This is a genomic window from candidate division KSB1 bacterium, from assembly GCA_034505495.1.
Lineage (GTDB): Bacteria > Zhuqueibacterota > Zhuqueibacteria > Residuimicrobiales > Krinioviventaceae > Fontimicrobium_A.
Map to the genome: position 1 here is coordinate 64,115 of JAPDQV010000005.1, position 57,671 is coordinate 121,785.

The window sequence follows — 57,671 nt, forward strand, 5'->3', positions numbered from 1 at the left end:
GCACCCGTCGCGGCACGATCGTAAAAGCAGACGCAGCCGCCATTGCCCCTAAGAACTTTCTTCTTTCCATTGTCAGATTGCCTTCTTTCCTCATGATTTTGCTCTCCAAATAATGAAAATTGCCGCAAGAATTAACTTCTTTTTCAACAAATATGCAAGCAAACATTCATCTGATTTGCCCGTTAACATTTAGAAGCAGCTTGATATTATGGAACTGTTGACCTATATTTTGCGGTAACAGACCTTTTCGACCGCAAAGGAGTCAGCCATGAAACAAAACCGATGGATTATGACCATATTGCGCGTTGCCGTGGGATGGCATTTCCTCTATGAAGGAATTGCCAAACTGGCCGCAGGCAATTGGTCCGCCGCCTCCTACTTAGCCAACAGTACCGGCCCGCTAGCGCCAATCTACCATTGGATCGCCAACTCGCCGACGCCGCTAAAAATTACCGATGCGGCCAATATGTACGGCCTCACGTTAATCGGCCTGGCTCTTTTTATCGGCCTGGCCGTTCGCCCTGCCGCAGTCGCCGGCGCTTTCTTGCTTACACTTTATTATTTCGCCTATCCGCCTTTCGGACCATCACTCTGGAAGGCCTCGGAAGGACATCTGTTTATTGTCGACAAGCTGTTCATCGAGGCTGCGGTGCTGCTGCTTCTTGCCTTTTCGCGCGAAACCGGTTACGGTCTGGCGGCATTGCGGCCGTTGCTCAAACGTAAATCAAGAGAGGGGGAAACTCTGAACGCATCCCGACGCGAGATGCTCAAGAATCTGGCGACGCTTCCCGCCCTCGGCGTCATGGGTTGGCTGGCCGGCCGCAGCAAGGCTTTGGCAAGTGTCGACGCTTCCACCGGCGCCACCATTCAAATCGGCCAAAAGGCGCTGGCGGAGCTGAAGGGCGAACTGCCGAAGGGCAAACTCGGGCCGCATCAAATCAGCCGCTTGGTACTGGGAGGCAACCTCATCGGCGGCTGGGCGCATTCGCGCGATCTCATTTATGTTTCCGCCTTGTTCAAAGCCTACAATACGGAGAAAAAGATATTCGAGACCCTCATGCTGGCCGAGCAGGCGGGCATCAATGCCATCAACATCGGTTTTGCCTCCAATCCGCTGCTGGCGCAGTATAAGAAAATTACCGGCAGCAAAATCAAGGTGATCTCGCAGGTGCACCCGGACATGGAGAAAAAGGACTATTTCGTCAATATCGATAAAGCGATCGATTACGGCGTCGACATCGTTCAGGTGCAGGGCAACTGGTGCGATTGGCTGGTGCGCGATCAAAAGATCGACGTCATTGCCGCCATGCTCGATCACATTCGCTCGCAGGGCTATGTTGCCGGTTTAGGTGCACATTCTGCCGCAGCCTTGTTTGCCTGTACCGAACAAGGCATCATGCCCGACTATTATATGAAAACCATGCATCACGAAAACTATTGGTCGGCGCATCCGCGCGAATATCGAGTGAACTTTGAGGTCGACGGTCCGAAATCGCTCGATCACAACCGTTTTCATGACAACATGTTCGACCTCTTTCCCGAACAGACGATCGAGTTCATCAAACAGGCGCAAAAGCCGGTCATGGCATTCAAAGTCCTTGCCGCCGGTGCAATTCCGCCTGAAGACGGCTTCCGATGGGCGTTCGAAAACGGCGCCGATTTCATCTGCGTCGGCATGTTCGACTTTCAGATCGTCAACGACGTCAACATCACACTTGAGGTCCTCGCTAATTTGAAACGGTCGCGGCCATGGTTTGCATAATTCATTAAACCTAATGCAGGAGATCCAATTTATGAAACGTATTCCCTTAGTTCTACTGCTTACTGCCTGTCTTTACGGCCAGGCCTCCATTACCATCGATTTAAATCAAAAAAGCGAGCCGATTCAGCCCTACATTTACGGCCAATTCATCGAACACTTGGGCCGCTGCATCTACGGCGGCTTGTGGGCGGAAATGCTCGAAGACCGCAAATTTTATTATCCGATAACCGACGACTATAAGCCTTTTGCCACCTCCCGCGATGACTTTTGGAAGGCGGGCGACTATCAGTATCTCGCCGCTTCTCCGTGGAAGGTCATCGGCCCGGCCGGCAGCGTCAAGATGGATGTGTCCGAACCTTATGTCGGCGAGCATTCCCCTGTCATCTTTCTGCCGGGCAACGGCACCGCGGCCGGCATCGCTCAACCGGAGCTGGCCGTGCGCAAAGGGAAAAGGTACGTCGGCCGCATCGTCCTGGCCGGCTCCCCGACCGCCGCACCGATCACCGTGCGCCTCGTTTCCCATGACGGCATGACCGTTTCCCAAACCATCCCCAGCCTGACGCTCAATTATAAAACATATCCGCTGACCTTCAAGCCGAATTTTTCCTGCGACCATGCCACTTTGGAGATCTTTTCGACCGGAGCCGGATCCTTTAAAATCGGCACCGTTTCGCTCATGCCGGACGACAACATCCACGGCTGGCGCCGCGATGTGATTGCGCTCCTGAAAGAGCTGAATTCGCCGGTCTACCGGTGGCCGGGCGGCAATTTCGTCAGCGGCTACAATTGGCGCGACGGCATCGGTCCGCGCGACAAGCGGCCGCCGCGCAAGAATCCCGCCTGGAAAGGCGTCGAACACAACGACGTCGGCATTCACGAGTACATGCAGCTCATGGAGCTGATCGGCGCCGAACCGTTCGTTTCAGTAAACACCGGCCTGGGCACCGTCGAGGAAGTGGCCGAGGAAGTTGAGTACATTAACGGCGATGTCTCCACACCGATGGGCAAGCTGCGCGCCCAGAACGGCCATCCGCAGCCGTGGCGCTGTCGCTTCTGGGCGGTCGGCAACGAGATGTACGGCGAGTGGCAGCTCGGCCATATGCCGTTGGAGCAATATGTCGAGAAACACAATCGCGTCGCCGAGGCGATGTGGAAAGTCGATCCGACCATCAAGCTGATCGGCGTCGGCGAGGTGGGCCGCTGGAGCGAGACTATGCTGCGCGTCTGCGGCGACTATATGAACCTGATCAGCGAGCACATCTATTGCAAGGATTTGGATGACGTGCCGGCGCACGTGCGGCAGCTGGCCGATCAGATCCGCTATAAGGCCGATGCGCATCGACGCTACCGCCGCGAGATTCCCGGCCTGCTGGAAAAGGACATCCGCATATCGATGGACGAGTGGAACTATTGGTACGGCGATTATATCTACGGAGAATTGGGAGTGCGTTATCATCTCAAAGACGCCCTCGGCGTTGCCGTCGGCCTGCACGAGTACTACCGCAACAGCGACCTCTTTTTCATGGCCAATTACGCGCAGACGGTGAACGTCATCGGATGCATCAAGACAACGCGCACCGACGCCGCCTTTGATGCCACCGGTCTGCCGCTGGTGCTCTATCGTCGCGAATTCGGCACGATTCCGCTCAAGCTCGAAGGCGAGACGGGCAGCCTGGATGCGGCGGCGGCCTTGACAGACGACGGGCGCACCCTGACCGTCTCTTTCGTCAATCCGACCCCGCAGACGACCAAAGTCCGCTTAGACCTGCTCGGCGGAAAGCTCGGCAGCAAGGCTGTGCGTTACGTCATTCGCCATGACGACCCCATGGCTTACAACGAGCCGGGCAAACCGCCGGTGTTGACGATTAAACAGAACAAAGTAAAAGTCGCTCAATCTTTGGAAGTTCCTGCCTACGCAATTGCGCTCTATAGGCTGCCGATAAAGCCTTAAGCCCAATTGTCTATTTTCCGTAAGAGGAGCTTATGAACTTTTTAAAGGGGATTTTGGTGCTGCTTCTCGCAACAATTCTAAGCTGCGGGAAGCAGCGCTCGCCGATGCAGTCTACGGCGGTAACCGAAGAAGAAATGATGGCAAGGCGAACCCATGAATTGGTGAATGCACATCGGTCGGCACTTCGGTTGCCGCCTTTATTGTGGAATGAAACGGTCGCAGAACAGGCGGTTAAGCACAGTCGCGATATGGCTTCCGGCAGAGTACCTCTCGGACATGAAGGATTTGAAGAGCGTTTCCAGGCTATCAGCACGGTTCTCTCAGCGCAGGCGGGCGGCGAGAATGTAGCTTACAATTATGGTTTCAACGATCCGTCCCAAGCGGCTGTAAATGGTTGGCTTAATAGCCCCGGCCATCGTGCCAACATCGAAGGAGAGTATACATTGACCGGATTAGGATGCGCCAGAGATGTAAAGGGCGGATGGTATTTTACGCAAATTTTTATTCTGACATTTAAATCGGTGGCCCTCGAACACTGATCTCCCTTTCGCCTTAACAACCAATTTAGCAAAACTTTCCATTGGGATTCCCTCTAAGATTTATTAATTTATTTGTTTTATCAGCTTAAGAGCGAATCATCAACTGTTTTTAAAATAAATAGAATGCTAAAAAATAAGCCTCATAAAGCGGTCTTTTCACCTCGCACTATTTTCTCATTAAACCCCCAGGGCGTCCTCCTCGGCAGCGTCTTTTTCCTCTTTTACTTTGGTCTCTCGGCCTGGCTGCCGTTCTTTAATCTTTATCTAAAGAGCCGCGGCTTTTCCGGCGCCCAAGTCGGGGTGGTCGCCGGTTCTTATCAGGCGGTGCTGTTTTTTGTGGTACCTATCTGGGGCATGCTGGCCGATCGCTTCGGCAACAAGCGGCTGCTGATGATCGTCCTGTTTACAGCGGGACTGCTGATCTGGAATCTTCGCCTGATTGCCGATTACCATCTGATGATCGGTTACATCATTCTTTTGGCCGCCATGCACCATCCCCTCGGCACCCTGTCCGACAGCCTGGCCATCGGTTATGTCAAACACAACCCCCGCGCGGCGTTCGGCCAGTTTCGTCTCTGGGCTTCGCTCGGTTGGGCGCTCGGCAACCTGGTCATGGGAAGACTGCTGCTAAGCCGCAGCTATACTCTCATGTTCACGGTCGCAGCGGCTTTCTATCTTGCCGCCTGGCTTTTGACCGACTTTTTCCACGAACAGCGGTCGCCTCAGATACCCCGCTCTTATAAAGAGGCGCCGCGACTTTTTATGCAAAAGCAACGCATCGCTTTCCTCCTTTTACTGACGCTCTACGGCATTGCCATCTCGCCGCTGTATGTTTTCATCAACCTGTATTACCGCGACATCGGCGCGAACAATCAGATCATCGGCGCTGCCTTTGCAGTGCAGGCGCTCAGCGAGGTGCCGTTTTTTCTTTACGGCCGCGCCCTGGCCGCCCGCTTCGGCAGCGGCGGGCTGCTCGTCTTTTCTATGGCGACGGCTGTCGGCCGCTTGGTGCTGTACGGTCTGATCCGACACCCTCTTCCGGCCCTGGCCGTCGGGCTGACCAGCGGCATAACCTATTCTCTGTTTTGGATCGCCATCGTGGATCTGATGCACGACTTGACGCCGGAAAAATACCGCTCCACCGCGCAGTCGCTGTTGTGGGCTTTTCATGTCGGCTGCGGCGTGACGCTCGGCAACCTCAGCATCGGTCTGCTCTCCGACTATTTTCACATGCAAAAAATCATGCTGATGGCTGCAGCTTTGAGCGCCGTCGTAACGGTCGGCATGTGGACTTATCTCCGGCGCTTCAACCTGCTCAAGCGTTTCCGTGGACCGGCAATCGAGGTCGCAGAGCTGCCGCATGTGGTCGTACAGGATTAGTTGCTGTTATTTTTGGGAGGTTCGATGAACGGGAAAAAGATTGCCCTTAAGTTGGTGATTGTTTCCCTGCTGGCGGTCGGCGCCTGCAGCAGGCAACCGTCGCAATCGACGCCGCAATCGGAACCTTCGCTTTCGCCCCTGCACACGGTCGGTCGATGGATCCTGAACGCCGAGGGCGATACCGTGATCCTGCGCGGCGTCAACATTCCCAGCCTGGAGTGGAACGCCGCCGGGGATCAGATAATCACCTCGCTGACTCATGCCGTCGACAAATGGAAAATCAACATCGCCCGCATTCCGTTGTCGCAGGACCGCTGGTACGGCTTTGGACCGGAACAGAGCGACGGCGGGATCGGCTATCGCGCATTGGTCGATAAGCTCGTAACGCTCGGCAACCGCAAGGGATGTTACATTTGGCTCGATCTGCATTGGAACAATGCCGGCGAATGGGGAAAGAACATCGGCCAGCACAAAATGCCCGACGACCTTTCGGCGACGTTTTGGCGCGACCTGGCGCGGCTATACACCGATCATCCGGCGGTTTTGTTCGGTCTTTACAACGAGCCTCACGACGTCGACTGGGGCACCTGGCGCAACGGCGGCATAGTAACGGAGCAGCTGCAGGACGGCGCGCTGGTCTACCACACCCCCGGCCATCAGGCCCTGGTCGAGACCATTCGTTCCGTCGGGGCAGACAACCTCATCATCGCCGCCGGTTTGGATTGGGGTTTTGACCTGCGCGGCATCCTCTCCGGTTACGCCTTGACGGGAGAAAACATTGTCTACGATACTCACCCCTATCCTTGGAAGCCCAAACCGTGGGACGTGTTTTTCGGCAACGTCGGGCGGATCTATCCGATCATCGTCGGCGAATGGGGCGGAACCGTCGCCGACGGCCATCAAAACTATGGGCTCGAGATGGCCGCCTACCTGCGCTGCAACGCCTTCTGCTGGACGGCCTGGTCCTTTCATCCCACCGCCGGGCCGCAGCTCATTAAAAACTGGAATTATGATCCGACATGGTTCGGCGAGCTTGTCATGCGCGAACTGGCGACGCCCGTCGAACTGCCCTAAAGGCGCGCCGATCCCTTCTCAATCTTAATGGAATCGTTCGACAATCTGTATGCAGACCGGACTGGGTACGGAAACCGTCTGCAGAGGCGTCAATTTGCCGGTTTGGCGGTCGATCTGCATGACAATAATGCTGTCGCTGTTTTGATTTGCTACTAAAATGTAGGATCCGCTTGGGTCGATTACAAAATTGCGGGGCGTGCGTCCTGTCGGCGTATGGCCGAGCAGCGTCAGTTTTCCGCTCGCCGCATCGACGGCAAAGGCAGCCAGACTGTCGTGCCCGCGGTTGCTGCCGTAAAGAAAGCGGCCGTCCGGGGTGATATGGATGTCGGCGCAGGTGTTCGCACCGGAAAAGTCGGGCGGCAGTGTACTCACGCTTTCGATGCGCGTCAAGGAACCGTCTTCGGCATGATAGTCATAGACGGTGATGCTCGAGTTCAATTCATTTATGACATAGATGCGTTGTCCGCTCGGATCAAAGGTCAAGTGCCGGGGGCCGGCGCCGGGAGCGGCTGCGGCAAAGCGGGACGGCTCGGCGACAAGTCCGTTTCCAGAGAAATCGGTCTGATAAACCATAACCTTGTCGATACCGAGATCGCAAGCCAACAGAAACCGGCCGTCGGGCGATAAGGTAACCGAATGGGCGTGCGGACCCTCTTGGCGTGACTTATTGGGACCCGAACCGCGGTGTTGAATAACCGTCGAAGCCGGTGATAATGAGCCGTCTTCTTGTACAGGAAAAGCGGCGATCGTGCCGCTGCTGTAGTTGGCGACGAACACAAAGCGGCCGAGGGCATCGACCGTTACATGGCAGGGGTGCGCGCCGCCCGAAGGTTGAGCATTGATAAAGCTCAAACTGCCGCTTTCCGGGTCGATGCGATAGGCGGCCACGGCACCCTGATCGGTTCCCTGGTAATTGTCTACTTCGCGCACGACGAACAAACGCCGGCGCGGAATGTCGATCGTCAAAAAAGATGGATTGTTACGATCCTGAATCGTTCGTGCCAATCGTAGACCGCCGGTTTGCGGATTCAAGCGATAAACATAGATGCCTTCGCTTGCGCCGGCCGTGTAGGTGCCGACAAAGACGAAATACTCAACGGACTCGGATCCTTGCGCCGAAGGGGCGGAGGAACGGCCGCCGCAGGCGGCGAAAATTGCCGCAAACAGTATCGAAAGAGATTTTTTCATAATGCTCCTTTGCGGAAGTTGTTGCGCATTGGCCTGCAAAAACAGAGTGCCGATCAAACCAAGGCATCGCTCTTTTTGCCGCGCCCTAATTTGAAGCGTTCGACGTCTATTTGATATTTTTGAATTTTATAGCCGATGATGCGTTCAGTCGTATCCAGAAGCCGCGCCGCCTTGGCGCGATTGCCGTGCGTCGCCTTGAGAGCATCCTGGATCAGTTCTTTCTCGTAGTTGGCTACCGCTGCCTCCAAGGAGATTCGCGGCAGCGTGCCGCTGCTCTCGGCGGTCTGCAGCGTGGGAGGTAAATGATAACTGTGAATCACCTGATCATCGCACACCAACACCGCCCGTTCGATGCAGTTCTCAAGCTCGCGCACGTTTCCCGGCCAATGGTATTGGCGCAGCATGTCGATGGCCGGCGTCGAAATGCGCTTGATGGACTTTCCGTGCTTGCGGGCGTATTTCAGCAAAAAGTGGTCGGCCAGCAGCAAAATGTCGGATTGTCGCTCGCGCAGCGGCGGCAGCAGGATGGAAAAAACGTTCAGCCGGTAATAGAGATCCTCGCGGAACTTGCCCTGTTTCATACGCTCTTCGAGGTTGGCATTGGTGGCGGCAATGATGCGCACATCGACTTTGATGGTCTCGGTGCCGCCGACGCGTTCGAACTCCTGCTCCTGAAGCACCCGCAACAGTTTAACCTGGGTCATCGGACTGAGATCGCCGATCTCATCGAGGAAAATGGTGCCGCCGTCCGCCAGCTCAAAGCGTCCCTTTTTCTGCATCTTGGCGTCCGTAAAGGCGCCTTTTTCATAGCCGAAGAATTCCGTTTCGATCAGCGTTTCCGGAATGGCGGCGCAGTTGACGCGCACGAAGGGTTTGTCGGCGCGGTGAGAATTGTAATGAATGGCTTGGGCAATCAGCTCCTTGCCGGTTCCCGATTCCCCACGGATCAGCACCGTCGTGTCGGCGCGCGCCACCTGCATGATGCGTTCGAACACTTCGCGCATTTCGTGGCTGTTGCCGATGATGTTTTGAAAGCTGAACTCATCGCGCAGGCGTGTCTGAAGTCTGGCGCTCTCTTCCAGCAGCTGCCGCTGATCCCGTTTGCGAATCTTGTCCAATCGGATAGCCTGCACCAAAGCGGAGGCAACCAGAGCAAGAAACTTTTTTGCGCTCTCATAATCGCGTTTGGCCTGATAAGGCAGATTAACGATCAGGACGCCCAGCGTGTCATAGTCGAGAATGATGGGAACGCCGATAAAGCTCTGTTCACGATCTTTTTGCGGATCCCAGGAAGCCATGCGGTTGAGAAAAAGCGGCTCCTTGCTGACCTGCGGCACAACGATCGCTTTGCCGGTTTCAGCGATTCGCCCTGTTAATCCCTCACCCAAGCGATATTTGGTCTTGGCCGCTTCCAACTGATAGCCGATCGAAGCGGCCATCGAAAGGGTCTCTCCGTCCTCTTCAGCGAGAAAAACCGCTCCCGAACGGATATGATAAGAGTTCTTTAGGATTTTGAGCACGGCCATCAAAGATTCTTTTAGATCAAAGGTCCGACTGATGGCCGTATTGATTTCCAAAAGAATGGAAAGTTTGTTCAAAAGCCGTTCATCTTCCATGTTTTGCATCATTACATCCCCATTTTAGTCACATTTTTGTTTATCGTTATATTAAAGTTACCTTTTTGCAGGATCATATTCAAGCAAAATTTTTTTCTTTTAAAAGACCGATGATATCAGGGCTCTCCCAGAAGTGAAAAGAAAATCTTTTCCTTCAATTTTGTTACTTAATATTTTCCTAATTCATTTTTGATTATTTTTACCTTTTCCCCATCCAGACGCCTTAGCTTTTTAAATTCATTTATATCATTTATTTATAATCTTCTCATATTTTCGGCATTATGATTGCTAATGAGCAGGCATACCTTAAAAACAACGTGTTAAAAAAATGGAGAAACGGTATGAAACTCATCATTGCCTACATTCAGCCTGAAAAGCTGAATGCCGTAAAGCAGGCGCTTTATGAGCGCGAGATCTACAAAATTTCCGTCACCAATGCCCTGGGCTGCGGACAGCAAAGGGGCTATCATGAGACGTATCGCGGCGTGGAAATAGAAGTCAATTTGCTGAAAAAAGTCCGCATCGAGATTGCCGTGAACGATGCATTCGTGCAGCCGACCATTGAGGGTATTATTGCCGGTGCAAGGACCGGAAACATCGGCGACGGAAAAATTTTCATTCTCGACCTTGTGGAATGCATTCGCATTCGCACAGGCGAAACCGGCAGCGAAGCAATTGGTTGACGAATCATAAAATTAATGAGGAAAAAAATGATGAAAACCATTAGATTGAACTTGGCCTTTTTTGTCACGCTCTTTTTTTTATTCATCGTCAAAGATGCTTGGGCGACCGACGCCGTTGCCGACGCGGCGGAAAAGCTGCAGTCGAACATGAACATCGTGTGGACGGCGGTAGCCGCTTTTCTTGTCTTTTTCATGCAGGCGGGATTCGCCATGGTGGAAGGCGGCTTTACCCGCGCCAAGAACACGGTCAACATCATGATGAAAAATCTTATGGATTTTTCTTTCGGTTCTTTGGCATTCTTTTTCATCGGCTTCGGCCTGATGTTCGGCAAAAGCAACGGCCTGTTTGGAACCGAACACTTTATGCTGTCGGGCTACGACGCCATGAGCTCTGATTGGATTTGGACCTTTTTGATCTTTCAGACGGTTTTTGCCGCTACGTCGGCGACGATTGTTTCCGGCGCCATGGCCGAGCGCACCAAGTTCTCCGCCTATCTTGTATACAGCATCGTCATCAGCGCGCTTATCTATCCGATTTTCGGATCCTGGGCTTGGGGAGGGCTTCTCGACGGCGGCGGTTGGCTGGAAAAGTTGGGCTTTGTCGATTTCGCCGGCTCGACGGTCGTTCACTCAATCGGCGGTTGGCTGGCGCTGGCAGGCGCCGTCACCTTGGGCCCGCGAATCGGCAAATATGGACCGGACGGCAGTCCGCGCGCTATTCCCGGTCATAACATTGCCCTCGCCGCATTGGGCGTCTTTATCCTTTGGTTCGGCTGGTTCGGATTTAATCCGGGCTCCACGACTTTTGCCGACGGCAGCATCGGACGAATTGCGGTGACCACCAATTTAGCTGCGGCGGCAGGCGCCGTCACGGCTTTGATTACCTCTTGGACCATTTTGAAAAAGCCGGACGCATCAATGACTCTCAACGGCGTATTGGCGGGTCTTGTTGCCATTACGGCAGGCTGCGCCTCCGTAACTCCCGTCGCCTCCGTGCTGATCGGAGCCGTGGCTGGAATAGTTGTCGTATTGAGCGTTCTCTTTCTCGACCGCACTCTAAAAGTCGACGACCCGGTCGGCGCCGTCAGCGTTCACGCCGTATGCGGCGCATTCGGCACGCTCAGCGTTGGGCTGTTCCACACCGAAAACGGTCTTTTCTACGGCGGCGGCTTCAGATTACTCGGCGTGCAGGCTCTGGGTGTTCTGACCGCCTTTATATGGGCTTTCGGATTAGGGCTCGCGCTTTTTGGTCTGTTGAAAAAGACCATCGGTCTGCGCACCTCGGCCGAGGAAGAGCTGCAGGGCTTGGACATCGGCGAACACGGCATGGAAGCTTATAGCGGTTTCCAGATTTTCATTACACAATAATACTAACCCGTTTTACCGTTCATTTACGCAAGGAGGTCGAGCATGAAAAAATCGTTGTTTCTCATTTTCCTGTCGGCGATCCTGGTGCAAACCCATGCGGCAGAGATCGGCTTTGCCGGCGATGTATCGCTGGTCTCTACTTATGTCTTCCGCGGCTTGAAGCAGTTTGAGGGAGCCGCCCTGCAGAGCACCGCCGAGTTCTCGTACGGGCCCATCACCGGCGGACTCTGGATGTCGAGCTTTAACGGCCCCCTGGTTGTGGAAAATGATCCCTATGTAACTCTGACGCTGCCGACAGGTGACTTTGAGACACAGCTCGGCGTAATTCTATACAGCTATGATTTTTTCGCCAGGCGGGAGTACACGGTGTATGAGCTGTCGGCCGGACTCGGCTATGGGCCCTTCAGCTTTGGCGCCTACTATTTGCCGGCACAGAGTTACAAAAAAGACTCGCAAACTATCGATCTTGTTTCCGATCCGTTGTACTGGCTAGAAATTGGAGCCGAAACGACGTTCAAGGGTGCGGAACTATCGGCTCAGCTCGGCGCCGGCACCTATTCCGCCTACTTTACGACCGGCAATAACGAGAAATCGACGATCTGCCTGTTGCTTGGGATCGGGAAAAAGCTCAATGAACACATTGCCGTTCGGTGGAACTGGAACCTGGCGCTGGACGAATACACTGAAAACTGCTTTTTTCTTTCCGCCGGTTACACCTTTTAACTCTTCAAAGCCCCTGCCAATTGCTGCAGGGGCTTTTTATTTCACTCCTATTTCCTATCTTTTTGTATTTTTAATTTTTATTTCCATCATTTTTGTATTTTTTTCGCAATATAACAGCGGCACAAGGTATTTTTTGCTTATTTCATTACCTTCTATTTTTATTGCAATTATGTTTTCTGTTTCCAATATGTCAATGTTTGCCTAAAAAAGGCATGATGTTTGATATAAAAAGGGAAGATTTCCAACCAATCCTGATTGCAAAAAAAACGATTTGCCAGTTATTGTAAAAGGAGAGCAGTAATGAAAATGGTCACCGCTATTATACGTGAAGACCGCTTGGAAGCGGTTCGCGAGGCTTTGGCAAAAATCGGAATTTTCTCTTTAACGGTCAATCCGGTGCTGGGTCACGGCAATGCTCCGGGCCTCAGCAGCAGCCTTAAGGCGAAAACGCTGCCTTCTCTGCTGCCGAAGCTGAGAATCGACACCGCCGTCGACGATGAATTCGTCGAGCCGACCATCGAAGCCATCATGACCGTCGCGCAGAGCGGCTATGTCGGCGACGGAAAAATTTTCGTTACTCCGTTGGAAGAAAGCGTACGCATCCGCACCGGCGAGCGCGGCCGCGTTGCCCTCAATTAACATCGGAAATAAATAAACATATAGCAAACTAAAACGAAAGGGTTCCGTAATGTCAATCAAAGCCGATTGTTTGACCCCCAGGAAAAAGGTCTTGGTCGATTTGGCCGACCAGTCGCCGATTTTGCCGGAAACAGCTCAATGCATTTCCGAGTATTTCGGCGCCAATACGTTTAACGAACAGACCATGCGCGAAAAGCTTCCCAAGGACACTTATAAGAAGCTGTTGGCGACCATCAAAAAAGGTGAAAAGCTCGATATGAGCATCGCCAACACCGTAGCGCATGCCATGAAAGAGTGGGCCTTGAGCAAGGGCGTCACCCATTATACGCATTGGTTTCAGCCGCAGACCGGTCTGACGGCGGAAAAACACGACTCGTTTTTGGAATTCGATGAAGGCGTACCGGTAGAGCGGTTTCGCGGCAATCAGCTGGTGCAGGGCGAACCGGACGCGTCTTCGTTTCCCAGCGGAGGCAGTCGCTCCACGTTTGAAGCGCGCGGATATACCATGTGGGACCCCTCCAGTCCGGCTTTTATCGTCGACGGTCCGCGCGGCGGCATTTTGTGCATTCCCTCGGTCTTTATCAGCTATACGGGCGAAGCGCTCGACAAGAAAACGCCGCTCCTTCGCTCCATGGAGGCCATCAATCGCTCGGCGCTGCGCATTCTCCGGCTTTTCGGCAATACAACGGCAACGCGCGTCGTAACAACCATCGGCACCGAACAGGAATACTTTTTGATCGATCGGGCTTTCTTCAACCTTAGACCTGATTTGGTGCATACCGGCCGCACGCTGATCGGCGCTTTGCCGCCCAAAGGACAGCAGCTGGAAGACCATTATTTCGGCGCGATTAAAGAGCGCGTTCTGGCGTTCATGCAGGAAGTCGAAAAAGAGCTCTATAAACTGGGCGTTCCCGCCAAGACGCGCCACAATGAGGTTGCACCGCATCAGTACGAAATAGCGCCGATTTACGGAGAGGCCAATGTGGCGGCGGACCGAAATCAGCTGACCATGGAGGTGATGAAAAAAATCGCCAATCGGTTCGGCCTCACCGTGCTTTTGCACGAAAAGCCTTTTGCCGGCATCAACGGCAGCGGCAAGCACAACAACTGGTCTATGGAATCGAACGACGGCGTCAATTTGCTCGATCCCGGCACGACGCCGGAAGAAAATCTCCAGTTCCTTGTCTTCCTGGTAGCCGTCCTGCGCGCCGTATACAAATACAGCGACCTGTTGCGCATGTCGGTGGCTTCGGCCGGAAACGATCATCGTTTGGGCGCCAACGAAGCGCCGCCTGCGATCATGTCGGTCTTTTTGGGCGAGCGGCTTTCGACAATTCTCGATCAGATCAAGGAAGGTGTGCCGGTAACGGCCACGGAAAACTATATCATCGACCTCGGCATCAGCAAACTGCCGTCGATTTTCCGCGATCACACCGATCGAAACCGTACTTCGCCGTTTGCCTTTACCGGCTCCAAGTTCGAGTTCCGCGCCGTCGGCTCTTCGGCGTCCATTTCATTTCCCAACACCATTCTCAGCGCTGCAGTAGCTGACTCGCTCGATTATATCGGCGACGCCATCGAAAGAGAGCTGAAAGCCGGCAAAGAGTTTAACAATGCGGTTCTAAAAGTTTTGCGCGACCAGATCATCGAGACCGAACCGATTCGTTTCGAGGGCAATAATTACAGCCCAGACTGGGAACGCGAAGCCGAACGACGCGGCCTGCCGAACGTCAAGAAATCAGCCTATGCATTCGATGCATTGGTGGCTGAAAAGAACGTCCAAATGCTCATCAAACAGGGCGTCTTTACTGAACGCGAAATTTACGCGCGCTATCGCATCAAGCTCGAGCAGTATATCACGACCATCGAAATCGAAGCCGAGACGTTCTGCGACCTGATCGAAACGCGCGTGTTGCCGGCCGCCATTTCTTATCAAACAATGCTGGCGGATGCCATTAAAAGCATCGGCAGCGCAGCGCCGCAGATTGCCGAATCGGCTGTCAGTGTGCAACGCGATCTCCTGGCGCGGGTTTCCGAGCAGATTGCCGCCTTGTACAAGGGTCTGGCTGAAATTCGGGAAGCTCTGGAAAAGGCAGATGAAATCGACGACTTGCCGAAAAAGGCCAAATATATCGCGGATACGGTGGCGGAACTGCTCATCAAGGTGCGCAAGCCCTCGGATGAGCTGGAGAAACTGATCCCCGATGATCTCTGGCCGCTGCCGAAATATTCGGAGATGTTGTCGATTCTCTAATCTTTACAACCTAAAGCCCGCCCGAAAGGCGGGCTTTAGACTATATTAAAACAACGCCCGTCCGCTCAATAAAAAGGCCCGTCGGTTCGCCCCATCCTTATCAAAAACATTAAATCACTATTTCGGTAAAAAATAGAGCAATCCAGGCTGATGCATCGCCGAGGCCGCCCACTCACCTGATTTGAAGCCTGAGGTGCGAAAACGTCAAACCGTGCCTTGATCGCCCACGGCACCCTTTAACTTTTGCTCACAAACTCTATCTGATAATCAAAGCAAACTTGCCCTGACAATCCCGCCCGACTGATTTTTTATGCTGGTGCCAAGATGCCCGCATTGGAAAAGTCAGCTTGCATCCGCCGTAAAAACTGTGTATATTTTTTCGTCGCTAGGGGTGCAGAAATGCGCTGAGAGGGCAGGAAGCCCAACCCTTGGAACCTGAACCGGATAATGCCGGCGGAGGAAAGCGGCGGAATGATGTTTCAGCATTCTACCACTTGCTTCTCTTTTTATTCCCCTCTTGGCTGCTTCAGCGCCTCTTATCTTCCTATTTGATAACAGCGACAAAGCGGTATCATTCGCAAGAAAATGCGAGTGTACCATGCGCATTTAGAGTTATGAAGGAGAAGAACTATGACGCAATTAGAGGCGGCGCGGTTAGGTATCTTTACGGATGCCATGCGGGCAGTCGTTGAGGAGGAACAGATTAGTCAAGACGATCTGTTGCGCGGCATTGCCGAAGGGCTTATTGTCGTGCCGAGTAATCCGCGCCATACGAGTCTGAGAGCTAAAGGGATCGGCAAAGGGCTGCGCACCAAAATCAACGTCAACATCGGCACTTCCTATGAATGCCACAATCCGGTGTTGGAAAAGAAAAAACTGGCGATCGCGTTGGCGCACGGCGCCGATGCCATTATGGACCTCAGCTTGGGCGACAATACACAAAGCTTCCGGACCTGGCTGGTTCAGGAGTGCCCGGTGCCGATAGGGACCGTGCCGATCTACGATGCGGTCGCATTCTCCGGCAAAGAGGTTAAGGACATCAGCATAGACGAGTGGTTTGCGGTAGTCGAGCAGCATGCGCGGGACGGAGTCGACTTTATGACCATTCATGCGGGATTGACGCAGGCGGGATTGGAGAGGCTCCGTCATCGCCCGCGACTGACGCACATTGTCAGCCGCGGCGGCAGTATTTTGGCCGAATGGATGACGGTCAACGACGCAGAAAACCCGTTTTATGAGCATTTCGATCGACTGTTGGAGATTGCGCGCGCGCACGATATCACGCTCAGCCTGGGCGACGGTCTGCGTCCTGGTTCTCTCGAAGACGCAACGGATGCAGCGCAGATTCAGGAACTCATCATTTTGGGGGAACTAACCTTAAAGGCCCGCGAATTTGGGGTGCAGGTGATGATCGAGGGTCCCGGCCATGTGCCGTTGTCTGAGATCGTCGCCAATATCCAGCTGCAGAAAAAGCTTTGTCACGGTGCGCCGTTTTATGTGCTCGGGCCGCTGGTGACCGACATTGCGCCGGGCTATGATCACATCACGGCCGCCATCGGCGGAGCGATTGCAGCGGCGGCAGGTGCCGACTTTATTTGTTACGTCACGCCCGCCGAACACCTGCGATTGCCGAATTTGGACGACGTCAAAGAAGGCTTGATTGCCGCGCGCATTGCCGGGCACGCGGCCGACATTGCCAAAGGCGTGCCGGGTGCGGCAGAATGGGATCGCCGCATGAGTCGAGCGCGCGCCGCCCTCGACTGGCCGGCGATGATCGAGACCGCCATCGATCCGCAAAAAGCCAAAGAATACCGCAACTCCATTGACCTTCCGGATGAGCAGGTCTGCTCCATGTGCGGCGCCTATTGTGCGGCAAAACGTTCGCGCGAACTGTTTGTAAAATCCGAATGAGAACATAACAGCACCTCCCAGAGATTCCGCTTGCCCTTTTGCTCGGCATGTCTTAATTTTTTCAAAAGCGCAAAAAAGGAGCTATGAATTCGCGAATCGATCTTTTGGGCGTCCTGCAAAAGGACTACAGCACTGCCGAGCCGACAAGCCGCCCTCTGTTTCCAGGGGTGCGCTTTTACTACCTTATGGTCGAACAAGTGATTGCGGCTTCGCACAAAGCCAAGCGCGGCATATTTACGCATGAAGACTATTATCGGCACGGCCTTGCCGTATTACGCGCCGTCGAGCGCGTCGGCGGCCGCATCGAAATCAGCGGCGTCAGCCAAGTTCCGCAGTTTCCAGGCCCCTATGTTTACGTCGCCAACCACATGAGTGTTTTGGAGACCATCATCCTTTCCTCCATGCTCTATCCGATCGGTGAACATACCTTTATTGTCAAACAAAGCCTGATCGATTATCCTGTCTTCAAACACATTATGCGGGCCATGGATCCCATTGTCGTCGGCCGTGTCAATCCGCGCGAAGACCTTGAAGTGGTGCTGCGCGAAGGCGTAAAAAAGCTGCAGGACGGCATCAGCGTGGTGGTTTTCCCGCAGCATACGCGCACGACGGAATTTATACCGGAGAAATTCAACACCTTGGGGATCAAGTTGGCCAAGCGCGGCGGCGCAACCGTGGTTCCCATCGCCCTTAAAACCGATTTTTGGGGGCAGGGTAAACTGATAAAAGATTTCGGCAGAATTTATCCGCAAAAAACCGTACGCTTTCGATTCGGTTCGCCGATCTCAATCACCGGAGACGGTCGGCAGGAGCATGCGGCGATTGTTCGGTTTATCGGCGACGCCTTGGCCGAATGGGAAGCGCTCGATCAATCGGCCAATAAAGCGCGCAACCGGCTTTCATCCTGATAGCCTACTAGAATATCGGCAATCTTACCTTCTTGAACCAGGACGAGAGTCGGCGTGGCCATAACGCCGAACTGTTGCGCCGTGCGGACATCGCGCGAAACATCCTCGAGCAAGATGCGCTTGTCATGTTGTGCCAGGCTTCTGACAATCGGCGTCATCGGTCTGCAGGCGCGGCAGGAAGGGCTATAAAAGTAAAACAGCACCTTGCCGCGGCGCATCAGCGCATCCAGCCTGCCGCCCAATTGCGGAACATCTTTTCCCCGCTTGGACTGCATCTTTCGGACCATAACGATCTGCAAAACCACAAACAAAACGAGGACCGTCAAAATGATTCCAAGAGCTATGAGCATTTTATCCTTCCGTGATTAAATGATTTTCGTCTGCCTCGATAAATTTTCTTTATTGCAACGAAAAACTGTAAATTGCTTTATCGAATTTTTCGGATGCTTTAACGGCGTAAAAGATTCAAAAGTAAATCACTCCTGCCGGGATCTCTCGAACCGACTACTCTATTTTTAGAAATACAGAGGAAATTATGCCCAAGACCTTTCACTACAAACTGAATGTCCGCAGCTATAATCTGGACTCGTTCGGTCACGTCAACAACGCCGTCTATTTGAACTATCTCGAAGAGGCGCGCTGCAACTATTTGGAGCAGATGGGCCTTAGTTTTATGGATTTTCATCGGCTGAAGGCGTTCGCGTTTGTGGTCAGCGTGCACATCGACTACAAATCGCCCGCCAAGTTTAATGATCTGCTCGATATTCAAGGTCAATTCAGCAAAGTGAGGCGCAGCAGCTTTTCCACCCGCTTTGTCATTTATAATGAGACGACGCAGAGGATTTGTGCCGAGGCGGACATGAGCTTTGCTTTTGTGGATGAAAAGGGCAAGGTTATCCCCATGCCGTCCTTGTTTCGCGATAAAATTTTGCAGGCTTGTGAACAAGATTAAGGAACAAAGGCGTAAAGGACGCCGGCGCGTTCAGCTCGTGCGCGCGTTTACCAAAATGGGAGCCGCCTCGCGCAGTCAGGCGCGTCAATACATCCTCGACGGCCGCGTGACGGTCAACGGCAAGGTTGTTCGGCACATTTTAGAATATGTCGACCTCTTTCGCGACGATATTCGCCTGGACGGCCAAAGGCTAAGCCTGGTTCGTGAGCATACCTACCTTCTGTTGAACAAGCCGCGCGGTTACGTGACGACGCGCAAGGATCCCGAAGGGAGGCCAACGATTTATGACCTCTTGCCGCCGCTAAACCGCTGGATCTTTCCGGTCGGCCGCCTGGACATGGACAGCGAGGGCCTTTTACTCCTGACCGATGACGGCGCTCTGGCCGATTTTCTGACGGATCCGGACCATGAGGTGCGCAAGCGCTACAAGGTGCTCATTGATCGTCCGCCGGCAGAAAAGGATCGCCGTCGGCTCGAAGAAGGGGTACGTATCCGCGGTTACTTGACCAAACCCTGCCGCGTCAAACGAATCGGTCCGGGGGAAACGGGCTATTGGATTTCCTTCACCCTGACCGAAGGCAAAAACCGCCAAATTCGTTTGATGCTGGATGCTCTCGGCTACCGTGTCCTACGCCTCATCCGCACCCATATCGGACCGTTGGCGCAGGGCGAGCTGCAGACGGGGGAATGGCGGTACCTACGCAAAAAAGAGATCGAAGCCCTAAAATCCTTGTGGAATTCTGCAGGCAGCAAGGAAGACGACAAGTCCGAGGAGACTACTGTAATGCAATGAATCGGCGGCGCCGTCGATTTGCCGACTTTGCCACAATCAAGTACGAAAGGAGAGCTATGGAACGAAGGGAGTTTTTATTGTCCGCCGCCGCGGCGACGGCCGCAGCGATCTCGCCGGTGCGGGCCGAAGAAACCGACTCGTGCTGTTTTTACGAGTGGATCCGCTACGAGTCTCTCAATAATTCACAGAAGGGGAGGCTGGATCAATTTCTTTCGCAGGCGCTTATTCCGGGGCTCAACCGCCTCGGCATCGAACCGATCGGCGTCTTTCGCCCGCGTTTCGGCGCCGACGGCCGCGATACTTTTGTCCTGATTCCGCATCCGTCCATAGAATCTTTCTTGACCGTCGGTAAGCGTCTTTACCAGGATTCTGAATTTCGGAAAGCCGGCGGCGAGCTGATCGATCCGGAAATGAGTAACCCCCTCTTTCATCGCCAGGAAACTTGGCTGTTACGCGCTTTTTCCCATTTGCCCAGGCCGGAGATTCCGCCGCATCTGCGCGGCAAGCGCGACCGCATTTTTGAGGTCCGCATCTATGAGAGCCATAGTCAGGTTAAAGCGGCGCTCAAGATCGAGATGTTCAATGAGGGCGGCGAAATTGCTTTGTTTAAAGAAACGGGACTCAATCCGGTAATTTTCGGAGAGACGCTGGCGGGCGCCGATATGCCGAACCTTCTCTACATGCTGGGTTTCGAAAGCATGGAGGAACAGGCGGCGGCGTGGCGTCGGTTCATCAACAGCGAAGGGTGGGCCAAAATGAAGGATTTGCCGCGTTACAAAGACACGGTCTCTTCCATAACCGACATCATCCTTTCTCCGACCGGTTATTCGCAGATCTGAAGCAAAGCACCGGCTGCTTTGTCTCTTGATTCCTTTTCTATTCATAGCGCAAGGCCTCCACAGGATCAACGGAGGCCGCTTTGCGCGCGGGAAAGAGTCCGGAAAAGAGTCCAACCAGTGTGAGAATGCAGACCGCCGTCAGAACGACGGCTGACGAAAGCATCGGCCGACCCAGAAACTGCATGGCACCGTCGCCGCTTATCGGAATCATGCGCACAAGTCGGACGACGGCAACGGAAATCAGCAGGCCGAGGCTGCCGCCGATAAAGCTCATTAGTAAAGACTCGAAAACGAACTGAAAAATAATGTGGCGGCGTTTTGCGCCGACAGCCCGCTTGATGCCGATTTCACGGGTTCGCTCCTTGGCGACGACGTACATGATATTGGCGACCCCGACGCCGGCAATCACCAGAGTCATGCCGCCGATGGCCCCGAGAAAGATGTTGAGACCCGTGAACACCTTGGCACCCTGACGCTCGGCCTCGACCATATCCCAAATGTAAAGCGCCCGTTCGTCCTTGGGATCAAAGAGATACTTGCGACCAAGGATCTCTTTGACTCGGTTGATGACGCGCTGGGTCTCCAGAGGACTGCGCGCATGCAGGATCAGTTCGCCGATATAACGATTGCCGTAGAGCGTCTGGAACGTCGTGAACGGAATGATGGCTCGACGATCGTCCGGACCGTTGTTCATGGCCGTCTGCAGCTTTTTCGGCATGGTGCCGATCACCGTGAAGGGGATGCCGTCGATGGTGATCACCTCGCCGACTGGATTTTCCCGACCGCAGATTTCTTTGGCTATCTCGCCCCCCAGAAAAACCACCCGCCGCCGCTCTTTCAGATCCTCTTCATTGATGAATCTGCCGCCCGGCGCCGGAAACATGCGTCGCAGTACCTCGAACTGCGGCCAAACCCCTTCCATATGCGTGTAGGAAGCGGCCTGACCCTTGCGCAGCTGCACGCCGCGATCGAGAGTAGGATGCGCAAGATCGACTTCCGGTATTGCCCGCAGCAAATGCCAGGCGTCCTCTTCCACCAGGTTGATGCTTCGTCCCGTCGGAAGACCGGCATATTTCAATGACGTTTCGCCGCCCCAAATGCGGATAATGCGATCGCCCGCATTCAGCAGGCTTTCGCGCATCCGAAACCCCAGGCCGGTGCCGAAGGCCATCAGCAGGACGACCGCCAGCGTTCCCCAGGTAATCGCCGTTATCGTCAAAAAGGCACGCAGCTTTTGCCGCTTGAGGTCTTGAATAAATTCCCGGATCAATAAAACGATCTGCATAAATCCCTCTGAAAAAAACGCCTTTCAGCAGGCCGCTTTCAAGTAAATTAACCTTTAACAATAAAGCTGAACAATCGGCTTAGTACCTGAGGCATTCGACGACCTGCAATCGCGCTGCCCGTCGGGCCGGAAAATAGCCGGCCATAAAGCCGACCGTTGCCAAAACAGCGACGGAGATCAACACCACCGACCAGGAGAGCTGCGGATGACCAACGTACTCTTTAATCGGCAGCAGAGAAATCAAGCGAATAAAAACTAAAGCCAGGAGAAATCCCGCCAGGGCGCCGATCGCGATGATTATGAACGCCTCAACGAGGAATTCGCTCATGATCAGGCGCTGTTTGGCTCCGACCGACCTCTTGATGCCGATTTCGCGCGTCCGTTCTTGAACCACAACGTACATGATGTTCGCCAGTCCAATACCGCCGACCATCAGGGTCAGGGCGCCGATCAGCCCAAGAAAGATCTGAAAGCCGAGAGAAAAGTAATATATGAATTTGTCCATCTCGGTGGTATCCCAAATACCGAGAGCGTTCTTATCGGTGGGGTCAAAGACATAGCGCCTGCCGAGCACCTGGTAGATTTTATCCCGCACGATCTCGTTTCGGGTGGGATCCTGAATTTGATAGACGAAATTGCTCAGATAACGCCACCCGTAAAGCGATTCAAAGGTGGTCGAGGGGATGAAAACGCGGTCCTGATCGCGATAGGAATAGCTTGAAGGCTGGGTCTTTTTTTTCAAAACGCCGATGACGGTAAACGGGGTCTCACCGATGAATACGGTTTTGCCGACGGCGTCGGCATTCTCGCCGAAGAGCAGGTCGCGAATGGCATTGCCGAGAAAGACCACCCGCCGCTTTTCCGCCATATCCATTTCATTGATCCAACGGCCGCCGTCACATTCGATGATGTTTCGCATCAGGCCGTATTCCGGCATGACGCCGGTCACCGGCGGTTTGGCGATGCGGTCGCCGTTGCGGATCGGCCGTTCGTAATAAATGTATTCCCCACTGATGGCGCTGAACTCGCCGATCTCGCGACGAAGCAGCTCGATGTCGGCCATCGTAAAGCGAATCCTACGGCCGTAATTGTATCCCTGCCACGCTTTGGTGGTCGTTCCCGGCCATACGATGGCGATCCGTTCGCCCATGCCGTGCATATTTTTCTTCATCGATTTTTCGACGCCGGTGCCGAAAGACAAGAGAAGCACCACCGTCATCGTTCCCCACACCAGCCCGAACAGGGTCATAAAGGTGCGCGACTTGTACTGGCGCAGATAGAGAAATATCTGACGAATTGTATCCTGTAAATCGAGCATAAGCTCTTCCCTAGATAATCTCTCGGGTTTCCTTATCCAACACCTCCTGCCCTTCCTGTAGACCTTCAAGAATCTCCACGGTTATGGCATCGCTAAGGCCTGTTTTGATCAAAACTTTTTCTTTCTCCTTTTCGCCTTTGGGAACAAAGACATAGGTGGAATCACCGGCAAAGGTGACGACTCGCTCCGGCAGGGATAGAACGCTGTCGTGCTTGGCGATGATAATGGATGCATTGGCTGAATAACCGGCACGCAGCACGGCGCCGTCGGTCTCGGTTATGACGATCTCGATGGGAAAGACCGTCTGGTTGTCCTGTTTTTGCGCCTTGAGGGAGATCAACTTTACGCGACCCTTGACCTTTTTGCCAGGCAGGGCGCCAATCTGCAGCTCAGCCGGCATTCCCTCGGTAATCTTGCCGACATCGATTTCATCCACTGTACCTTTGAAAAGCAAATCCTTCATGTCGGCCATGCGCAGCAGCGGTGTGCCGGGTTGATAGGACGTCAAAGGTACGACCGGATCGCCGATATTAACAAGCTTTTCCAAGATATAGCCGCTGATCGGCGCTTTGACGACCGTCTCTACGGTCATTCCAGAAGAGCGTACCTTGCCTTTCTCGATCAACTGCAGCTGTTCCTGAGCCGATTTGAGTCGCAACTGAGCTTCGTCATAGCGGCGCTTCAAATCTTCATACTCGCGATCGGAGAGCAGGCCTTTCTCCTTCATAACCTGCTGGCGGGCCAACTCTTTCTGCAGGCTGCCGGTTTCAATTTGCAGGATCTCCACTTCTCTTCTCGCCTGCACCAACTCTAAGGGAGTCGGGTCGGGATTGATTTCGACGACGACCTGTCCTTTTTCGACATAGTCTCCGGCTTCAACATACAATCTGCCGACCACTCCGCTCACTTTGGCTTTGACGGCAATCTCATTGATGGGTTCGATGGCGCCGACGGCCAACGCTTTCTGAACAATCGTCTTGCGTTCGACCTTGACCGTTTTGCGCGGGGTGCCGTTGTTTTCCGTTTTGTTCTTTATGAGGCCGAAAGCGACTCCGATAAGAACAACGGCAGCCGCGCCGATCCAAAAGAACCGTTTACGCTTCTTGCTTTTCATTCTTTTCCTCCGCAGGCATTCAGAGCAGTTTAATCGAACAGAAGACAAAACGATATACGCAGGAAAGGAATCGAGGTTACACAAAAGGCAGGGAAATAAAAAAGCCCTCGTGGAGAGGGCTCGAGATTATCCAAGATATTTTCTTAAAGGATCCAAACGCGATCGATGCCGAAGTCGGCGCAAAGCCTTTTCTTTGATTTGACGAACTCGTTCGCGGGTCAATTCAAAGTACTCGCCGATCTCCTCGAGGGTCAGCGGCCGATCGCCGTCCAATCCAAAGTAGAGCTTGACGATTTCCGCCTCCCGAGGTTTGAGCGTGCTGAGCACTTTTTCGATCTCTTCCCGTAAGGACTCGCGCATCAGCTTACCGTCGGGCGGCTCATAACGATCGCTTTCAAGCACGTCCAACAGGCTGTTGCCTTCGTCTTCCTTGAACGGCTCATCCAAAGAGAGATGCCGCGCCGAAGTTTTGATGACGTCGGCCACGTCATGATCGCTCATTTCCATGCGGTCGGCAATTTCCGCCATGCTCGGCTCGCGGCCGAATTCTTTTTCCAGCTCTTCCAGGGCGCGGCCGACTTTATTGATGGCGCCGACGCGGTTGAGCGGGAGACGCACAACGCGCGACTGCTCTGCCAACGCCTGCAAAATCGACTGGCGAATCCACCAGACGGCGTAGGAAATAAATTTAAAGCCGCGTGTTTCGTCGAAACGTTGCGCCGCTTTAATCAGGCCCAAGTTGCCCTCGCTGATCAAATCCTGAAGCGGCAAACCTTGCCCCTGATACTCTTTGGCCACGCTGATCACAAAGCGAAGGTTGGCCTTGACCAGTTCATCCAACGCCTGCGTGTCGCCCTGATGAATTCGACAGGCCAGCTCGATTTCCTTTTCCGGCGGTAAGGGCGAATAATTGCCGATTTCTTCAAGGTACTTTTCGATGGACTCTTTAGTCCGTACCTCTTTTTGTTTTTTAGATTTTTTATTCATGCGGCTTTTGCGTACCTGATCGTGTGGAAGCTGTGATCTCTTTTCGACTTTATTTTCGATGATCGTGATCTGATAAAAAACCGAGGCATAAAGGACTCAAGGTGATGATTTGTAGGCAATGCCGAATATGCGCATCATATAATTTACAAAAAAATTAATCAAAAATCAATTTTAGATTTACCTAAACCCAATCTTTTTGATGCCTATAATACAAAAAAGTTGCTCTTTTTATTTCAAGAAAGCAATCTTCCGATTGCCTTTACGGCATATTCTAATCCTTGATCGTCGACATCCAAATGGGTTACAAAACGAACCCTGTATTCGGAAATCGGCAAAGCAAGAACGCCGTTTTCCTGCAGCTCTCTGCAGAACTGCGGAGCGGATTTTCTCCCCTTTAGTTCTGCAATGACGATGTTGGTTTGCGTTGCGGCCAAGTCGACTAAAGCTCCGTGTTCATTTAAAAACTCGGCCAAAGCTCTTGCCCGCCGATGATCCTCGGCCAATCTCTCAATGTGATGATCCAGAGCATATAATGCCGCGGCCGCCAGGATGCCCGCCTGCCGCATGCCGCCGCCCTGGGCTTTGCGTCGTCGGTGAGCCCGTTCGATGAATTCCGCCGATCCGACCAGGATCGAACCGACCGGCGCTCCGAGGCCTTTGGAAAAACAGAGGGAAACTGAATCGGCCGTTCTGCACCATTCCGCTAAAGGGATTCCGGTCGCAACTACGGCATTCCACAGCCTCGCGCCGTCCATATGAACGGTCAGGCCGCGTTCATCGGCCAAAGCACGAATGCGACGCAGCTCGGACAGCGGGAAAACGGCGCCGCCGGCACGATTATGCGTATTTTCCACCTCGATCAGAGCCGTGCGGGGATAATGATGATCCGCCGGGCGAATCGCCTCGGCAATTTGCTGCGCCGTTATAACGCCCCGCTCGCCTTTAAGCGGATGCAGTTGTACACCCGAAAGCTGCGCAGCTCCTGCGCCTTCATAATTGAAAATATGGCAGCCGTACTCGCAGATCACCTCATCGCCGGGTTTGGTATGCACAAATAACGCGATTTGGTTGCTCATCGTGCCGCTCGGTACGAACAAAGCGGCCTCTTTGCCGGTCATTTCGGCGACGCGACGTTGCAGCTCGTTGATCATCGGATCTTCGCCGAAAACGTCGTCACCCACCGGCGCGGAGGCCATTGCTTCCCGCATTGCCGCCGTCGGCTTGGTGACCGTATCGCTGCGCAAATCAACTATTTGCCGCATAAGTGGCCTCATTAATGGCGAAAATGCCGTCTGCCGGTAAACACCAAGGCCATGCCGTGTTCGTCGGCAGCTTGAATGACCTCATCGTCGCGCACGGAACCGCCCGGTTCGATGACCGCGGTCGCTCCGGCGCGAGCCGCCGTATCGATGCCGTCTCGGAACGGGAAAAAGGCATCGGAGGCGACCACTGAGCCTTTTAAACTCAAACCTGCGGCCGCCGCTTTTTCGGCTGCAATCCTGGCCGAATCGACGCGCGACATTTGTCCGGCGCCGATGCCCAGGGTTCTATTTTCGTTCACATAGACTATGGCATTGCTTTTCACCCATTTGGCGACGCGCCAGCCGAATTCCATCGCACGGCGCTCGGCTTCAGTGGGTTGGCGTTTGCTGACCACTTTCCACTCACTCGGCGGCGAGGAACCCAGGTCGCGATCCTGCACCAACAGGCCGCCGTCGACGCTGCGGATATCCCACGCCTGCGGGGGCATTTCGACAGGCCATTCGATCAGCCTTAAATTCTTTTTCTTGGTCAATATTTCCAGAGCTTCGGCAGAGAAGGCAGGCGCCACGACGACTTCGGTAAACACCTCGGCAATTTTGGCGGCAACGGCGGCTCCGATCTCGCGGTTTGCAGCGACAATGCCGCCGAATGCGGAGACCGGATCGGTGCTTAATGCCAGGTCGTAGGCCTCGGCAAGGTCGTCGGCCAGGGCGGCCCCGCAGGGGTTGGTGTGTTTGATGATCGCAACGGCAGGCTGCTGAAATTCAAGCACCAGACCAATTGCCGCGCTCAGATCAAGGAGGTTATTGTAGGAAAGCTCTTTGCCGTGAAGTTGCCGCGCCGCGGCAATGCCGTGCACCGGCTTTGCCCGCTCGACATAAAAAGCCGCCCGTTGGTGCGGATTTTCTCCGTAACGAAGATCCATAGATTTAACCAGATCCAACGAGAAAAAGGACGGCATGCGATCCTTTTCCTCTTTTGATAGCCCAGCCAAATAGGATCCGATGGCTTGATCGTAAGCAGCGGTACGGCGAAAAGCCTCGAGGGCGAACTTTTGCCGCAGGCCTAAAGAAACGCCGCCGTTATTGGAAATAAGATCCTGTGACAGCTCACTATATTGAGAAGGATCCACAACCACCGTGACGGCGGTAAAATTCTTTGCCGCGGCCCGGATCATGCACGGACCACCGATATCGATATTCTCCAGCGCCGTTTCGAGCGTGACATCAGGTTGAGCTGTTGTTTTTTCGAACGGATAGAGATTGACCACTACCAAATCTATGAGGCCAATGTGATACTCGGCCAGTTCGGCCAGCTGTTCGGCGGTTCTTTTGGCCAAGATCCCGCCGTGAATGGCCGGATGCAGCGTCTTGACGCGTCCGCCGAGAATTTCGGGGAAACGGGTGATTTCGGATACCGGCACGACCGAAATGCCGGCCTCGTGTAAGGTTTTAAATGTGCCGCCGGTAGAGATGATTTCCACATTGAACTGACGCAACAGCTGAGCCAATTCCAACAGACCGGTTTTGTCGTGCACGCTCAAAAGTGCCCGCTTGATCGGTATAGTCGTGTCCACAGTTTTTCCTTTCTTGTTTGCTTTTCTGCGATTCCTGACCGAAACGGTTTGTTTACTCTTTAGGAAGAATCTTGACCCTCCTGCCTTCGATGCGGATTCGATCTTTGGCGAAAAGTTGAATGGCCTCGGAATAAATTTCGTGCTCGACCTTCAGCACGCGGGCAGCCAAAGTCTCAGCATCGTCGTCATCCATGACCGGCACGCATCGCTGCAGTACCGGAGGACCGGTATCGTATTCCGCATCGACCAAATGCACCGTGACTCCCGTCACTTTACAGCCATAGTCGATAACCGCCTGGTGAACAAAATGGCCGTACATGCCTTTGCCGCCGAAAGCCGGAAGGAGAGCGGGATGGATATTCAGGATTCGATGCTGAAAAGCCCGTACGATTCGTTCCGGTACGATTTTCATATAACCGGCCAGAACTACCAGTTCGGCGCCGCACTCCTGCAAAAGCCGTAGTCCCGTTTCTTCATATTCTTCGTCGCTGTCAAACTGTCGACGCGACCAGTGATGGGCAGGGATTCCTTCTGCGCGGGCAATTTCCAGCGCGCCGGCATTGCCGTTATTGCTGATGACGGCGACGACGCGGGCATCGAGCGTGCCCTTGCGAATATGATCGAGGATGGCCTGCAGATTGGAGCCGCGGCCCGAGGCCAAGACCGCCAAACGAAGAGGTTCTGCTCGTTTCATACTGTTGCCGATTCCAATAAAGTGATTGTTCCGCGATTCGCATCCATTTTGGCGCGAACACCGAAAGGCAGCGTCAGCCGCTGCGGAAAATGGCCGTAAGGCAAACCGCAAAAGATCGGAATACCGGTCGAGGACAAATGCTCGTAAGCGACCTCCGCAAGCTCTTCCATCGACACCGCCGGTTCGCCGACAAACGTACCAAAAACGACGCCGCTTACTCCTTTCAAGGCGCCGGAGAGACGCAGCTGCGTCAGAAAACGGTCGATGCGATACAGCGGCTCGCCGACGTCTTCAAGAACCAGGAGGGTGCCGCTTAGGTCGGGCATGAACGGCGTACCTAAAAGCGAAACCAGAATCGAAAGACAGCCGCCGAGCAGTATTCCTTCCGACACACCGCCGATTACGGTTCGAAAAGTCGGCGACTCTAAAACCACCCCGGCAGTGTCTCGGCAAAGCATCGTGCGCCAGAGTTCCAGACTATCTTCTGACGCTTCCGCGAGCTCGACCGCCATAAGGCCGGAAAAAGTGACCAGCTGTGACCGTAGATAAAACGCCGCCTGCAGCGCCGTCCCGTCGCTAAATCCTATGAAAATTTTTGGATTTTGCCGAACCGCCTTATAGTCGACGGCATCCAGAATGCGGCCGGCGCCGAAGCCGCCGCGCGAACAGAGCACCGCTTTCACGGTCGGATCGCGCAGCATTTCGTTCAGATCGGCGACACGATCCGCATCTTCTCCGGCCAGGTATCTTTTTCGATCGAAAAGCCGACGGCCGGTCCGCACCCTGAAGCCCATTTCCTGCAGCCGCACGATTCCGCTTTCGAGGCGCAGGATCCTGTCGTCATTCAAAAAGCCGGACGGCGAAACAATACCGATGAGGTCTCCGACCTGGACTCGGGGCGGCTTTTGAATGCGGTTACAAAAGCGCTTCAGAGACTTCATCGGCAGACGACCGTTACAAATGAGCAATGCGGTCCGGCAAGCCCGTTCGAAATCCTCCAAACCCCAAGCGGCCTACCAGCGGATGAAGCGTTGCAGTTCATACAGCGAAACCGGATTGAGCAGTTCGTAATCACCGTAACCGCTGCGATCGAAAAACTGAAATTGGCGGTTGATCGAGTAATACTGCCAGATTTGATACGGTTTGGAGTTGGACGGATAGTCGTTGCGGATCACCTCGTCGGGCGGCCCAAGGATGATAAACACAAGGCCGCGATCGGTTCGCCAGCCCTCGCGCCCCATGACGGTAAAAGTTTCGTTGGCGTAATTGATGCGCTGATAGTAGGCTTCCATCGCTTCGTTGTATTCGGTGCCTGGCGACGGATCCCGCACAGCCCAAAAGCGCGAAAAGGCTTCAACCTGATTTTCTTTGGCCGAGCGCTTGAGTTTTTTCCACTCTTCCGGTGAAGCAATAATCTGGAGCTGCTGAATGGCTAAATTCAAATCTTTGGCGTTACGTGGTAATCCCGGCCAACGGATAAAGAACTCTTTTTTCGTTTCGGCTTTACGGTTCCCATCCGAAACTTTGATCGCCAGGCGGTATCCGTCGTGCTGCAGACTGTCGATCGGCAGAGGGAGGGCTATGGCGGTCCTCAGACCCTGCAACGGCAGAATAAAATCGCGCTTGACCGCGACGCCGCTTTTCTCGCCGGTGATTTCATAATGTATCTCCACAGGCCGCTCGGCTTTTTGCGCATAAACCTCGAAATAGGCAAACGAGGGTGAGGCCAGACCTTTATAGGGGTTGGTTACTTCCGGCACAATGCTTTCGACGCGGCCGTCCTTCATTTCGACGCGTCTGGCAAAAGAGATGTCGCTGAGCGCGAGCGGCGCGCGGGAAAAATCCTCGACGCGAAAGCGATCGGTCACGGACAGAGACTTCCCTGTTGCATAATCTTCTCTCGTCAGTGTCAGGCGATATTCTCCGGGCGGCAGATCGAATGTGATGCCGGCCAAGTCAACTTCGTTGCGGCTGTTGGTACGGTCATAGCTGCCGACAGTGACTTTTTGCTTCCAGGTCTTGCCGTCGACTTGATCCTTGCCCTGATAAATAATGGCCGAAAGCTGGTACTCCGCCTGAAAGCCGCTGTCGGCTTTAACAAACTGCAGATCATCGAACACGGTCTCGACGGAAATGCTCGTCAGGCTGTGGTCCAATCGATCCTTGGCGGCAAACACGGCGACATCGTGATGAATGGGCGGCGGGCCGATTTCCGCTGCCTGCAGAAAGCCGAGCAGCGCAATAGACAGCCAAAAACGCAATACCTTCATACTAATGACCTCATAAAATTTCCATTTCTTTTCACGTGCCTAAACCGTGTAAAGTTCCTAATCGATTATTTCCCCTCGCAGATCGAACAGTTCAAAGTCGGTTATCTTGACCGTGCGGAATTCACCTGCTGCAACAATTGGCGGGAGAAGAATATTGCCGTCTATATCCGGTGCCTGGTAAGAGCTGCGCGCATAAGCGATACCGCTTTGTGCATCGTTTTCATCGACCAGGACGCGGACGGTCCTGCCGATCCATTCGGCGTTGCGTTCTTCGGCGATTTCGATCTGCCGCCGCATAATTTCCTGCTGTCGCTCCAGCTTGACTTCTTCCGGCACGTCGTCTTTGATGCGGTAGGCGCGCGTACCCTCTTCGCGGGAGTAGGTGAATACGCCCAGATGATCAAAGCGGACCGTTTCGACAAAATCGATCAGTTCTTCAAAATCACGATCGGTCTCGCCGGGAAAACCGACGAGCAGAGTGGTCCGCAGCGCAATATTGGGAACACGGCGGCGCAGACGATCAATCAGCTCTTCGATTTGAGCGCGGGTAGTTTTGCGGTTCATGCGCTGAAGAAGAGCATCAGAAATATGCTGAATCGGAATGTCGGCATAAGGAACGACTTTTTCGAAATCGCCAAAGGCTTCGATAAGCCGATCGCTCCAATGCGCCGGATGCGTGTACATCAATCGAATCCACTGGACGCCGGGAACAGTCTCAAGGCGGGCGAGCAGCTGCGGCAGGTCGATGCCGTCCTCATCTCGGTAGTTTGTCGTATCCTGAGCAATGATCAGCAGCTCTTTGACGCCCTGCTCCGCCAGACGATGCGCTTCGGCAAGGATCTCTGCAGCCGGCCGGCTGCGATAGCCGCCCTTGATGAGCGGAATGGCGCAATAGGCGCAACGATTGTCGCAGCCCTCGGCGATGCGCAGATAAGCATAATGGGAAGGCGAAAGCAGACGGCGACCCTGGGGTCTGACGGGGAGCTTTAGATATCGGCGGATTTCTTCAGCAGTTAGTTCAGCTTCGCGGGTATCGACAAAGTGATCGACTTCGGGTATGAGAGCTTTGATTTTGTCGCGATAACGCTGGGGCAGACAGCCGGAAACGATGATCTTCAGCTCGGGATGTTTTTCTTTAACGCTGACCGCCTCGAAAATGGCGTCAATGGATTCACGCTTGGCACTTTCGATAAACGCGCAAGTGTTGATGATTACGGCGTCTGCGTCTTGCAATTGGGCAGTCTCAACCGATAAACTACCGAGAATAATTTCCAAGTCGACCTGATTTTTAGGGCAACCGAGATTGATAAAGGCTGTTTTCACTGAAATAATGCATCGACAAAGGTTTTGGGATCAAAAGGAGCGAGGTCGTCGATCTGCTCGCCGACGCCGATAAATTTGACGGGCAGGCCGAGTTCCTGCGAGATGGAAAAGACAATGCCGCCTTTGGCCGTTCCGTCTAATTTAGTCAGGACCAGGCCGGTTACACCCGCCGCCTCGAGGAATTGCTTTGCCTGGGTCAGGCCGTTGCGGCCGGTGGCGGCGTCGAGCACCAACAGCACCTCGTGCGGCGCCTCGGCATCCTGCCGTTTCAGCACGCGATGAATCTTGGCCAGCTCGGCCATCAAGTTGGATTTGGTATGAAGACGTCCGGCGGTGTCAATGAGCAGCACGTCACAGTCGCGCGCGACGGCGGCTTTGAGGGCGTCAAAAGCGACGGCGGCCGGATCGGCACCGGGTTGGGTGCGGATCAGCTCGGCGCCTGCCCTTTCCGCCCAAATCTGCAGTTGATCGATCGCAGCGGCGCGAAACGTATCGGCGGCGGCCAGAAGCACTTTTTTGCCTTGCGCACGGTAGTAGTGCGCAAGCTTGCCGATGGTTGTCGTCTTGCCGGAGCCGTTGACGCCGACGACGCTGACCACCCATGGTTTTTTGGTCGGCGGCGTCAAAGACGAGACCTGCAGCTGCTCCTGCAGCACTCCCTTTAACTGCTCGACGAGATCGCCTGCTGCGTCCTGTTCTCTTAATCTGCGACGAAGCGAAGCAATGACCCTCTCGGCGGTGTCCACACCGATATCGCTTAACAAGAGCAATTCCTCGAGCTCTTCCATTTGCGACTCGTCGATTACACGACCGCCGGTGATGCGCGCCAATCCTTCGACAAATCCTTGCCGCGTCTTGGCAAGGCCCTGGGTAAATTTGGCCAGCAGGTCAAACATGCTTTACCGGTTCGACAGCCGCTCTTTTATGTTTGGAAAGACGCCTCAGCTCGTCATAATACTTGTGAACGTAGCCGATGACGGTCATCGGCACCAACACCAGAGAAATGTACATCAGCGCCTGCTTGATGTAGGGCAGATTGAGGGTGTAGGTAATGATCACCAAGGCAAAAACAGTGGCGGTAGTTTTGCCGAGCATGTTGGATTCGATAACAAGCCGTTTTTTGGAAATGACTACGGTTCCGCCGAGAAGAAGGAACAGGTCTCGGCAAATGACCACGGTGACATACCAAAACGGCAGACCTTTTTGCGCCGTCAGCACCAGCATGGCGGCGTCCACGCTGATCTTGTCGATCAAGGGATCGAGCATACGGCCGAGATCGCTCTTTTTGTTCAACCGGCGGGCCAGGTAACCGTCGAGAAAATCGGTGCAGCAGGCGGCAAGCATAAAAATGAGCGCCAGCATGTCCCCTTGCCGTGTGCCTTGCCAGAGGAAAAAGAGGATGAACGGTAAAAAGACCAGCCGCAGCACGGTAAACAGGTTGGGCAAAGCGAATTTGTTTGTGTCTTCTTTGATGACTTGGATGATGCCGATCCTTTTCATAGAGTCCTTTTCAGGTAAACACTTTGACCGCATCCAGAATCAGCGACGGCCTTTTGACCAGGGCGGCACGAAAGAGCGTCAGCATGCTGCGCTTTGGGAGCGGGACCCCCAATGCGGCGCGGGCGATATCGTCCAGTTCTTCGTCGCTCAGCTTGTAAATATAGCTTTTTAATTTGTAAAATATCGCATGATTTTTTCCTTCCGACTTGGACCATTGCCGCGGATATTCCTGCAGGACTTTGGCGCCGACACTGCCCAAAGCAACAGCTTTGGCCGCCACTTGACCTGCGATCTTGCCCGCCAAGAGCGCCGAGACGATTCCGCCTCCGGTGATCGGATTGACCTGGTGAGCCGCATCGCCGACCAGCATGAGGCCGTCGGCAACGATCTGCTCGAGCGTTTGATCGCACGGAACACCGCCGATCACCGTGCTCAATACGGAGGCCTGCGGAAAGTGTTCCGCCATGAATTCCTGCAGATAGGCGATCGGCGGCTTTTCCCTTGCCGCCTCGCCGGAAATTCCGAGGCCGATGTTGGCCACGCCGTTGCCCTTGGGAAAAATCCACAGATAACCCTGCGGCGCCGTTCGATTGGAAAAATAAAGGTGCAAATGATCTTCGGAGGCGTCGATGTTTCCGGCTAAATACTGCGCGCAAGTCTCCATGTCGCACAGCTTGGTGCGGGTTTTGAGTCCCGCCCATCGTCCCACGCGCGATTCAACGCCGTCGGCGCCGATGACCACTTTGGCCGAGACGGTAAAGGTACGGCCCAAGCTCTTGAACTTGACGCCGGCAATACGGGATCCGTCGCGCAGCAGATCGAAAACATAAGCCTTTGTCAGGACATCGGCGCCGGCTGCAACAGCCCGCTGAGCCAAGTCATAGTCGAAAAGTTTGCGGTTTAGGATGTACCCCGTCTGATTGAAATCGAGCTCCACCTCTATACCGGACGGCGAGTGGAACATGACCTTGTTCACGCGATGCATAATCCAGCGCGGATCGATTTCTTCCAGAACGTTCTTTAAACCCGCTTCGGTAACGCCCTCTGCGCAGCGCACGGGTACACCGATATCACGATCCTTCTCCAACAAAAGTACCGACGCACCCCCAAGAGCAGCATGGCGGGCGGCGGCGGAGCCGGCCGGACCGGCGCCGACGACGATGACGTCATAACTGTTCTTCATCAACAGCCTCCATGGCGCGCACAGGACAGACAAAGACGCAGGCCAGACAACGCGTGCATCGCTCTTCGATTACTGAGAATTCGCTCTCTTCCAACTCAATGGCATCATGCGGACAGACGCCCACGCAGGTGCCGCAATAGTCGCACAAAGAGGGATCGTAAAGCAATTTTCCCGCAAAACGCCGCTGCATTATCGACCTCGAAAATTAGGATAATCAAAGTTGAACCGTTTTCGATAATAATAGCGTGTAGAGAAAAAGAGCACGATCAATAAAAGCAAAAATGCGGGAAAGAACAAGCACATCGTCAAGGCGAGAGCGGCAATGCCGGCTTTAAGGGTCACGACGGCAACTTCAACGGTTCTTTTAGAGAGCAGCCTAACCATAAAAAAACCGGTTACGGCCGATACGGTTGTCATGGTATAATTCTGCAGATAAACGGCAAGTGTCAATCCGATCGCCCAACAGGCGGCGCTGATCAAGATAGTAAAGCTTTTGCCGTAACGCACAGGAAAAGTGATTTTGCCGGCGGCAAGGTCGCCGTCATAGTCCGGCAGGGTGGTCAAAAAATAAAGCGCGGTATTGAAAAAGACATAAGGCAAAGAGGCAACGAACAACTCGATATCGAAAGGCACAATGAGCAGGCGGCCCAAAGCAAACGCCAGCCATCCCATCAGGATATTGGCCGTCAATCCTCCAAGGGGACGGTTTTTCAGGCTAAATGGACGGTAATTATAAAGCGCGCCGGTGATCAAAATAAAAATCACCGTGCAAAAAAGGAATTCTCTGCCTATTCGGGCTGCGGTAAGGAAGGAAAGCAGAAGAAGTAATCCCGCCTCGATCCGTGCCGCCTGCAGCGAAACCACACCTTCCCCAATAAGAAACAGCTTGTTGTTCTCTCGATCTGAATGTATATCCTGCAATTGATTGAGAATAAAACATCCGCCCATTGCCGCAGCAAAGCTCAACATGGCCAAAGCCAGACGGGGATGCCAATACAAGGGTGAGAACGCAGGCGGGGGAAAAAAAGGAACAAGTTGTTTAGGCCAAAATGCCGCGGCAAAACCTGCCAGTAAGGTGGCCCAGCCGGGGAAGAACAAAATTGGGCGGGTGAGGAAAAAGTAATCAGGCAGTCTATTCATGCTGGTATTTGCCGATGTTTTCTTCGACCGGGATCGGATAGTCGCCGGTAAAGCAAGCGGTGCAATAACCGCCATCTTCCATGGGGACGGAGTCGAGCAGGCCTTTGTGCGAAAGATAGCAAAGCGTATCACAGCCGAGATAGTCACGGATCTGCTCGACAGTTTTTTGATTGGCAATAAGTTCTTCACGACTGGGGAAATCCATACCGTAAAAGCAGGGAGCAATGATGGGCGGGGAGCTGACGCGTACGTGTACCTCGGCGGCTCCGGCTTGGCGAATCAGTCTGACGAGCTGGCGCAGCGTGGTGCCGCGCACGATCGAATCTTCGACAACGACCACCCGCCGACCCTTCAGCACACCCTTGACGGCGTTAAATTTCACCTTGACCCCGAAATCGCGCATCGGCTGCTGCGGGCTGATAAAGGTGCGGCCGATATAGTGATTGCGGATTAGGCCGATCTCGAACTTGATGCCCGAGCGGCGCGAGTAACCGACCGCGGCGGTGTTGCTCGAGTCCGGCACCGAAATGACAATGTCGGCATCGGCGGGACTCTCTAGCGCCAGGTTCTTGCCCAGTTTCCGCCGCACTTTATCGACGTTCTCGTTAAAGATGCGGCTGTCGGGACGGGAAAAATAGATGAACTCAAAGATGCAGCGGTGCCCGGAGGTGGGTTCGGCGAACCGACGGCTGATCAAGCCTTCGGCGGAGATTTCGAGCAGTTCTCCCGGCTGTATGTCGCGCACATATTCGGCGCTGATCAAATCGAGCGCACAGGTTTCGGAGACGACGATAAACGCGCCGTTCAGGGTCCCGAGGCAGAGCGGCCGCACGCCGTCCGGGTCGCGCATGGCAAAGATACGGTCCTGCAGCATGAGCGTAATCGAATAGGCGCCGCGAATTCGGTTAAGCGACTCGGCAATCTTTTCCGCTACGGTCGGCGCTTTTGAGCGGGCGATCAAATGGATAAGCACTTCGGTATCCGAAGTGGTCTGGAAGATCGAGCCGTTCTCTTCCAACTCACGCCGCAGAAGGCCCGAATTGGTGAAATTGCCGTTGTGACTGACGGCCAGAGGTCCAATCTTGGTGTTGGCGAGCAAGGGCTGTGCGTTGCTCACTGTCGTGCTGCCGGTCGTAGAGTAGCGGTTGTGGCCGACGGCGATGTGCCCTTTGAGTGAGCGCAGTAGGTTCTGATCGGCAAAGACGTCGGCAACCAGGCCGCGATCGACGTGCTTGTAAATGCGGCTGCCGTCGGAACTGACGATTCCCGCGCTCTCCTGGCCGCGGTGCTGAAGGGCATAAAGTCCTAAGTAAACCAAATGCGCAGCTTCCGAGTGATTAAAGACCGCGACAGTTCCGCAATTGGACTCTGGTTTATCTAACCTTTGTTCTGTTTTCATCCTGCATCAATGAAAAGGTACATTCAAAAGCAAAGCTGCGAGAGCAATACCCGCCGTATCTGCCGCAAGATCCAGCCATGAAGCATGGCCTTTGCCGGAGCGTTTGTCGTAGATTTCCTTGGCGGCACCGGCTGTAAGGGCGATGCCGATCGAAAATCCGATACTGCGCGGTCTGCTCATGCCGAACTCCTGCATGGCGGCATAGTGTGCCGTCGCACAGATCATGGCGCAGGCGGCAAAATGATGGCCTTTATCGGCGCCAAAGACCGAATCGACAAGGCGGGCGCGCAAGGCCTCTTCGGCATGAGCAGCGGAAAAGACAAGCAGAATAGCCGAAAAAAAGACCCGCCGCGGCCTCATTTCAGAACCCCAATTGATCGGCAATGCGGCGCATGCCGTTTATGGAGAGGGAAATGAACTCGGGCAGCGTCAAGCCGATTTGCTCGCAGGAACGAATCTGATCGCGGTCTGCACCGCGGGCAAAGCTCTTTTCCTTAAAGCGGCGCAGGATAAAGTCGGCATCGACCGAGGCAAGACGCCTTTCCGGGTGCATGAGGACGCCGGCGACGATCAGTCCGGTTACGGGATCGGCGGCATAAAGCGCCTTGGCGGCAAGCGTCTCCCGCGGCGCCATATTGTTATGTCCTTTGATCGCCGTAATGATCTCTTCGGGAAGCTGATACGGTTTGAGGAGCTCTTCCGTGACCAACGTATGCCTCTCCGGTTGATTCATGGTCTCTTCATAGTCGAGATCGTGCAGGAGGCCGATCAACCCCCACTGTTCGACATCTTGTTGGAAATGTTCCGCGAGTTCCCGCATCACTGCCTCGACGGCCAAAACATGCTTGAACAGATTGGCGTTCGAAAATCGCGGACGAACGATCGCTAAAGCTTCCTCGCGAGTCATAACGGTTCCTTTAAGCAGCCATAAGCCAAAACCGGGCGGTCATCCTTGTTATTGAGCCGAGCGCAATTAAATTCTTTTAGATATCCTACATGCCGCATCAGAATCGAAGCCTGCCGAGAATTCGCTCCTTGCTGTTTAAAAGAAATCGACGCTGCTTGTTTTGCGCCCGCGCCGAAAAAGCGGAAAAAAGCTGTTTGGTACCGCCGGAATCGGACAAAGGCTTAAAAGTAATTTTTGCTGAGCAAAATATAGACAAAAATGACCAAAATAGCAATCGGGCAGATAAAGCGGATCAGAAAAGCCCATAGTCGACGATATGGAAAGCTGTTGCCCTCGGCTGTGATTTCTCGGCAGGCGGCGGATACCCCCCATTTGTATCCCACGAAAATCGATACCAGTAAAGCACCGAGCGTCAGCGAATAGTTGCCCATGATGATGTTCATCAAATCGAGGAAGCCGACGCCGAGACCCGGAATTTGGGTGAGTTTTTGGACGACGCCGAAAGACAAGGCGGACGGCAAGCCGAGAAAGAAAGCCAGAAGGGTCATGGCTATGACGGCAGGCCTGCGGCGCCATTTGTGTTCGTCCACCATATATGCCACGGCAACCTCCAAAAGGGAGATGGTGGAGGTAAGAGCAGCAATAGCCAGGAGGAGAAAAAACGCGGCGCCGAATAGTGTGCCGAAAATCATGCGCGGAAAGATCGTCGGCAGAACGATGAACACCAATCCGGCTCCCTGAGCGGGATCGATATTCATGGCAAAAAGAGCGGGAAAAATAAGAAATCCTGCCAGGACTGCAATCAGTGTATCGAACAGACAGACATAGGCGGCAGAGGAAAAAATGTTTTCTTTTTTGTGCAGATAACTGCCGTAGGTAATCATGGCGCCCATGCCGAGGCTGAGGGAAAAGAGAGCCTGTCCAAGCGCCATGACCACGGCGTTGGGCGTCAATTTGGTAAAATCGGGTTTGAGGTAAAAATTGAGACCGGCCCCGGCGCCCTCTAAAGTGAGGGAGCGAATAGTCAGCAGCAACAGGAGAATAAAGAGGAGCGGCATCATCCATCGGACGGTTCTTTCGATGCCGCCGGAAACGCCGCCCATAACCACAATAGCGCTGAGAAAGAGAAACAAGGCAAAGTAACCGACGCCGGCAAAAGGATCGGCTACGAAGCGGTTGAATATGAGTTGTGCTTCGGCGGAATTAAATCCGGCAGAAGAGAAAGCGCCGATGAGGGTCTTGAAAAAGTAGCCGAGCGTCCAACCGGCCACCACCGAATAGTAGGAGAGAATGCCGATGCCCGTAAGGACGCCGAGGAGGCCGATCAGCCGCCACCCTCCTCGCGGCGCCAATGTCCGAAAGGCCCCGACCGGACTATGACGGGTATGTCGTCCGAGAGCAATCTCGGCAATCATGACCGGCACACCGATTGCTGCGACAAACAGAATATAGATCAATACAAACGCCGCGCCGCCGTTCTGGCCGGTCACATATGGAAACCGCCAAATATTTCCCAAGCCGACGGCTGAGCCTGCCGCGGCCAAGATAAATCCCAATTTCGATCCCCAGGAACCTCGCTCTTTCTCTGCCGTCACTCGTTTCTCCTCCATGCAGCCTGATAGCTTTTCTTTACAAACGAATCGACAAAGTGACCTGCCATCGTCGAAAAGACGCCGCCAGGAAGCGCTCCCGATCAGTTGTCGCCTGCACCGACAGTTCCGGTGATTCGTCAAAGTCGGCCAGATGCGCATCTACGTATGCATCGGCGGCGCTGTAAAGGATCGTCGCCGCCAGCAACCAATAGGACAAGTTGCGGCTGTCCGTATAGTAGAATTTCAAATTTTCATCTTCGGTTTGCCTTGCCAATTGATCCATAATCACCGCATTGGCAATGCAGCCGACTTCGGCGCCGATGATCAATACGCCTTTAAACCATTTGCCGTTGTAAAATTGCCCCCAACCGGGAAGAATTAAGGAGCGTATGAGAGCGCCGCGGGGACTTTTCGTACTGTCCGGTCGTTCGGCGCTCAAAGCCCACGCGCTGCCCACTGCCAGGCAAAACAGAAAAACCGCCGCCGATCGTTTCATTCAGGAAATGACCGCCGTTGCTTCGATTTCGATCAACGCCCCTTTGGGCAGACGGGCGACTTGGACCGTGCTGCGCGCCGGCCGCGCTTCGCCGAACCACTCGGCATAGACCGCATTCATCGCGGCAAAATCATCCATGTTTTGCAAAAAAACCGTCGTTTTGACGACGTTTTGCCGGCTTGCCCCCGCTGCCGCCAGAATTTCCCCCAAATTGCGCAGCGCCTGTTTGGTCTGCGCTTCGATTCCGGCCACGAGCTCGCCGGTTTTCGGATCGAGCCCCAACTGTCCTGATACAAAAATAATAGTCCCAGCCGCGGCAACCGCTTGGCTGTATGGGCCGATGGCCGCCGGTGCTTCGGCTGTTTCGATTCGCTTCATAACTGTTCCCTGAGATAACGTCGAGAATAATAAAAGTCAAACGTGTTTACGAGCAGCTGCCCCTCTGCATCGGTTGATTCGACGGTTGCCTGCAAGAGATCACGAAGGCTGTAACGGGACAGCAGACGAAGATCCTCTTCGGCTGGGGCAAAGAAACCGTTTTCCATAATGCGCAGCAGCCGATCTAATGTGACCGTTTTGAGCGCCCCGACAAACTGCGGGTCGAACTCTTTACCGGCTCCGTCATCGATGATGCGCATCACTTCCACTATCGGAAGACGGTCGCGATAATGGCGCACGGAAGTGAGGGCATCGAACACGTCACAGACCGCCAGGATGCGCGAAAGCTTGGGAATCTCTTCGCCCTTTAAGCCTTCGGGATAGCCGGAACCGTCGAGTTTTTCGTGATGCGCCGAGGCGATATGCGGTACTTCGCGCAAATGCCGCGTAAAGTTGATCTTTTCCAAAATCGAACGGGTAAAGAGAGGATGGCGCTGAATGTGAAGAAACTCTTCTCTGGTCAGAGTGGTCTTTTTGGTCAACACCGCTTCGCGGACGGCGATTTTGCCGTAATCGTGCAGCAAAGCAGCGGTGCGCAGGATCTCCCGTTCACGCTCATCCAGGGCCACAATAAGGGCAATTTCATCTGCATAGAGGGCGATGCGGCGCGAGTGACCCGCAGTCATAGGATCGCGCGCGTCGATCGTTCCGGCAAGCGTCTCGATAAAGCTGTCAAAGCTCTTTTTCTGCTCCTCATAGAGCTGCGCGTTTTCGATCTGCGAAGCGGCAATGACACCGATCGCTTCCAGCAGCTCGACGTCGTCATCGGTAAACGGTCCGCCCGCCTTGTTTAGCGCCTGAAAGACACCGATGATTTCGCCGCGGCTGTTGCGCAGCGGCGTGGTCAACACGCTGCGGGTGACGAAACCGGTTTGCCTGTCGATTTCGGGGTTAAAGCGCGGATCCTGATAGGCATCGGGGATATTGAGCACCCTGCCGGTGGAAGCGACATAGCCGGCCAACCCGAGATGTTTGGGAAACCGAATCTCCGAAGCGCCGTGCGCCACCTGCGTCGCCAACTCACCCCGCTCTTCATCGATGATAAAGACCGAACAGCGCTCGCAGTCGAGAACCTGCTTGACCTCGTCCATGATGCGTAAAAGCAGACGATCGAGAATCAGCTCGCGGGTAATGTTGCGGGTGACGTCCAATAACAGCTGCAGCCGCTCCTGCTGACGACGATAGATCTCGAGCTGCTCTAAAACAACGGCTTGCTGAGAAGGATTTGAGAGATGCTCTCTCATGGGCAATCGGCGTGCACCTATTTGATCTCTTTGAATTCGACGTCCTCGATCTCATCAGAGTTCACACTTGCTTTGGGCTTATCCGGCTTGCCGTGAATCTCTACCGAGGGCGGTTCCGGCGCCAAAAGGTTTTTGGCCATTCGTCCCAAGAAATAGATGAAAAAAGCAATTAATAATAAACGAATCATTTCCTACTTCCTTTCTTCGCCTCAAAACTGCGTTTCCGCAGGCGAGAAATACTCAATGCCCGAATGCGAGCGCATGATCTGCCGAATGACCTCCTGCAGATGTTGTTCATTATGAACGAAATCGATCATCGTGCTGTTGATGACCAGCAACGGCGCCTCGTTGTAATGAAAGAAAAAGCGGTTGTACGCCTCATTGAGCGAGCGGATGTACTCTTCACTCATGTTGCGCTCGTAGCTGCGGCCTCGTTTGCGGATGTTGGCCATCAGCCGCTCGGGCGACGACTGAAGATAGACGACCAGATCGGGCTTGGGAATGTTGCGCTCCAACAGGGAGGCGACATGGTCATAGAGAATCAACTCCCGATCATCGAGGTTCAAATGCGCAAAGATCCGATCTTTGGCAAACAGGTAATCCGAAACGGTGTACTCGTGAAAGAGATCGTACTGAAAACTTTCCTGCTGCTGGCGATAGCGACTGAGGAGAAAAAACAACTGGGTTTGAAAGGCAAACCGACGGGGATCGCGGTAAAAATCTTCCAGAAAAGGATTTTCTTCCGGCTTTTCCAGGATCAGCTTGGCTCCCAAATGCTCCGCCAACAACTGCGCCAGACTGGTCTTTCCCGCCCCAATGACGCCTTCGATACAGATATATTTTGGTTCCGCCACGCCTATGCCTCTCTGATCAGGTTCAAGAGTCGCTCGGAGTCCAAATAATGTCGTACTTGCGAACGATCCGTTGTCTCTGCCGCCAATTCACGCACGGTTTTGTTAAAGCGCGGGACACAAAAATCGGGCGCTATTTCCAACAGCGGCGTCAACACAAAAGCGCGTTCAGCCAGCCGCGGGTGCGGTATGACCAATCCATCCGCGTGAATCTCGGCTGAACCGTAAAGTAAAAGATCCAGATCAATCGTCCGCGGACCCCATCGTTCGCGCCGTTCTCGTCCGCCCAGCCGTTCGATTTCCAAACAAAGCCGCAAAAGTTGTTGCGGCGTCAGCTCGGTAATAAAACCGGCGACGCCGTTCAAAAAATCCGGCTGATCCGTTACACCCACCGGTTCGGTCTCATAAACGCCGGAGAGGCGATAAAGCTCCAACGCAGGATGTCGAATCAAGAGCTTCAACGCCCCAGCGATGTGATGCAGCCGATCGCCCAGATTAGCGCCGAAGCCGATATAGACCGGTGTCTTCACGCTTTGCTGCGGGTGATTTCGATCTGCGTTCCCTCCGCCAGCCCGCCCAACGGCGCCACCGGTTTGCGGACGCGCACGGTCACCTCCTGCACGTCAAACGATTCCAATATCGCCGAAGCGATTCGCTGGCTCAACGTTTCGATGAGGTAAAACCGCTGCTCCAATACGATGCTTTTGATGAGCCGATAGACGCGACGATAATCGACCGTGTCGCTGAGCATATCCGTTTCCGCCGCCCGGCTGATGTCGACGATCATCTCGACGTCTATCTCAAAGCGTTGGCCGTTCTCAATCTCGTGTTCTTCGAATCCATGATGAGCATGAAAGGTCATGCCCAAAATGGAGAGTTTATCGCGCGCTTTTACTTGTTGCACTTGCTCAGCCCGTTCTGCCTGATCCGCCGTCAATATAAAAAAACCCGCCGCGATTGTCAAGGCGGTTTTCCCCCCTTTAACTCTTGGAAATTTATTGAGAAAAGTCTCCTCAGCCTCAGAAACCTTTGCCGCTGTAGGGAAGCAAATGCGCTGACGGCTGCCGCCAAACAACCGCCGAGAGAAATCTGCAGGCTTGCCGGCGGCCTCGGTTTTCCCGCCCATTCAGACGGCGCCGTTTGCCGCAAGCATATTGCAGAACAGCGCTCCCTGCTCGATAGCATCTTCCAAGGCCACATGAGGATGACGATTCGTATCGAACCAGCAAGGCGGCATGTTTTTCGGTGTGCTTTCGCGATAAGGCGCTTTGAGCATCGCCATGGCGTAGGTCTTAATGTCCAAAGCGGAGTGAGAAAAAGGACTTTCACCGGTAAAACGAATCAAATACCAATAAATAAACATAAAATCGTAAGCGGCCGGATAAGCGACGAATACCGGATGGCCGGGGAGTTGTTTCAGCCATTTTAAATAGTTCTGCATAGCCTCTTCGGGTTTTTGCAGATTTTGCCTGCAGGCAGCCCAAGCTTCAGGATGCTCCGCCCACCATTTCATAGTTTGCGGGTGAGTTATGGCATCCGGCAGCGTTTCCAAATTAGCGTAAAACGTGCCGATCAGGGTTTTGTCCGGAAGATAAGCCGCCGAACCGAAACTGAGCATGGAATAAAGACCCGGAATCGGGCCGTCGGCTTCAATGTCGGTGCTTACATAGATCTCCCCAGCCATGCGTTGCCTCTTTTGATTGCGTTTGCGGCAAACCTCGTTTTATTTTGCCTAAAAGTATGGTAAAGGCTCTTCTCTCATTGTTGCGATTTTCCCGCCGCAAAGTTCTGCCGGCCGATAAACCGCAATGTGTAAAGATAAGGAAATTTATCAACGGAAAGAAGGCTATTGGGATCAGCAGCGGGCTAAAGCTGTAACAGCCCGCTGCTTTGGAGGCGTTATTTGAAAAGCAATGAGGCAAATCGGTACAGCGACCGCCGCCACGTCAACCACTCGTGGGCGGTTCCCGGCGACTCGTAATAGATGTGTTTGACGCCGATACGTTCCAATTCTTTGTGAAAATTGTTGACGGACTGGTACATTCGTTCGGGTTCGTCGGTGCCGATGCTGAGAAAGAGCAGCTTGACCCGTTTGTTAAACGCATCAACATCCTTCCAGACGCCGTTGTACATCTCGGTGATGTCGGCACCAGGCATCAAAAAGCCGGCCCCGCTGAAGCCGCCGATGTAGGCAAAATGATCGAGATTCGTCAAGGTAATCTGAAAGGTCTGAAAACCGCCCATCGACAGTCCGGCCATGGCGCGATGCTCACGATCGGTCAACGTACGGAACTCCCGATCAATCATCGGGATGATCTCTTTCATAAACACGTCGACTAAAGCGGTGTTCTGCATAAACCGCATACCCGAACTCCGCGGCGCACCGGGCGTGTCTGCGTAACCGCGATCCATGACTATGAGCATAGGAACCGCGTCACCCGCAGCGATCAGATTGTCCAGGATGCAGTCGACACGGCCCTGGTTAGGCCAGCCGGTTTCATCCTCGCCGCCGCCGTGCAGGAGATAAAGGACCGGATAACGTCGTTCCAAGTTCTGGTCATAGTCCGGCGGCGTATACACAAAAGCGCGGCGCCATTCGCGTGTAATCTTGGAGTAGTAACGAATCTGACGGATTTGGCCGTGCGGCACATCTTGAGGCAAGGAGTACGCCCCATCCTTTTCCGGGATTTCAATACCGCTTGCCCAGCGACCCATGCCGAAAAAGGTTTGCGAGGCGGGGTCGCAAACCGCCACGCCGTCGATGATAAGCGAATAGTAATGAAACCCTTCGACGATCGGTTCGGTTGTAACTTCCCACACGCCGTCATCGTTTTTCTGCATGTCATACTTTTTCAGCAAATCCACCTGAACGGAGCGGGCTTCCGGCGCTTTAATACGGAACATCACGCGGTTGTCCGGAAGAATGCGCGGAAATTCGGCTCCTCGGATGTTGGTCGAAAGCGGCACTCCTTCCAGAGGCTTTTCCTCTTTCTCCGGTGTGGTGAAGCGAGAAAAAACAGTCGGATCCACCGGCTTGAAAAGGAATTGCGAAAACATATAGAGGCCGTTTTTCCACACTTTAAAGTCATGGCCGCCCGGCTCGATATAATAAATGTGCGGCACGTTTTTAGCCTTCAAATAAGCATGAACGTTTCGGCTGATCGAGATCAGGTTATCTTCCGAACCGCAGGAAATCCACAGCAGCTTGAGTTTCTTTGTCGCCGCTTCCGGATTAGGCACCAGCTCTTCTGGGGCCTTGGTGTTGGGGGCAGCGGAAAAGGCGCCGACCCAAGCGAAGGTATCTAAATTACCCAAGCCGAAATTCAACGACTGCCCTCCGCCCATCGAAAGACCGGCAATGGCGCGGCTTTCGCGATTTTTGATGACCGGGTAGTTCTTTTCGATAAAAGGAATCAAATCGTTGAGCAGATCTTTTTCGAACGTCGCAAAAGCCTGCACCTTTTCCGGCGCCATAATGTTGCCGCCTGCGCGGTCATCCTTCATGGCGCGACCATTGGGCATGACGACGATCATCGGCACAATTTTCTTTTCGGCGGACAGATTGTCGAGAATCTCCTGGGGCTTGCCGTTCAGCCATTCCTTTTCATCGCCGCCGATGCCGTGCAATAGATAAAGCACAGGATACTTGGCGTTCTTGGAAAATCCGGGCGGCGTATAAACAAGCGCTCGGCGCGTTGTGCCCACGGTTTTGGATGGATAGCGGATCGTATCGATCCTGCCGTGAGCAATTTCCGGACGAAACACATCGAATCCTTCCGGTGCATGCGGCAGGATTTCCTGGGCAAAACCGATCAGGCTGCCCAAGCCGAAGATTAAGAAAAAAGCAAGTCCCTTCATTCTACCTCCTTTTTCGGTCTTGTCACATTATCGCCGCGGCCGTCAAGCTTTGACCTTGAGAGGAACCTGAATTTGCGTAAAAGAATGAGCCGGAAAAGTAAAGGAGAGAGTCTTTCCTTTGCTTTCAACCGGCTGTACAAGCGGCAGATAATCCTTTTGTTTGTCGAAGCTAAAGGGTTCTTCAAGCGATTTAGCGGTGACCACATAGGCGGATGCTTTGCCGTCAAAAGCGGCGGAAACGCTGGTCAGCTCCGCCGTAATCGATTTTTCCTTATGTCGGTTGACGACATTAATGCAAAGAATCCTGCTTTCTTCAGAATACGTCGCGGTGACGTCCAGGTAAGGGATTCCTTTATACTTTTCCGTGTCAAACCTCTCGCAACGAACAAAAGCATCGACCGAGACGCCGCGGCAGTTGTTGGAATAGAGCTTGAACAGGTAGAACAAAGGCGTTTTAAAAGTGCCTTTTTCGCGGTCGGAGCTCAGCAGCGAAGTGAGCATCGTAAAATTGGCCATTTTGACGACGTCGGCATGGCGCAGAAAAGAGTTCAGGCATTGGGCGATCGGCAAGACCGACAGAAAATTTCGGCTCATAATACCCCACTCGTCGAAGGAAATGTAAATGGGGCGGGTAAAACCCTTCATGGCTTTAACGGTCTCGATGGTGGCGGCCGGTATGCGGATCTTTTCTTCGAAATCCATGGCGCTCGCGCCCATATAGGTATAATAATCGGGCGAATTCTCCCAGTAGCGATGAATGGAAATATAGTCGATCACGTCGCCGAGTCCTTCCAGCACCTTGCGGTTCCATTCCACCCATTGGCCGGTGCTTTCATAATAGGAGGAGCCTGAGGCGATCAGTTTGATCGATTTGTCGACCGAGCGCATAGCTTTGGCGGCTTCGCGGGCTAGTTTGACGTAATCGTCGGCGTTTTTGTGGCCCAGCTCCCAGGGAGCGCCGTCCACCTCGTTGCCGAGATCCCAATAGCGAATGTTGTATGGTTCCGGATGGCCGTAGCGGATGCGCAGGTCAGAGTAATAGGTTCCCTTGGGATAATTGCAGTATTCCACCCAGGCGCACGCATCGCGTATGTCGGCAAGGCCCAAGTTGACACAAACGACGTTTTCGCTGCCTATTGCCCGATTGAGGGCAACCCATTCATCCGTTCCCACCTGATTGGTCTCGCGGCCGCCCCAGGCCAGGTTGATGCGCACCGGCCGCTGCTCTTTCGGACCGATGCCGTCACGCCAATCATAACCCATTACAAAATTGCCTCCCGGCCAGCGCATGTTGGTAATCTTGAGTTCCTTCATGGCCTCGATATAATCGCGGCGGAACCCTTTTTCATCGGCAAGCGGCGAAGCCGGATCATACAAACTGCCGTACAGCGTGCTGAAAAAGGTTGTGTCGGGCAGGCCCATTCTTCTGCCGCTGAAATTGATGGGCTCCATAAAGACGCCGTAAATTTTTGGGTCGATTTCGCCGACGATTCTTTCGACATCGATTTTAATCGTCGCATTTTGCGCCGAAGAGATTATCGGCAGCAGGATCAACAAAACAAACCATCTCTTCATAGGCATGCTCCTAATTATGACCGAAAACAAAGCTTCGAATGAAAGCCAATTGATCTTGTTATCTTGCCAGCACCATCCTGCCTAGTGCAGAGAAATTACCGGCCGTTAATCGATACAAATAGATGCCGCTCGGCAGGCAGGCCGCCTCGAAGGGTATCGTGTGTTCCCCTGCTTCGTATATTCCGCAGCTGATCTTTTGCAAAACTTCTCCCCTCAGATTGTAGATTGTCAAAGCAACGTCCGATCTGCGGGGAATACGAAAACGTATGGCGGTCTCAGCATTGAATGGATTGGGATAATTCGGCAGCAGTTGAAAATCCCGCATAGTCTTTGTCGAGCGCACTCCCAAAGAAATCGTACCATCGGAAACCAGCGTCATAATGCTTCGGGCGGCCAATTCGATTTTAAGCGTATCGGAGGAAAGAGAGATTTCCTGTTTCCGCTCGCAGTTTGCATTCTCCGAAGTTATGTATGGGATAAGGCGTTCGATTCGGCCGTCGCGAAAGATAAAGGTCTGAGATTTGGCAAATGCCGACGTATTGACGGCGACCAGCACAACGCGCGTAAAAGCACTGTCGATATACGCCGAAGTGTAAACGCTGTTCTGCGGCCGAGGCGTGCACTCCAATCGACGGTAACCGGGGCGAATGAAGCGGGAAAAATGCGACATCACATAGCCGCGCTTGGTCATTTCGCCTTTTTTGCCGCTGTCCATGGTGCCGTCGCTGATGGGGCCGTAGTAGCGGACGATGTACCACCAGACATAGGCGTTCATATCGGCGCACATAACCTCGTGCATCTCTTTGCCGACCTCTAAAGCCAGGGGCCAAAGATTGCCCGAATTTTGGCTGTCGGTATAATGCTCGGTCATCCAGACTTCCTTGCCTTTGCTTTTAGCCAGGGGATAAGGCGCAAGGCCGGCACCGTAGATATGACCGCCGATGATGTCGACATTTTCGCAGGCAATCGGATCGTTCAGGATGGGGTCGGACAGGGCGCGTCGAAACTGAAAGGACTCGGGGGCGATCACGCGCGTAATAAGCAAAGAGGCATAGTCGCGCACAAATGCGAGCAACTCGGAGGCCGACCATTGCGTCCAGCCGCCGTCGTAATCGGGCTCGTTCTGCACCGAAACCGCATAGATCGGCACCCCTCTCGACTCCATAAAGGTGACGAATTCGTTCAGATGCTCCGCATAATCCTCGTAATGTTCAGGCTTGACTTTTTTTACGCCGTTGACGGTCTGCAGCATCGAGGCAGGAGCATTCCACGGGGAGGCAAAAATCAAAACCCCCATCTCGTGAGCTTTTTGGGCCGTACGAACGTTGAGGCTCCAGTTGTTCTTGTCCGGATCAATCATCAACCGGAGCATCGACAGACCCAACTGGCCTTCTTCAATGCCGAAGGCGGTACGAATTTCGCTGTCGGTCATGTCGGGCCGCCAAGGCAGGATATTGGCGCCGCCGAAGCCGCGAATTCTTTGATGGGTGCTGTCCAGATCGACGATTGCCTCATTTTTTGCCGCTGCCGGCAAAATCCCGCAAAAGTACACCGTCAACAGAACGGACAACACACGCGTTGCAAGGTTCAAAGTCCTTTCCCTTCCCACATTAATCTACAAATAGGCGGGCCGCCTCACTGGAAGCGAATCCAATCGACCTCTATCGGTTCTGTAGTCCGAGATCGTACGACCAAGTGATAGGTGCCCGGCACCTGCTTTTTCAAGCGGGCCTCGACCAACTGCCATTCTGGTCCGGCAGGAATCTTGACCTCGGCAACGGGCCGGTCGGCATGAGGATGCAGATATACGGCAAGTCTGCCGCCTTTCGGTGCATTGGCTTTTACCTGGACACGTCGGTATTTTTTGTTGAACTCGACGCTGTTGTACTGAACCCATTCATCCGCTTTTCCGAAGCAGGTCTTCCATCCGGCGAACGTATTGAGCGTATCGAGAAAGGCTATCGAAACGCCGTCGCTTTTGCTGCTGTAGCGGTCAATCTGAATTTCGTTTGCAGCCTTTGTTATCCCGACGCCGCGCAGGGTCGGAATCACTTTGCGAATGGTACCGTCTTCATTGAAGAACAAGCTGTCGATGCGGGCTGATCGGCATTTGTCAAAGTGCGGTGAATAGTCGTTGTGATGATAAAAAAGATACCATTGACCGTTGAATTCCACGATGGAATGGTGATTCGTCCAGCAGCCGGTCGGCGATTCATCCATGATGACGCCGGTAACTCGGAAGGGTCCCATCGGATTGTCGCCCATGGCGTATTCGAGGCGTTCTGTTTTGTTCTCTACATGCGGATAAGTCATGTAATAAATGCCGTTACGTTCGAAAACGAACGGCCCCTCCTTCAGACCTTTTTGAGGCAAGTCTGCAACCACCTGCGGCTCCGACGCCAAATGCAGCATATCATCGGTCAGCTTGGCGACAAAGATGTTCCCCGCCGACCAATAGAGATAGGCCTGTCCATCCTTATCGATGAGCACATTCGGGTCGATTCCGAACACGCCTTTGAGCGGTTCCGGCTGCGGCACGAACGGTCCTGCGGGGCTGTCCGCCACCGCCACACCGATGCCGAAACCGCGACCGAACTCGCTCTTTCTGGTTGCCGGAAAGTAGAAATAGTACTTGCCGTTGCGCTCGACACAGTCCGGCGCCCACATGCTGTAAGAATTCGCATCCACCCAGTTCACCTTGTCCTGACTGACAATGACGCCGTGATCCGTCCAATCGACCAAATCGGGAGAGGAAAAGACATGGTAATCTTCCATGCAGAACCAACCGACGCGGCCTTTGCCCTCCTGAGCAAGGATGTCGTGCGAGGGATAAAGATAAACTTTACCGTTAAAAACCCTCGCCGTCGGATCCGCTGTGAATTGGTCACGAATGATCGGATTCTGCCCCAAGAGCAAAGAGGCGGCTGAAAGAACCGTTACGAGAGCACTGTAAAAAGAAGAAAAACCCTTTTTCATACACGTTTCTCCAAGTTTTTAGACAAAAGACGAATGAGCGGCCCGAATGTTCAATGATTTGCTTACGAAATGTATTTTCTCACCCTGACAGCGCAATACTGCGCGAGCAGCCGGGCAGCTTCCGCAACTTTCGGCAATTTTGGTACCCTTTAAAGTGCTATAATTTCTGTCCCTCGGGAGTTGACGTTGGTCGGACGCTGCTTTTTCCGGTTATTAATTTTATTTCCGCTTTTTCGTCTCTTCAGCACGGACATTGAGCAGTCCTTTGTTCTGCAGGACCCTCCGCCGCGGCCTGAAGCAGTAGAATACGAACTCCTGCCCGCAGCGGATGAGTCGATCCGCGCCGTTGACGGCGATCGGGTCGAATGGATCCGCCGACTGCCGGGCCGCAGCCTTGTCGGACACGTGGATCTGCAGCTGCAAAAGGAGGTCTCGATACCGGCGGATTCGGTGCGGGCACTCATCCGCCTTGTCGATGTTTCGGGAGACACCCTGACAGTTTTCTCGGGCCGATTCGATCGCGACGGTCGGCTGGAAGCCGCTTTCAACGGTGTCTATACATCTTCCGTCGTTGTTACTTTGAGCGGTGCAGCCGGCCCCCCTTCTGCCGACATGCAGATCTCCGGCATCGTTCTCGGAGCGAGTACGCGCATCATGCTCATCGGCGACTCTATCACAGCGGGCAAGTTTGCCGACGACATGATCGGCTTTCGTAAGGTCATACACGACAAGCTTCGCGCCGCGGGCTTGGCGTTCGATTTGGTCGGCGGCTACGGCGATCCGCCTTACGAAGGCCATTTTCAAGGGAGCATGAAGATCAACGACTTTTATCCCGCCAACCTGACGCCCGGCGCCCGCGGCCGCATGGACGTCACAGCCGCCATGAACAACTTTCGCCCAAACATCGCCGTGCTGCATGTCGGCACCAACGATCTGGCCTCGGAAGATGGGACGCCGGTCGCTCCCTATGCGAACGGCAGCGGCTTTACCGCCACTCAGACCGGCGAATTGGGCACTCTCATCCGCTATCTTTTGCGCTGGAATGACGGCACCGCCGGCAGAGACCTGACCGCCGTTGTCGTCTGCCTTATCATCCCGATCAAGTACGAAGATAGTCTTTGTGTCGCCTTTAACCTGGAAGCTGCGCGCCTGGTCAACGATTTTCGTAACGGCCGCATTACCGGCAAGCCGGAACCGGTCTATTTGTGCGATGTTTTCAGCCGCTTTCGCGAGTGGCCGGACCTGGTTGAAAACGGCTACAAAGCGCTCATGTACGACAAGCTGCACCCCAATACGGCCGGTCACAATCTAATCGGCGAGACGCTGTTCGAGACACTGGCGCCGCTTTTGGGTGCTCCGCAAAAATGGTTTGCCGATGTAACCGCCTACGCCGGTATGTTGGGCGCCGACCATCTGTTCGAACATCAGGGCGTCGCCGTTGCGGACATCGACGGCGACGGCCGCGAAGACGCTCTCATTACCCGCACCAACGCTTCGGCATCCGACCGTTTCACCTTTCTTTTCAACAATACGGGATCGCTGTCCTTTGCAGAAGAATCGGGTTACGGAGGCCTCGAGGGCAGGTATCCGGCTCGGGGGGCGGTCTTTTTTGACATGGACAATGACGGCGACCTGGATTTGTTTTTGGGCGTTTCAGGCGGCCGAAATCGACTGTATATGAATTCCGGCGGCTCTTTTCGCGACATCACGACAGCAGGCGGAATCGCCGATCTGCCGCGCGTGACCACCGGCGTCGCCGCCTTTGACGCCGATAACGACGGCGACCTTGACCTCTATGCCGTGAATTCGCGGGAAAAGAATGAGCTCTACATCAATCAAAACGGCCGGTTTTCATTGCAGAATCGCGGGGCCGAGGATGTCACGGAACCGAACATCCCGAGCCTCAGCCTGGCGGCCGCCGACGTCGATGCGGATGACGACATCGACCTCTATGTCGTCAAGCGCGGCGCCGCGAACAAGCTGTTCCTCAACGACGGCAGCGGCTGGTTCCAGGAAGCGGCCGCTGCCGCCGGCATCGATCTGGTCTCGTCCTCCAACTCGGCTGTCTTTGCCGATCTGGACAACGACGGCGACCTCGATCTGCTGATCGGGGTGACGGCTTCTGCAACGGATCCTTCGCCGAACGTTGCCGTCTTTGAGAATGTCGGCGGTATCTTTTCCCGCCGCAACCTCAATCTGCCGATGGACGGCTATTCGATTTTAGCGGAAGATTTCGATAATGACGGCGATCTCGACCTCCTGGTGACGCAGGAGGAAAGTCGCGCCGCTCTGTATCGCAACGACGGCAATTGGCGCTTTACGCTCCTCACCGGCACCGGCGCAGAAATTCATGCCGGCGACGTGCGCGGTGCTGCCGCTGTCGATGCGGATGCCGACGGCGACCTCGATCTATTGGCAGCCCGCGCCGACATGTTCAATATTTTCCTGCGCAATCAGCTGAACATCGGCAACCATTTTCTCCGCGTATTAGCACGCGGTCCGGCCGGAAACGCCGTGGGGTTCGGCACCAAGCTTTGGCTTTTCGAAGCCGGTCGATTGGGTGACCGGAATGCCCTGCTGGGCTTTCAAGAGGTGCAGTCGATCGCCGGCCACATTTCGCAGCCGTCGTCAATCCGCCATTTTGGCCTTAAAGACAGAACGGCCTGCGATCTGCTGGCTCGCTTCAGCGACGGTTCCTATGCCGCTTTTGCGCGCGTTTCAGCGGATCAGACGCTTGTCATCGCCCCGCCGGAATCCTCGGCGAATCCCGAACCGGCGCAGCTTTCGCTTGTCGGCGGCGACGGCCAGCGCGGCACGGTCGGCGAAAGATTGAGCCTGCCGCTTGCCGTTAAAGTGACCGACCGATCCGGCAGGCCGGTCAGCGGCAGCGCCGTCACCTTTCGCGTCGTGGAAGGCGACGCGGAACTGCTGACACTTTCCCCTCCGAGCGGCCGCATTGCCCTGCCGCCGGAGACCGGACAACTCACCTCAAATGCCGTGCGCTCCGCCGGGACGGATTGCGCCGACGGAAGCTTTGTGTTGATTCCGCCGCATCGCCGCGGACCGGCGGCTGTTCTCCTAGAAAAGGCTGTTCAAAGCAACGAGTATACTCTTTGGCTGCGGATGCGTAATCCGGGAGCAACCCAATCCATAAGAATCCGTATAGACGCCGGTACGCCCATCGACATCGCTTGTCCCAATTTGCTCGATTGGAGCTGGTTCTCTCTGCCCGACCGAATCCGCTTGACGTCCGGAGTACATGCCTTTGCAATCGAGTTCGACGGCGCCGTTCAGCTCGATCAACTGCTCCTGTGCGAAAGCGCCGACGATCGGCCGGAAAATAAAGGCGAAATCAGCAATTCACCCGAGCTCACCAACGAGCGGGGGATCGCCGAGCGGCTTGTCAGGTTCGGCACTCGCGCGGGACGAATTGTGGTCACCGCTGAACTGCGCCGGAACGGCGAGCACATTTCCGGCAGCCCCCAAACGTTCACGCTGACCGCTTTGCCCGGACCAGCGGTGTCCATGCGCGAAACGAGCGGCAATCACCAGGCGGGACGATCCGGCGAACGGTTGGCTGAACCGTTTGTCGTCACGGTTTACGACGCCTTCGGCAATCCGGTGCCGGATTTCGCCGTCAATTTTTCCGTCGTCAGCGGCGGCGGCACCCTTACCGAAGGCAGCACTGTTTTGACCAATGCGGAAGGCCGCGCACAAAATTTTTTGCTCTTGGGAGCAGCCGGAACGCAGCAGATTGTCCGCGCCGAAGCGCCGCTGATCGGCTCTCCGGTGCTCTTTTACGCCCGCACCCTGCTGTTTGCCGCTCAACTTCGCCTGCTCTCGGGCGAAGGGCAAACAGCACCCGTGCTGTCGACCCTGCCGCAGCCGATTGTCGTGCAGATTCTCAGCCATGACGGCCAAGCGGTTCCCGATCACCCGATACGTTTTTCAGTAAGCGATGAAGGCGCAGCGATTTCGAACGAGGCTTCTTTCCCTCGCGCCGATACCGCTCTGACGGTATTAAGCGATGAGCAGGGAAAAGCGCGTATTTTTTGGCGATTGGGTAGGCGGGCAGGTGCACAGCGACTGATCGTCAACGCCGGATTCCTTGCCGGCTCACCGGCGATCGTCACTGCAGAAGCTCAGAACGGGCCGCCGGCACTTCTCGTCAAGATCGGCGGCGATCATCAAAGCGGCATCGTCGCCCGCCCCTTGCCTCAGCCGTTGGCCATCCGACTCTTGGATGCAGGCGGCAATCCGCTGCCGGGTCGAATCATCCGCTTTTCCGCGCTCGAAAGCGACGGTTCTTTTGGGGGCAAATCTTTTGCAGCAGTCGCCACCGATTCGCTTGGTACGGCTTCGGCCGTTTACACCCTCGGAAAAACTGCAGGCCGGCGAATTGTCGTCCAGGCCGAGACGTTTGATAAACCGCAACCGGCCGGTTCTCCGGCCGACTTTGAAGCCGCGGCGCAGCCCGATTCCGCCTTTTTTGCCGCCAAGGTCTCCGGTGATCTTCAAACCGCGCCGGTCGGAGAGACGCTGGAACAGCCGCTGGTCGTCAAAATTACCGACCGCTTCGGCAATCCGGTCGCCGGATTTCATCCGTCCTTTGTCGGCGGTGCAGAAGGCGCAGGCTTTACAAGAGCGGACACGGTTTCCAATGAGAACGGCTTGGCGAGCGCCTTTCTGAGATTGGGCTTTCGAGCCGGCACGCAGCAGGCGCGGGTCATTTGTCCCAACTTGACGCCGCCTGAAATCGAGTTTTCTTTCTTTGCAACCGCCGGCGAGCCGCGTGCCCTGTCTTATTTGGCAGGCAACGGTCAAACAGGCTCAGCAGGCAGCATTTTGGCGGATTCATTGCTCGTAAAGGTGACCGACGCCTACGACAACCCGAAATCGGAATGGCCTGTGCATTTTGCGATGCTCAGCAGCGTCGGCAGCCTCGAGGGAGAGAGCGAAAAGACGGTGCTGACCAACAGCAAAGGCATCGCCGGCGTCCGGCTGCAGCTGGGCGAGGCAGTCGGGGATTCGATCTATATCGTTGAAGCGACTAGCCGTTATAACGGCGAGCTTTTGCCGCATCCGGTGCAGTTCTATGCTTCCTGCCGTCGCCTGCCGCCGACCAGGCTCGTCGCCCTTACACCGACAATCGGCCTGCGCGGCGCACCACAGCGTCCCCTGCCGTACTCCATCGTCGTACAGGTCTTGGACTCAGCCGGATCACCCGTCGCCGAAGTGCCGGTCGAATGGAAAGTACTGCAGGGAGGCGGTTCTCTAAACAGCCCGCCATCCGTTTCTGCTGTTTCTTCAACCAACGGCCTTGGTAAAGCTGAAGCGGTTTGGATCTTGGGCCGCATGGGAGAACCGCAGCTTTTATCCGCCGCATGTCTTTACGACGGCCTTCCGCTGTCGGGCTCGCCCATTCTCTTTCGCGCCGAGACGGAAGCGCCGAGACTCGATGCGCTGGCGGCGGTCGGCGACACCCTCATTCGCGCTCGTCCGGCAACCGTCATCAGTCTGCAGGTGAGGACTCTCGACCAGTTCAGGGAGCCGATGGCCGATCAATTGGTCACCTTTTCTGTGTTGAGCGGCGATGCCCGCTGGCGGGAAACCATCGATCCTTCTCTCACTTTACACAGCAGTGCCGAGGGTGTCGTGACGGCGGAGCTAATCACCGGCGTCAAGCCTGCCGTAATCGAAGCAGTTTCTTTCGGCCCGCAGGGACGTCTGCTCGGCAATGCGATCGTTCGCTTTACCGTCGTACCCGCCGGGCCGCGCCTGATCATTGCAGCGGGCGACGGCCAAGCCGCACCGGTCGGAAGTCGGTTGCCGACTCCTCTCACCGTACGGGCAGTGGATGAAAACGAGCAGGGAATCGGCGGAATTGAGGTCACTTTTACCCCGACTGTCGGGGACGGCCGACTGCTCGACGCAGCGCAACAGACCACCGACGCGCAAGGCTATGCAACGGTCGGTTATCAATTGGGATTGAAAAGCGGACTGCATCGAATCCGCGCGGCTTCTGCTTTGGGTGAAGTCGAGTTTTCTGCGCGTGCCGTGGCGGGAGAGGCATCGCAGCTGGTCGTCGTCAAGGGCGACGGC

The 57,671-nt window shown here is 54.4% G+C and carries 50 protein-coding genes and 1 riboswitch (1 of these 51 cut by a window edge); of the genes, 16 read left to right on the top strand and 34 right to left on the bottom strand.

Translation table 11 applies throughout. The annotated features are described in order from the left end of the window. Positions 1-268 precede the first annotated feature (268 nt). The 5 genes from ONB24_03615 (at position 269) to ONB24_03635 (ending at position 6,706) form a co-directional block, all read left to right on the top strand. The gene (locus ONB24_03615; GenBank protein MDZ7315190.1) at positions 269-1,762 is read left to right on the top strand and encodes a DoxX family protein; all 1,494 of its coding nucleotides are present in this window, start codon (positions 269-271) and stop codon (positions 1,760-1,762) included. A 31-nt stretch (positions 1,763-1,793) separates the two neighbouring features. After that, complete coding sequence (locus tag ONB24_03620) at positions 1,794-3,713, top strand: alpha-N-arabinofuranosidase (GenBank protein ID MDZ7315191.1); 1,920 nt, start codon at positions 1,794-1,796, stop codon at positions 3,711-3,713. A 32-nt stretch (positions 3,714-3,745) separates the two neighbouring features. After that, on the top strand, positions 3,746-4,252 hold the full coding sequence (locus tag ONB24_03625; GenBank protein MDZ7315192.1) for a CAP domain-containing protein: 507 nt from the start codon (positions 3,746-3,748) through the stop codon (positions 4,250-4,252). A 123-nt stretch (positions 4,253-4,375) separates the two neighbouring features. Continuing rightward, complete coding sequence (locus ONB24_03630; GenBank protein MDZ7315193.1) at positions 4,376-5,632, top strand: MFS transporter; 1,257 nt, start codon at positions 4,376-4,378, stop codon at positions 5,630-5,632. A gap of 24 nt (positions 5,633-5,656) precedes the next feature. Next, complete coding sequence (locus ONB24_03635; GenBank protein ID MDZ7315194.1) at positions 5,657-6,706, top strand: glycoside hydrolase family 5 protein; 1,050 nt, start codon at positions 5,657-5,659, stop codon at positions 6,704-6,706. Between the two features lie 24 nt (positions 6,707-6,730). On the opposite strand, the gene ONB24_03640 is transcribed toward ONB24_03635, so the two are convergent. Both ONB24_03640 and ONB24_03645 read right to left on the bottom strand, forming a co-directional pair. Beyond that, positions 6,731-7,894, bottom strand: coding sequence for a lactonase family protein (locus tag ONB24_03640; protein ID MDZ7315195.1), 1,164 nt, complete (start codon positions 7,892-7,894; stop codon positions 6,731-6,733). Between the two features lie 53 nt (positions 7,895-7,947). After that, positions 7,948-9,519, bottom strand: coding sequence for a sigma 54-interacting transcriptional regulator (locus ONB24_03645; GenBank protein MDZ7315196.1), 1,572 nt, complete (start codon positions 9,517-9,519; stop codon positions 7,948-7,950). 332 nt (positions 9,520-9,851) lie between these two features. On the opposite strand from ONB24_03645, the gene ONB24_03650 reads away from it, so the two are divergent. The 7 genes from ONB24_03650 to ONB24_03680 all read left to right on the top strand — a co-directional run bounded on the left by ONB24_03650 (position 9,852) and on the right by ONB24_03680 (position 17,996). After that, positions 9,852-10,193: a P-II family nitrogen regulator gene (locus ONB24_03650; GenBank protein ID MDZ7315197.1), complete on the top strand. Its 342-nt coding sequence runs from the start codon at positions 9,852-9,854 to the stop codon at positions 10,191-10,193. Between the two features lie 27 nt (positions 10,194-10,220). Further along, a complete protein-coding gene (locus tag ONB24_03655) occupies positions 10,221-11,561 on the top strand; it encodes an ammonium transporter (protein MDZ7315198.1) in 1,341 nt (446 codons plus the stop codon). A 42-nt stretch (positions 11,562-11,603) separates the two neighbouring features. Next, positions 11,604-12,284, top strand: a complete 681-nt coding sequence (locus ONB24_03660) for a hypothetical protein (protein MDZ7315199.1) — start codon at positions 11,604-11,606, stop codon at positions 12,282-12,284. A 300-nt stretch (positions 12,285-12,584) separates the two neighbouring features. Continuing rightward, a complete protein-coding gene (locus tag ONB24_03665) occupies positions 12,585-12,923 on the top strand; it encodes a P-II family nitrogen regulator (GenBank protein ID MDZ7315200.1) in 339 nt (112 codons plus the stop codon). A 100-nt stretch (positions 12,924-13,023) separates the two neighbouring features. Beyond that, positions 13,024-15,177 (top strand): glutamine synthetase III, encoded by a 2,154-nt coding sequence (locus ONB24_03670; protein MDZ7315201.1) that lies wholly within the window; start codon positions 13,024-13,026, stop codon positions 15,175-15,177. A 377-nt stretch (positions 15,178-15,554) separates the two neighbouring features. After that, a riboswitch (TPP riboswitch) is annotated at positions 15,555-15,656 on the top strand. 151 nt (positions 15,657-15,807) lie between these two features. Then, a complete protein-coding gene (thiC, locus tag ONB24_03675; GenBank protein MDZ7315202.1) occupies positions 15,808-17,088 on the top strand; it encodes a phosphomethylpyrimidine synthase ThiC in 1,281 nt (426 codons plus the stop codon). Between the two features lie 83 nt (positions 17,089-17,171). Continuing rightward, positions 17,172-17,996: a 1-acyl-sn-glycerol-3-phosphate acyltransferase gene (locus tag ONB24_03680; protein MDZ7315203.1), complete on the top strand. Its 825-nt coding sequence runs from the start codon at positions 17,172-17,174 to the stop codon at positions 17,994-17,996. Here ONB24_03680 and ONB24_03685 read toward each other — a convergent pair. Beyond that, positions 17,957-18,346, bottom strand: a complete 390-nt coding sequence (locus ONB24_03685) for a thioredoxin family protein (protein ID MDZ7315204.1) — start codon at positions 18,344-18,346, stop codon at positions 17,957-17,959. The genes ONB24_03680 and ONB24_03685 overlap by 40 nt on opposite strands. A gap of 185 nt (positions 18,347-18,531) precedes the next feature. Between ONB24_03685 and ONB24_03690 the strand changes: the two genes are divergently transcribed. Genes ONB24_03690 through ONB24_03700 form a run of 3 tightly spaced genes read left to right on the top strand, consistent with a single transcriptional unit; the run spans position 18,532 to position 20,580 of the window. Further along, positions 18,532-18,948: an acyl-CoA thioesterase gene (locus tag ONB24_03690; protein MDZ7315205.1), complete on the top strand. Its 417-nt coding sequence runs from the start codon at positions 18,532-18,534 to the stop codon at positions 18,946-18,948. Then, positions 18,935-19,741 carry an rRNA pseudouridine synthase gene (locus tag ONB24_03695; protein ID MDZ7315206.1) on the top strand — a complete coding sequence of 269 codons (807 nt, stop codon included), beginning with the start codon at positions 18,935-18,937 and terminating at the stop codon, positions 19,739-19,741. The genes ONB24_03690 and ONB24_03695 overlap by 14 nt, the downstream gene beginning before the upstream one ends. A 56-nt stretch (positions 19,742-19,797) precedes the next feature. Continuing rightward, on the top strand, positions 19,798-20,580 hold the full coding sequence (locus ONB24_03700; protein MDZ7315207.1) for an NIPSNAP family protein: 783 nt from the start codon (positions 19,798-19,800) through the stop codon (positions 20,578-20,580). A 37-nt stretch (positions 20,581-20,617) separates the two neighbouring features. Here ONB24_03700 and ONB24_03705 read toward each other — a convergent pair whose 3' ends face one another. The 31 genes from ONB24_03705 to ONB24_03855 all read right to left on the bottom strand — a co-directional run bounded on the left by ONB24_03705 (position 20,618) and on the right by ONB24_03855 (position 51,569). Then, positions 20,618-21,865 (bottom strand): ABC transporter permease, encoded by a 1,248-nt coding sequence (locus ONB24_03705; GenBank protein ID MDZ7315208.1) that lies wholly within the window; start codon positions 21,863-21,865, stop codon positions 20,618-20,620. Between the two features lie 79 nt (positions 21,866-21,944). Beyond that, on the bottom strand, positions 21,945-23,183 hold the full coding sequence (locus tag ONB24_03710; protein MDZ7315209.1) for an ABC transporter permease: 1,239 nt from the start codon (positions 23,181-23,183) through the stop codon (positions 21,945-21,947). 10 nt (positions 23,184-23,193) lie between these two features. Continuing rightward, positions 23,194-24,297 (bottom strand): efflux RND transporter periplasmic adaptor subunit, encoded by a 1,104-nt coding sequence (locus ONB24_03715; protein MDZ7315210.1) that lies wholly within the window; start codon positions 24,295-24,297, stop codon positions 23,194-23,196. Positions 24,298-24,423: 126 nt separating this feature from the next. After that, entirely contained in the window at positions 24,424-25,284 is an 861-nt protein-coding gene (locus tag ONB24_03720; GenBank protein MDZ7315211.1) for an RNA polymerase sigma factor RpoD/SigA, read from the bottom strand. Positions 25,285-25,517: 233 nt separating this feature from the next. After that, positions 25,518-26,546, bottom strand: a complete 1,029-nt coding sequence (gene ltaE, locus ONB24_03725) for a low-specificity L-threonine aldolase (GenBank protein MDZ7315212.1) — start codon at positions 26,544-26,546, stop codon at positions 25,518-25,520. Positions 26,547-26,557: 11 nt separating this feature from the next. Next, positions 26,558-28,123, bottom strand: a complete 1,566-nt coding sequence (gene purH, locus ONB24_03730) for a bifunctional phosphoribosylaminoimidazolecarboxamide formyltransferase/IMP cyclohydrolase (protein ID MDZ7315213.1) — start codon at positions 28,121-28,123, stop codon at positions 26,558-26,560. Between the two features lie 52 nt (positions 28,124-28,175). Further along, positions 28,176-28,817: a phosphoribosylglycinamide formyltransferase gene (gene purN, locus ONB24_03735; protein ID MDZ7315214.1), complete on the bottom strand. Its 642-nt coding sequence runs from the start codon at positions 28,815-28,817 to the stop codon at positions 28,176-28,178. Further along, complete coding sequence (locus ONB24_03740) at positions 28,814-29,758, bottom strand: LD-carboxypeptidase (GenBank protein MDZ7315215.1); 945 nt, start codon at positions 29,756-29,758, stop codon at positions 28,814-28,816. The genes purN and ONB24_03740 overlap by 4 nt, the downstream gene beginning before the upstream one ends. Positions 29,759-29,830: 72 nt before the next feature. Further along, positions 29,831-31,087 carry a GWxTD domain-containing protein gene (locus ONB24_03745; GenBank protein MDZ7315216.1) on the bottom strand — a complete coding sequence of 419 codons (1,257 nt, stop codon included), beginning with the start codon at positions 31,085-31,087 and terminating at the stop codon, positions 29,831-29,833. Positions 31,088-31,144: 57 nt separating this feature from the next. Further along, complete coding sequence (gene rimO / locus ONB24_03750) at positions 31,145-32,410, bottom strand: 30S ribosomal protein S12 methylthiotransferase RimO (protein ID MDZ7315217.1); 1,266 nt, start codon at positions 32,408-32,410, stop codon at positions 31,145-31,147. Then, complete coding sequence (gene ftsY / locus ONB24_03755) at positions 32,407-33,306, bottom strand: signal recognition particle-docking protein FtsY (protein ID MDZ7315218.1); 900 nt, start codon at positions 33,304-33,306, stop codon at positions 32,407-32,409. Before ftsY ends, rimO begins: the two co-directional genes overlap by 4 nt. Further along, on the bottom strand, positions 33,299-33,910 hold the full coding sequence (pgsA, locus tag ONB24_03760; protein MDZ7315219.1) for a CDP-diacylglycerol--glycerol-3-phosphate 3-phosphatidyltransferase: 612 nt from the start codon (positions 33,908-33,910) through the stop codon (positions 33,299-33,301). Before pgsA ends, ftsY begins: the two co-directional genes overlap by 8 nt. A gap of 10 nt (positions 33,911-33,920) precedes the next feature. Beyond that, the gene (locus tag ONB24_03765; protein MDZ7315220.1) at positions 33,921-35,093 is read right to left on the bottom strand and encodes an NAD(P)/FAD-dependent oxidoreductase; all 1,173 of its coding nucleotides are present in this window, start codon (positions 35,091-35,093) and stop codon (positions 33,921-33,923) included. Then, positions 35,077-35,283 (bottom strand): 4Fe-4S binding protein, encoded by a 207-nt coding sequence (locus ONB24_03770; protein ID MDZ7315221.1) that lies wholly within the window; start codon positions 35,281-35,283, stop codon positions 35,077-35,079. Before ONB24_03770 ends, ONB24_03765 begins: the two co-directional genes overlap by 17 nt. Continuing rightward, complete coding sequence (locus tag ONB24_03775; GenBank protein MDZ7315222.1) at positions 35,283-36,233, bottom strand: UbiA family prenyltransferase; 951 nt, start codon at positions 36,231-36,233, stop codon at positions 35,283-35,285. Before ONB24_03775 ends, ONB24_03770 begins: the two co-directional genes overlap by 1 nt. Then, positions 36,226-37,632: an amidophosphoribosyltransferase gene (gene purF, locus ONB24_03780; GenBank protein ID MDZ7315223.1), complete on the bottom strand. Its 1,407-nt coding sequence runs from the start codon at positions 37,630-37,632 to the stop codon at positions 36,226-36,228. The genes ONB24_03775 and purF overlap by 8 nt, the downstream gene beginning before the upstream one ends. A gap of 6 nt (positions 37,633-37,638) precedes the next feature. Further along, positions 37,639-37,992 (bottom strand): hypothetical protein, encoded by a 354-nt coding sequence (locus ONB24_03785; protein ID MDZ7315224.1) that lies wholly within the window; start codon positions 37,990-37,992, stop codon positions 37,639-37,641. Between the two features lies 1 nt (position 37,993). Next, positions 37,994-38,539, bottom strand: a complete 546-nt coding sequence (locus tag ONB24_03790) for an HDIG domain-containing protein (GenBank protein ID MDZ7315225.1) — start codon at positions 38,537-38,539, stop codon at positions 37,994-37,996. Between the two features lie 221 nt (positions 38,540-38,760). Continuing rightward, positions 38,761-40,134 (bottom strand): sodium-dependent transporter, encoded by a 1,374-nt coding sequence (locus ONB24_03795; GenBank protein ID MDZ7315226.1) that lies wholly within the window; start codon positions 40,132-40,134, stop codon positions 38,761-38,763. Between the two features lie 34 nt (positions 40,135-40,168). Beyond that, complete coding sequence (locus tag ONB24_03800) at positions 40,169-40,627, bottom strand: DUF5683 domain-containing protein (GenBank protein ID MDZ7315227.1); 459 nt, start codon at positions 40,625-40,627, stop codon at positions 40,169-40,171. Beyond that, positions 40,628-41,005, bottom strand: a complete 378-nt coding sequence (locus ONB24_03805) for a RidA family protein (protein ID MDZ7315228.1) — start codon at positions 41,003-41,005, stop codon at positions 40,628-40,630. It lies immediately after the preceding gene. Then, the gene (locus ONB24_03810; protein ID MDZ7315229.1) at positions 41,002-42,309 is read right to left on the bottom strand and encodes a GAF domain-containing protein; all 1,308 of its coding nucleotides are present in this window, start codon (positions 42,307-42,309) and stop codon (positions 41,002-41,004) included. The genes ONB24_03805 and ONB24_03810 overlap by 4 nt, the downstream gene beginning before the upstream one ends. 17 nt (positions 42,310-42,326) lie before the next feature. Beyond that, positions 42,327-42,497, bottom strand: a complete 171-nt coding sequence (locus ONB24_03815; protein ID MDZ7315230.1) for a hypothetical protein — start codon at positions 42,495-42,497, stop codon at positions 42,327-42,329. Between the two features lie 21 nt (positions 42,498-42,518). Beyond that, a complete protein-coding gene (locus ONB24_03820; protein MDZ7315231.1) occupies positions 42,519-43,163 on the bottom strand; it encodes a deoxynucleoside kinase in 645 nt (214 codons plus the stop codon). Positions 43,164-43,165: 2 nt separating this feature from the next. Continuing rightward, complete coding sequence (gene folK / locus ONB24_03825; protein MDZ7315232.1) at positions 43,166-43,690, bottom strand: 2-amino-4-hydroxy-6-hydroxymethyldihydropteridine diphosphokinase; 525 nt, start codon at positions 43,688-43,690, stop codon at positions 43,166-43,168. Beyond that, a complete protein-coding gene (gene folB, locus ONB24_03830) occupies positions 43,687-44,286 on the bottom strand; it encodes a dihydroneopterin aldolase (protein ID MDZ7315233.1) in 600 nt (199 codons plus the stop codon). Before folB ends, folK begins: the two co-directional genes overlap by 4 nt. Continuing rightward, the gene (locus tag ONB24_03835; GenBank protein MDZ7315234.1) at positions 44,287-44,844 is read right to left on the bottom strand and encodes a 3'-5' exoribonuclease; all 558 of its coding nucleotides are present in this window, start codon (positions 44,842-44,844) and stop codon (positions 44,287-44,289) included. It abuts the gene before it with no gap. A gap of 215 nt (positions 44,845-45,059) precedes the next feature. Then, on the bottom strand, positions 45,060-47,018 hold the full coding sequence (locus ONB24_03840; GenBank protein ID MDZ7315235.1) for an alpha/beta hydrolase-fold protein: 1,959 nt from the start codon (positions 47,016-47,018) through the stop codon (positions 45,060-45,062). A gap of 42 nt (positions 47,019-47,060) precedes the next feature. Then, positions 47,061-48,593: an alpha-N-arabinofuranosidase gene (locus ONB24_03845; GenBank protein ID MDZ7315236.1), complete on the bottom strand. Its 1,533-nt coding sequence runs from the start codon at positions 48,591-48,593 to the stop codon at positions 47,061-47,063. Positions 48,594-48,651: 58 nt separating this feature from the next. Then, positions 48,652-50,184, bottom strand: a complete 1,533-nt coding sequence (locus ONB24_03850; protein ID MDZ7315237.1) for a T9SS type A sorting domain-containing protein — start codon at positions 50,182-50,184, stop codon at positions 48,652-48,654. A 44-nt stretch (positions 50,185-50,228) separates the two neighbouring features. Then, complete coding sequence (locus ONB24_03855; GenBank protein ID MDZ7315238.1) at positions 50,229-51,569, bottom strand: family 43 glycosylhydrolase; 1,341 nt, start codon at positions 51,567-51,569, stop codon at positions 50,229-50,231. 186 nt (positions 51,570-51,755) lie between these two features. Here ONB24_03855 and ONB24_03860 point away from each other — a divergent pair, with 186 nt between their 5' ends. Continuing rightward, positions 51,756-57,671 carry the 5' portion of an Ig-like domain-containing protein gene (locus tag ONB24_03860; protein ID MDZ7315239.1) on the top strand. Its footprint extends 1,365 nt past the window's final position, so the window shows 5,916 of its 7,281 coding nt (coding positions 1-5,916); its start codon is at positions 51,756-51,758; its stop codon lies beyond the right edge, outside the window.

Excerpts from the sequence above, each read along its gene's own strand:
- ONB24_03615 (MDZ7315190.1), top strand. The coding sequence starts at position 269 with ATGAAACAAAACCGATGGATTATGACCATATTGCGCGTTGCCGTGGGA.
- ONB24_03620 (MDZ7315191.1), top strand. The coding sequence starts at position 1,794 with ATGAAACGTATTCCCTTAGTTCTACTGCTTACTGCCTGTCTTTACGGC.
- ONB24_03625 (MDZ7315192.1), top strand. The coding sequence starts at position 3,746 with ATGAACTTTTTAAAGGGGATTTTGGTGCTGCTTCTCGCAACAATTCTA.
- ONB24_03630 (MDZ7315193.1), top strand. The coding sequence starts at position 4,376 with ATGCTAAAAAATAAGCCTCATAAAGCGGTCTTTTCACCTCGCACTATT.
- ONB24_03635 (MDZ7315194.1), top strand. The coding sequence starts at position 5,657 with ATGAACGGGAAAAAGATTGCCCTTAAGTTGGTGATTGTTTCCCTGCTG.
- ONB24_03640 (MDZ7315195.1), bottom strand. The coding sequence starts at position 7,894 with ATGAAAAAATCTCTTTCGATACTGTTTGCGGCAATTTTCGCCGCCTGC.
- ONB24_03645 (MDZ7315196.1), bottom strand. The coding sequence starts at position 9,519 with ATGCAAAACATGGAAGATGAACGGCTTTTGAACAAACTTTCCATTCTT.
- ONB24_03650 (MDZ7315197.1), top strand. The coding sequence starts at position 9,852 with ATGAAACTCATCATTGCCTACATTCAGCCTGAAAAGCTGAATGCCGTA.
- ONB24_03655 (MDZ7315198.1), top strand. The coding sequence starts at position 10,221 with ATGATGAAAACCATTAGATTGAACTTGGCCTTTTTTGTCACGCTCTTT.
- ONB24_03660 (MDZ7315199.1), top strand. The coding sequence starts at position 11,604 with ATGAAAAAATCGTTGTTTCTCATTTTCCTGTCGGCGATCCTGGTGCAA.
- ONB24_03665 (MDZ7315200.1), top strand. The coding sequence starts at position 12,585 with ATGAAAATGGTCACCGCTATTATACGTGAAGACCGCTTGGAAGCGGTT.
- thiC (MDZ7315202.1), top strand. The coding sequence starts at position 15,808 with ATGACGCAATTAGAGGCGGCGCGGTTAGGTATCTTTACGGATGCCATG.
- ONB24_03680 (MDZ7315203.1), top strand. The coding sequence starts at position 17,172 with ATGAATTCGCGAATCGATCTTTTGGGCGTCCTGCAAAAGGACTACAGC.
- ONB24_03685 (MDZ7315204.1), bottom strand. The coding sequence starts at position 18,346 with ATGCTCATAGCTCTTGGAATCATTTTGACGGTCCTCGTTTTGTTTGTG.
- ONB24_03690 (MDZ7315205.1), top strand. The coding sequence starts at position 18,532 with ATGCCCAAGACCTTTCACTACAAACTGAATGTCCGCAGCTATAATCTG.
- ONB24_03700 (MDZ7315207.1), top strand. The coding sequence starts at position 19,798 with ATGGAACGAAGGGAGTTTTTATTGTCCGCCGCCGCGGCGACGGCCGCA.
- ONB24_03705 (MDZ7315208.1), bottom strand. The coding sequence starts at position 21,865 with ATGCAGATCGTTTTATTGATCCGGGAATTTATTCAAGACCTCAAGCGG.
- ONB24_03710 (MDZ7315209.1), bottom strand. The coding sequence starts at position 23,183 with ATGCTCGATTTACAGGATACAATTCGTCAGATATTTCTCTATCTGCGC.
- ONB24_03715 (MDZ7315210.1), bottom strand. The coding sequence starts at position 24,297 with ATGAAAAGCAAGAAGCGTAAACGGTTCTTTTGGATCGGCGCGGCTGCC.
- ONB24_03720 (MDZ7315211.1), bottom strand. The coding sequence starts at position 25,284 with ATGAATAAAAAATCTAAAAAACAAAAAGAGGTACGGACTAAAGAGTCC.
- ltaE (MDZ7315212.1), bottom strand. The coding sequence starts at position 26,546 with ATGCGGCAAATAGTTGATTTGCGCAGCGATACGGTCACCAAGCCGACG.
- purN (MDZ7315214.1), bottom strand. The coding sequence starts at position 28,817 with ATGAAACGAGCAGAACCTCTTCGTTTGGCGGTCTTGGCCTCGGGCCGC.
- ONB24_03740 (MDZ7315215.1), bottom strand. The coding sequence starts at position 29,758 with ATGAAGTCTCTGAAGCGCTTTTGTAACCGCATTCAAAAGCCGCCCCGA.
- ONB24_03745 (MDZ7315216.1), bottom strand. The coding sequence starts at position 31,087 with ATGAAGGTATTGCGTTTTTGGCTGTCTATTGCGCTGCTCGGCTTTCTG.
- ftsY (MDZ7315218.1), bottom strand. The coding sequence starts at position 33,306 with ATGTTTGACCTGCTGGCCAAATTTACCCAGGGCCTTGCCAAGACGCGG.
- pgsA (MDZ7315219.1), bottom strand. The coding sequence starts at position 33,910 with ATGAAAAGGATCGGCATCATCCAAGTCATCAAAGAAGACACAAACAAA.
- ONB24_03765 (MDZ7315220.1), bottom strand. The coding sequence starts at position 35,093 with ATGAAGAACAGTTATGACGTCATCGTCGTCGGCGCCGGTCCGGCCGGC.
- ONB24_03770 (MDZ7315221.1), bottom strand. The coding sequence starts at position 35,283 with ATGCAGCGGCGTTTTGCGGGAAAATTGCTTTACGATCCCTCTTTGTGC.
- ONB24_03775 (MDZ7315222.1), bottom strand. The coding sequence starts at position 36,233 with ATGAATAGACTGCCTGATTACTTTTTCCTCACCCGCCCAATTTTGTTC.
- purF (MDZ7315223.1), bottom strand. The coding sequence starts at position 37,632 with ATGAAAACAGAACAAAGGTTAGATAAACCAGAGTCCAATTGCGGAACT.
- ONB24_03785 (MDZ7315224.1), bottom strand. The coding sequence starts at position 37,992 with ATGAGGCCGCGGCGGGTCTTTTTTTCGGCTATTCTGCTTGTCTTTTCC.
- ONB24_03790 (MDZ7315225.1), bottom strand. The coding sequence starts at position 38,539 with ATGACTCGCGAGGAAGCTTTAGCGATCGTTCGTCCGCGATTTTCGAAC.
- ONB24_03800 (MDZ7315227.1), bottom strand. The coding sequence starts at position 40,627 with ATGAAACGATCGGCGGCGGTTTTTCTGTTTTGCCTGGCAGTGGGCAGC.
- ONB24_03805 (MDZ7315228.1), bottom strand. The coding sequence starts at position 41,005 with ATGAAGCGAATCGAAACAGCCGAAGCACCGGCGGCCATCGGCCCATAC.
- ONB24_03810 (MDZ7315229.1), bottom strand. The coding sequence starts at position 42,309 with ATGAGAGAGCATCTCTCAAATCCTTCTCAGCAAGCCGTTGTTTTAGAG.
- ONB24_03815 (MDZ7315230.1), bottom strand. The coding sequence starts at position 42,497 with ATGATTCGTTTATTATTAATTGCTTTTTTCATCTATTTCTTGGGACGA.
- folB (MDZ7315233.1), bottom strand. The coding sequence starts at position 44,286 with ATGGGCGGGAAAACCGAGGCCGCCGGCAAGCCTGCAGATTTCTCTCGG.
- ONB24_03835 (MDZ7315234.1), bottom strand. The coding sequence starts at position 44,844 with ATGGCTGGGGAGATCTATGTAAGCACCGACATTGAAGCCGACGGCCCG.
- ONB24_03840 (MDZ7315235.1), bottom strand. The coding sequence starts at position 47,018 with ATGAAGGGACTTGCTTTTTTCTTAATCTTCGGCTTGGGCAGCCTGATC.
- ONB24_03845 (MDZ7315236.1), bottom strand. The coding sequence starts at position 48,593 with ATGAAGAGATGGTTTGTTTTGTTGATCCTGCTGCCGATAATCTCTTCG.
- ONB24_03855 (MDZ7315238.1), bottom strand. The coding sequence starts at position 51,569 with ATGAAAAAGGGTTTTTCTTCTTTTTACAGTGCTCTCGTAACGGTTCTT.